The 57,671-nt window shown below is 46.3% G+C and carries 53 protein-coding genes and 1 pseudogene (1 of these 54 running past the window's edge); 17 read left to right on the forward strand and 37 right to left on the reverse strand.

Annotated elements, in window-relative coordinates:
* The first annotated feature begins 77 nt into the window (after nucleotides 1–77).
* Complete coding sequence (locus QUA99_RS17070; protein ID WP_333238849.1) at nucleotides 78–326, forward strand: pentapeptide repeat-containing protein; 249 nt, start codon at nucleotides 78–80, stop codon at nucleotides 324–326.
* 33 nt (nucleotides 327–359) lie between these two features.
* On the opposite strand, the gene QUA99_RS17075 is transcribed toward QUA99_RS17070, so the two are convergent.
* The 7 genes from QUA99_RS17075 to rpsL form a co-directional block, all read right to left on the reverse strand.
* Nucleotides 360–1,298: a PspA/IM30 family protein gene (locus QUA99_RS17075; protein WP_333238851.1), complete on the reverse strand. Its 939-nt coding sequence runs from the start codon at nucleotides 1,296–1,298 to the stop codon at nucleotides 360–362.
* A gap of 214 nt (nucleotides 1,299–1,512) precedes the next feature.
* Nucleotides 1,513–2,154 carry an LON peptidase substrate-binding domain-containing protein gene (locus tag QUA99_RS17080; RefSeq protein ID WP_332977659.1) on the reverse strand — a complete coding sequence of 214 codons (642 nt, stop codon included), beginning with the start codon at nucleotides 2,152–2,154 and terminating at the stop codon, nucleotides 1,513–1,515.
* 408 nt (nucleotides 2,155–2,562) lie between these two features.
* Entirely contained in the window at nucleotides 2,563–2,880 is a 318-nt protein-coding gene (gene rpsJ / locus QUA99_RS17085; RefSeq protein ID WP_006632193.1) for a 30S ribosomal protein S10, read from the reverse strand.
* Between the two features lie 217 nt (nucleotides 2,881–3,097).
* Nucleotides 3,098–4,327, reverse strand: a complete 1,230-nt coding sequence (tuf, locus tag QUA99_RS17090) for an elongation factor Tu (protein ID WP_333238852.1) — start codon at nucleotides 4,325–4,327, stop codon at nucleotides 3,098–3,100.
* Between the two features lie 102 nt (nucleotides 4,328–4,429).
* Entirely contained in the window at nucleotides 4,430–6,502 is a 2,073-nt protein-coding gene (gene fusA / locus QUA99_RS17095) for an elongation factor G (protein ID WP_333238854.1), read from the reverse strand.
* A 345-nt stretch (nucleotides 6,503–6,847) separates the two neighbouring features.
* Complete coding sequence (gene rpsG, locus QUA99_RS17100) at nucleotides 6,848–7,318, reverse strand: 30S ribosomal protein S7 (RefSeq protein ID WP_006632196.1); 471 nt, start codon at nucleotides 7,316–7,318, stop codon at nucleotides 6,848–6,850.
* A 145-nt stretch (nucleotides 7,319–7,463) separates the two neighbouring features.
* On the reverse strand, nucleotides 7,464–7,844 hold the full coding sequence (rpsL, locus tag QUA99_RS17105; RefSeq protein ID WP_006632197.1) for a 30S ribosomal protein S12: 381 nt from the start codon (nucleotides 7,842–7,844) through the stop codon (nucleotides 7,464–7,466).
* Nucleotides 7,845–8,301: 457 nt separating this feature from the next.
* Here rpsL and QUA99_RS17110 point away from each other — a divergent pair, with 457 nt between their 5' ends.
* Together QUA99_RS17110 and QUA99_RS17115 are read left to right on the forward strand one after the other, a co-directional pair.
* A complete protein-coding gene (locus tag QUA99_RS17110; RefSeq protein WP_333238856.1) occupies nucleotides 8,302–8,505 on the forward strand; it encodes a hypothetical protein in 204 nt (67 codons plus the stop codon).
* Nucleotides 8,506–8,709: 204 nt separating this feature from the next.
* Entirely contained in the window at nucleotides 8,710–9,561 is an 852-nt protein-coding gene (locus tag QUA99_RS17115) for an Npun_R2479 family HD domain-containing metalloprotein (protein ID WP_333238858.1), read from the forward strand.
* 395 nt (nucleotides 9,562–9,956) lie between these two features.
* On the opposite strand, the gene QUA99_RS17120 is transcribed toward QUA99_RS17115, so the two are convergent.
* The 12 genes and pseudogenes from QUA99_RS17120 to QUA99_RS17170 all read right to left on the reverse strand — a co-directional run bounded on the left by QUA99_RS17120 (nucleotide 9,957) and on the right by QUA99_RS17170 (nucleotide 20,814).
* Nucleotides 9,957–10,472: a transcriptional repressor gene (locus tag QUA99_RS17120; protein WP_333238860.1), complete on the reverse strand. Its 516-nt coding sequence runs from the start codon at nucleotides 10,470–10,472 to the stop codon at nucleotides 9,957–9,959.
* 76 nt (nucleotides 10,473–10,548) lie between these two features.
* Complete coding sequence (locus QUA99_RS17125; protein WP_333238862.1) at nucleotides 10,549–10,887, reverse strand: hypothetical protein; 339 nt, start codon at nucleotides 10,885–10,887, stop codon at nucleotides 10,549–10,551.
* Nucleotides 10,888–10,985: 98 nt separating this feature from the next.
* On the reverse strand, nucleotides 10,986–11,951 hold the full coding sequence (locus tag QUA99_RS17130; protein WP_333238864.1) for a chlorophyll a/b binding light-harvesting protein: 966 nt from the start codon (nucleotides 11,949–11,951) through the stop codon (nucleotides 10,986–10,988).
* Between the two features lie 220 nt (nucleotides 11,952–12,171).
* The gene (locus QUA99_RS17135) at nucleotides 12,172–13,206 is read right to left on the reverse strand and encodes a chlorophyll a/b binding light-harvesting protein (protein WP_333238866.1); all 1,035 of its coding nucleotides are present in this window, start codon (nucleotides 13,204–13,206) and stop codon (nucleotides 12,172–12,174) included.
* 133 nt (nucleotides 13,207–13,339) lie between these two features.
* Nucleotides 13,340–14,836: a chlorophyll a/b binding light-harvesting protein gene (locus tag QUA99_RS17140; protein WP_333238867.1), complete on the reverse strand. Its 1,497-nt coding sequence runs from the start codon at nucleotides 14,834–14,836 to the stop codon at nucleotides 13,340–13,342.
* A gap of 22 nt (nucleotides 14,837–14,858) precedes the next feature.
* A complete protein-coding gene (locus QUA99_RS17145) occupies nucleotides 14,859–15,929 on the reverse strand; it encodes a chlorophyll a/b binding light-harvesting protein (RefSeq protein ID WP_333238869.1) in 1,071 nt (356 codons plus the stop codon).
* 385 nt (nucleotides 15,930–16,314) lie between these two features.
* Complete coding sequence (locus QUA99_RS17150) at nucleotides 16,315–17,052, reverse strand: response regulator transcription factor (protein ID WP_333238960.1); 738 nt, start codon at nucleotides 17,050–17,052, stop codon at nucleotides 16,315–16,317.
* A gap of 714 nt (nucleotides 17,053–17,766) precedes the next feature.
* Nucleotides 17,767–18,723, reverse strand: a complete 957-nt coding sequence (locus QUA99_RS17155) for an FTR1 family protein (protein WP_333238871.1) — start codon at nucleotides 18,721–18,723, stop codon at nucleotides 17,767–17,769.
* A 224-nt stretch (nucleotides 18,724–18,947) separates the two neighbouring features.
* Nucleotides 18,948–19,382, reverse strand: coding sequence for a ferritin-like domain-containing protein (locus tag QUA99_RS17160; protein WP_333238873.1), 435 nt, complete (start codon nucleotides 19,380–19,382; stop codon nucleotides 18,948–18,950).
* A gap of 114 nt (nucleotides 19,383–19,496) precedes the next feature.
* The gene (locus QUA99_RS17165; RefSeq protein WP_333238874.1) at nucleotides 19,497–19,856 is read right to left on the reverse strand and encodes a hypothetical protein; all 360 of its coding nucleotides are present in this window, start codon (nucleotides 19,854–19,856) and stop codon (nucleotides 19,497–19,499) included.
* A pseudogene (locus tag QUA99_RS33180) lies at nucleotides 19,772–20,065 on the reverse strand (transposase); the annotation flags it as partial. The pseudogene QUA99_RS33180 and the gene QUA99_RS17165, both read right to left, overlap by 85 nt.
* A 563-nt stretch (nucleotides 20,066–20,628) precedes the next feature.
* Nucleotides 20,629–20,814 carry a hypothetical protein gene (locus QUA99_RS17170; RefSeq protein ID WP_333238875.1) on the reverse strand — a complete coding sequence of 62 codons (186 nt, stop codon included), beginning with the start codon at nucleotides 20,812–20,814 and terminating at the stop codon, nucleotides 20,629–20,631.
* On the opposite strand from QUA99_RS17170, the gene QUA99_RS17175 reads away from it, so the two are divergent.
* Nucleotides 20,801–21,172, forward strand: a complete 372-nt coding sequence (locus QUA99_RS17175; protein WP_333238877.1) for a hypothetical protein — start codon at nucleotides 20,801–20,803, stop codon at nucleotides 21,170–21,172. The two genes, QUA99_RS17170 and QUA99_RS17175, sit on opposite strands and share 14 nt — an antisense overlap.
* Nucleotides 21,173–21,380: 208 nt before the next feature.
* On the opposite strand, the gene QUA99_RS17180 is transcribed toward QUA99_RS17175, so the two are convergent.
* The 5 genes from QUA99_RS17180 to cysC all read right to left on the reverse strand — a co-directional run bounded on the left by QUA99_RS17180 (nucleotide 21,381) and on the right by cysC (nucleotide 29,607).
* Nucleotides 21,381–23,018 (reverse strand): acetolactate synthase large subunit, encoded by a 1,638-nt coding sequence (locus QUA99_RS17180; protein WP_333238879.1) that lies wholly within the window; start codon nucleotides 23,016–23,018, stop codon nucleotides 21,381–21,383.
* A gap of 134 nt (nucleotides 23,019–23,152) precedes the next feature.
* A complete protein-coding gene (locus QUA99_RS17185) occupies nucleotides 23,153–24,520 on the reverse strand; it encodes an NAD-dependent succinate-semialdehyde dehydrogenase (RefSeq protein ID WP_333238881.1) in 1,368 nt (455 codons plus the stop codon).
* Nucleotides 24,521–24,976: 456 nt separating this feature from the next.
* Nucleotides 24,977–27,304: a polysaccharide biosynthesis tyrosine autokinase gene (locus QUA99_RS17190; RefSeq protein ID WP_333238883.1), complete on the reverse strand. Its 2,328-nt coding sequence runs from the start codon at nucleotides 27,302–27,304 to the stop codon at nucleotides 24,977–24,979.
* A 142-nt stretch (nucleotides 27,305–27,446) separates the two neighbouring features.
* Nucleotides 27,447–29,045 carry an SLBB domain-containing protein gene (locus QUA99_RS17195; protein WP_333238885.1) on the reverse strand — a complete coding sequence of 533 codons (1,599 nt, stop codon included), beginning with the start codon at nucleotides 29,043–29,045 and terminating at the stop codon, nucleotides 27,447–27,449.
* A 37-nt stretch (nucleotides 29,046–29,082) separates the two neighbouring features.
* Complete coding sequence (gene cysC / locus QUA99_RS17200) at nucleotides 29,083–29,607, reverse strand: adenylyl-sulfate kinase (protein WP_333238887.1); 525 nt, start codon at nucleotides 29,605–29,607, stop codon at nucleotides 29,083–29,085.
* A gap of 329 nt (nucleotides 29,608–29,936) precedes the next feature.
* On the opposite strand from cysC, the gene QUA99_RS17205 reads away from it, so the two are divergent.
* From QUA99_RS17205 to hetR, 3 genes are all read left to right on the forward strand, one after another.
* Complete coding sequence (locus QUA99_RS17205; RefSeq protein WP_333238889.1) at nucleotides 29,937–31,739, forward strand: FAD-dependent oxidoreductase; 1,803 nt, start codon at nucleotides 29,937–29,939, stop codon at nucleotides 31,737–31,739.
* Nucleotides 31,740–31,835: 96 nt separating this feature from the next.
* Nucleotides 31,836–32,063: a heterocyst-inhibiting protein PatX gene (patX, locus tag QUA99_RS17210; protein WP_333238891.1), complete on the forward strand. Its 228-nt coding sequence runs from the start codon at nucleotides 31,836–31,838 to the stop codon at nucleotides 32,061–32,063.
* 723 nt (nucleotides 32,064–32,786) lie between these two features.
* On the forward strand, nucleotides 32,787–33,692 hold the full coding sequence (hetR, locus tag QUA99_RS17215) for a heterocyst differentiation master regulator HetR (protein ID WP_333238962.1): 906 nt from the start codon (nucleotides 32,787–32,789) through the stop codon (nucleotides 33,690–33,692).
* A gap of 175 nt (nucleotides 33,693–33,867) precedes the next feature.
* Here hetR and QUA99_RS17220 read toward each other — a convergent pair whose 3' ends face one another.
* Complete coding sequence (locus QUA99_RS17220) at nucleotides 33,868–34,680, reverse strand: TIGR00297 family protein (protein ID WP_333238893.1); 813 nt, start codon at nucleotides 34,678–34,680, stop codon at nucleotides 33,868–33,870.
* Between the two features lie 11 nt (nucleotides 34,681–34,691).
* On the opposite strand from QUA99_RS17220, the gene QUA99_RS17225 reads away from it, so the two are divergent.
* Complete coding sequence (locus QUA99_RS17225) at nucleotides 34,692–35,123, forward strand: VOC family protein (protein WP_333238895.1); 432 nt, start codon at nucleotides 34,692–34,694, stop codon at nucleotides 35,121–35,123.
* 125 nt (nucleotides 35,124–35,248) lie between these two features.
* Here the strand turns inward: QUA99_RS17225 and QUA99_RS17230 are convergent, their stop codons facing one another.
* Together QUA99_RS17230 and QUA99_RS17235 are read right to left on the reverse strand one after the other, a co-directional pair.
* On the reverse strand, nucleotides 35,249–35,860 hold the full coding sequence (locus QUA99_RS17230; RefSeq protein ID WP_333238897.1) for an alpha/beta fold hydrolase: 612 nt from the start codon (nucleotides 35,858–35,860) through the stop codon (nucleotides 35,249–35,251).
* A 2-nt stretch (nucleotides 35,861–35,862) separates the two neighbouring features.
* A complete protein-coding gene (locus tag QUA99_RS17235; protein ID WP_333238899.1) occupies nucleotides 35,863–36,480 on the reverse strand; it encodes a triacylglycerol lipase in 618 nt (205 codons plus the stop codon).
* Nucleotides 36,481–36,798: 318 nt separating this feature from the next.
* On the opposite strand from QUA99_RS17235, the gene QUA99_RS17240 reads away from it, so the two are divergent.
* Nucleotides 36,799–37,287, forward strand: coding sequence for a hypothetical protein (locus tag QUA99_RS17240; RefSeq protein ID WP_333238901.1), 489 nt, complete (start codon nucleotides 36,799–36,801; stop codon nucleotides 37,285–37,287).
* A 103-nt stretch (nucleotides 37,288–37,390) separates the two neighbouring features.
* Here QUA99_RS17240 and QUA99_RS17245 read toward each other — a convergent pair whose 3' ends face one another.
* On the reverse strand, nucleotides 37,391–38,548 hold the full coding sequence (locus QUA99_RS17245; protein WP_333238903.1) for a tetratricopeptide repeat protein: 1,158 nt from the start codon (nucleotides 38,546–38,548) through the stop codon (nucleotides 37,391–37,393).
* Nucleotides 38,549–38,656: 108 nt separating this feature from the next.
* On the opposite strand from QUA99_RS17245, the gene QUA99_RS17250 reads away from it, so the two are divergent.
* The gene (locus tag QUA99_RS17250; RefSeq protein WP_333238905.1) at nucleotides 38,657–38,896 is read left to right on the forward strand and encodes a YgiT-type zinc finger protein; all 240 of its coding nucleotides are present in this window, start codon (nucleotides 38,657–38,659) and stop codon (nucleotides 38,894–38,896) included.
* Nucleotides 38,897–39,009: 113 nt separating this feature from the next.
* On the opposite strand, the gene QUA99_RS17255 is transcribed toward QUA99_RS17250, so the two are convergent.
* The 6 genes from QUA99_RS17255 to sir form a co-directional block, all read right to left on the reverse strand.
* Entirely contained in the window at nucleotides 39,010–39,603 is a 594-nt protein-coding gene (locus tag QUA99_RS17255) for a hypothetical protein (RefSeq protein ID WP_333343433.1), read from the reverse strand.
* A 135-nt stretch (nucleotides 39,604–39,738) separates the two neighbouring features.
* The gene (locus tag QUA99_RS17260; RefSeq protein WP_333238909.1) at nucleotides 39,739–40,209 is read right to left on the reverse strand and encodes a lysozyme inhibitor LprI family protein; all 471 of its coding nucleotides are present in this window, start codon (nucleotides 40,207–40,209) and stop codon (nucleotides 39,739–39,741) included.
* 65 nt (nucleotides 40,210–40,274) lie between these two features.
* A complete protein-coding gene (locus QUA99_RS17265; protein WP_333238911.1) occupies nucleotides 40,275–40,625 on the reverse strand; it encodes a type II toxin-antitoxin system PemK/MazF family toxin in 351 nt (116 codons plus the stop codon).
* Nucleotides 40,615–40,845 (reverse strand): hypothetical protein, encoded by a 231-nt coding sequence (locus tag QUA99_RS17270; protein ID WP_333343431.1) that lies wholly within the window; start codon nucleotides 40,843–40,845, stop codon nucleotides 40,615–40,617. The genes QUA99_RS17265 and QUA99_RS17270 overlap by 11 nt, the downstream gene beginning before the upstream one ends.
* A gap of 80 nt (nucleotides 40,846–40,925) precedes the next feature.
* Complete coding sequence (locus tag QUA99_RS17275) at nucleotides 40,926–41,750, reverse strand: 16S rRNA (uracil(1498)-N(3))-methyltransferase (RefSeq protein WP_333238915.1); 825 nt, start codon at nucleotides 41,748–41,750, stop codon at nucleotides 40,926–40,928.
* Nucleotides 41,751–42,009: 259 nt separating this feature from the next.
* Complete coding sequence (gene sir, locus QUA99_RS17280) at nucleotides 42,010–43,998, reverse strand: sulfite reductase, ferredoxin dependent (protein ID WP_333238917.1); 1,989 nt, start codon at nucleotides 43,996–43,998, stop codon at nucleotides 42,010–42,012.
* 298 nt (nucleotides 43,999–44,296) lie between these two features.
* On the opposite strand from sir, the gene QUA99_RS17285 reads away from it, so the two are divergent.
* Entirely contained in the window at nucleotides 44,297–44,545 is a 249-nt protein-coding gene (locus tag QUA99_RS17285; protein WP_333238918.1) for a chlororespiratory reduction protein 7, read from the forward strand.
* 95 nt (nucleotides 44,546–44,640) lie between these two features.
* Here the strand turns inward: QUA99_RS17285 and QUA99_RS17290 are convergent, their stop codons facing one another.
* Nucleotides 44,641–45,021 carry a hypothetical protein gene (locus tag QUA99_RS17290; RefSeq protein WP_333238920.1) on the reverse strand — a complete coding sequence of 127 codons (381 nt, stop codon included), beginning with the start codon at nucleotides 45,019–45,021 and terminating at the stop codon, nucleotides 44,641–44,643.
* 136 nt (nucleotides 45,022–45,157) lie between these two features.
* Nucleotides 45,158–46,318, reverse strand: coding sequence for a glycosyltransferase family 4 protein (locus QUA99_RS17295; RefSeq protein WP_333238921.1), 1,161 nt, complete (start codon nucleotides 46,316–46,318; stop codon nucleotides 45,158–45,160).
* 828 nt (nucleotides 46,319–47,146) lie between these two features.
* Between QUA99_RS17295 and QUA99_RS17300 the strand changes: the two genes are divergently transcribed.
* From QUA99_RS17300 to serS, 5 genes are all read left to right on the forward strand, one after another.
* The gene (locus QUA99_RS17300) at nucleotides 47,147–48,127 is read left to right on the forward strand and encodes an ABC transporter substrate-binding protein (RefSeq protein WP_333238923.1); all 981 of its coding nucleotides are present in this window, start codon (nucleotides 47,147–47,149) and stop codon (nucleotides 48,125–48,127) included.
* A gap of 181 nt (nucleotides 48,128–48,308) precedes the next feature.
* Entirely contained in the window at nucleotides 48,309–49,853 is a 1,545-nt protein-coding gene (locus QUA99_RS17305; protein WP_333238924.1) for a sugar ABC transporter ATP-binding protein, read from the forward strand.
* Nucleotides 49,850–50,854: an ABC transporter permease subunit gene (locus QUA99_RS17310; RefSeq protein ID WP_333238926.1), complete on the forward strand. Its 1,005-nt coding sequence runs from the start codon at nucleotides 49,850–49,852 to the stop codon at nucleotides 50,852–50,854. Before QUA99_RS17305 ends, QUA99_RS17310 begins: the two co-directional genes overlap by 4 nt.
* A gap of 45 nt (nucleotides 50,855–50,899) precedes the next feature.
* Nucleotides 50,900–52,531 carry an iron uptake porin gene (locus QUA99_RS17315; protein WP_333238928.1) on the forward strand — a complete coding sequence of 544 codons (1,632 nt, stop codon included), beginning with the start codon at nucleotides 50,900–50,902 and terminating at the stop codon, nucleotides 52,529–52,531.
* A gap of 645 nt (nucleotides 52,532–53,176) precedes the next feature.
* A complete protein-coding gene (gene serS, locus QUA99_RS17320) occupies nucleotides 53,177–54,457 on the forward strand; it encodes a serine--tRNA ligase (RefSeq protein ID WP_333238930.1) in 1,281 nt (426 codons plus the stop codon).
* A 170-nt stretch (nucleotides 54,458–54,627) separates the two neighbouring features.
* Here serS and QUA99_RS17325 read toward each other — a convergent pair whose 3' ends face one another.
* Nucleotides 54,628–55,644, reverse strand: coding sequence for a hypothetical protein (locus tag QUA99_RS17325; RefSeq protein ID WP_333238932.1), 1,017 nt, complete (start codon nucleotides 55,642–55,644; stop codon nucleotides 54,628–54,630).
* Between the two features lie 246 nt (nucleotides 55,645–55,890).
* Here QUA99_RS17325 and QUA99_RS17330 point away from each other — a divergent pair, with 246 nt between their 5' ends.
* A protein-coding gene (locus tag QUA99_RS17330) for a 3-oxoacyl-[acyl-carrier-protein] synthase III C-terminal domain-containing protein (RefSeq protein WP_333238934.1) crosses the window boundary here: on the forward strand, nucleotides 55,891–57,671 show its 5' portion. The gene runs 88 nt beyond the window's last position; the window shows 1,781 of its 1,869 coding nt (coding positions 1–1,781); the start codon lies at nucleotides 55,891–55,893; the stop codon falls past the right edge of the window.

The raw sequence follows: 57,671 nt of genomic DNA on the forward strand, positions 1-57,671 counted from the left end.
CATAGCAATCATTTGAGGTTTTGGCAATTCTGAATTTCTTTGAAATGAAATCTGCTTGAATATCTGCGGAATGTGGGTTGGACAATACAAACCTCGAAAAAGCCAATCTAAGCGAGGCTAAACTGCGGGGAGCGAGTCTGATAAAAGCCAACTTGAGAAAAGCTTTTTTGTGTGAAAGTAACCTTGAGGGCGCAGACTTGAGAGGAGCTGACTTGAGGGGTGCTAATTTGAGCGGGGCATTTTTGTGCGGTGCTAATCTGGAAGGAGCTAAGCTAGATGAGGCAATTTTAAGTGGGGCAATACATTTTTGCGTCAGACAAGTTTGAGATCGCGCAATATATAACCGGAGAATCCGACAGCTAAGGACTAAAAAATATACTATTGACTTCGCTGAAAGTGAAGTCTATTTGCTGCTGTACCTTAGCAAAATGAAGCTGCATCTTGAGGATCTCTTTCTTGGAATTAGCTTGAGCAATCTTACTTTCCAAAGCCAGCAAGTTGCGGTTGAGAGTTTCTACTCGCACAGTTTGCTCGTGTAAGTCAATTTTTAGTTCTGTCGCCCGATCGAATTGAATCTGTTTGGGAACCAAGGCGAGGCGAACTGAATTTTCATCCTCTTTCTCAAGAGCTAGCAAAGCTCGCTGCTGCCATTGATTGGCTTGAGATTCCGCTTGATTGTACAGCCACTGAATCCGCAGTTGGGCGGAAATCGCGCTGCCAACAGCCTGACGCAGTTCTTTGAGAGGTTCCTGAATTTCTAAGATTAACAGTTCCCAAAGATTCATCAGTGGGCTGGTAAATTCTTCCCGTTCTACAGAGGCTACCAATGCTTCTAACAGCAACAAATTAGGTTGTATCTGCTGCATAATTGTCTCAAATATTAACTGTGCTTCGGACAACTCCCGATCGTATTTTTTTTCTGAGACTGCACCGGATGAGCGATCTAATATTTTTTGAGTGCTGTCTACATCCGCTTCTGAATCTGAACTTGAAGCTACAAAAGCCTGTAATTTTTCGCGGGCGATCGAATTCAGCGTTTGTCGAAGCAAATCGCAGGCAGCCCGCTGCACTGGTCCTGTTTCGCTTTGACAAATCTTGATGACTATTTTTAAGCCTGCATCGCCGTAATTCAATGTCTCTGTCAGGGCGGCAATTCGATGTTCGCTGACTGAACTAGACAGCCGGTGTTTAACTCCTGCTAGTCCGCCGAGCACTACACCGCCCACAGGAGGTGGCAGTTGACCGCCTCTAACTGCATCGTATGGTTTCGGTTGGTCGAGATTTTCTAACACAAGCATTTTCTGCTATAAAGAACCGGTCCGAACCTGTGTGAAGTTAAGGATTAAACAGCTAGCAATTCCAAAAAATCATGGAACTGTCAGCCCGCGATCCGAACCCTTAGTTCATCAATCATTCCCAATCGAAAATCGAAAATCGAAAATAGTGTGATTTGCACTTAATTATTGCTTCAAGGCAGGCAAAACCGATCGTGCTTTTTCCTAGGCAAGTTGACTACTTGAGGGTATCTTTAAGTACAGTCCTGGCTGCCAAGTGATTGCGAGTAGAAGTCAAAATTTCGGTTTCGCGTTCCAATCTCGCAGCAGTATCTTGCAATTCTAAAAGAGTTTGCTGTTCTGTCGCTGCGCCGTAAAGGTAGCTGGCTACCCAGTAGGACAATTCGGTAGGCAAACTGGGAATGTCTTCGGGCAGGTCGATCGGCTGATCCATCAATTTGCTGGAGAGGCGAACTACATCTCTCAGCAATTGTTCGACATCTTTTCCCAAAGGTCTGAGGTCTTGTTGCGGCGGTTCGTCTTCAATCCATTCTACTAGACCGACTAAATAGGGTTTTTCCCGAACGGCGTCGAGCACTCGGAACCGCTGCTGGCCGAGAGTCATAATTTTCATGCGATCGTCGGGGAGGCGCTGGCAGTGAATCACTTCGGCGCAACAGCCAACAGCAGAGACTTTGTTTTGGTTGGGGTCCCACATGAGCACACCGAAACGCCGATCGCCCTCCAGAATCGTATTCATCATGATTCGATAGCGAAACTCGAAGATTTGCAGCGGGAGAGGTCTACCTGGAAATAGAACCACTTCCGGCAACGGAAATAAGGGGAGTTCGCGAACTGCTACAGAGGAAGAGGATGCCATTGTCGCTCAAAAGTGACGGTACTTGCGCTTATTTTTCTTACTTTAACTGATTACAGGCAATTCCGGGGCAGGAGGGATCGGGCTTTTTCGCTCGCAACGGGATCGACGGCGAGCTATCTCCGGTGCTGACAGCTTGACAAAGGCGTTATTGCGTCAAAATGTTAAATATACCTTTTTGCTGAACTAAGTGATACTGAAGGCGATGATAGCGAATGCTAAAGGATGGTTTTTGTAGCGATCGCGCCTTAATTAAGAATAATTATTTAAGTTCGTGCCGGAGCCGAAATTATTGCTGATTATTAAGTAATAACTAATATTTAATAACTAATGAGTAGGGAATTTTCAACAAAAAGAAGGAACTATTTATTTAATCTTTGTTCCTTCTTTTCGAGTGTTCGATAAGTCAATCTACAGCTTGACTTCGATATCTACGCCGGCGGGCAAATCCAGTTTCATCAAAGCGTCAATTGTTTTGGCCGATGGCTGGTGAATGTCGATGATGCGGCGGTGCGTGCGGGTTTCAAAGTGTTCGCGAGAATCTTTGTCTACGTGGGGCGATCGCAGCAAGCAGTAAATCCGCCGTTTTGTCGGTAGGGGAATCGGGCCGATCGCTGTGGCTGCTGTCCGATTTGCTGTATCTACAATCTTTTCGCATGATGCGTCTAGAATTCGGCGATCGAAAGCTTTGAGGCGAATGCGAATTTTTTGCTGTTGAATTGTTGCCATTTTTGTTTCTTGAATTTTCTAGGTTCAGTTTATTTTTAGTCATTAGTCATTAGTCATCAGTCATTAGTCATCAGTCATCAGTCATTTGTTATTGAACATTTAACCCATAACTACTAACAACTGGCCACTAACCTATAACTACTCACTACTCACTAAATAGCAGAAAAGCCTGATTGCATTTGGCGGCTTTTCTGCTATTTAGTCTGTTATCGGATTCCTACTTGAGGATTTTGGAAACAACGCCGGCGCCGACGGTGCGGCCGCCTTCGCGGATAGCGAAGCGCATTCCTTGTTCGATCGCGATCGGGTGGATCAGTTCAACAGTCATTTTGATCCGGTCACCGGGCATCACCATTTCTGCTTCACTACCGTCATCAGCGGTGAATTGTTTGATCGTACCAGTTACATCCGTTGTGCGGACGTAGAATTGAGGGCGATAGCCAGAGAAAAAGGGCGTGTGCCGGCCGCCTTCTTCCTTCTTGAGGATGTAAACTTCAGATTCAAACTGAGTGTGAGGCAGGATGCTTTTCGGCTTGGCAATCACCATTCCGCGCTCAATATCCGCCTTTAAAATCCCCCGCAGCAGTAGGCCCACGTTGTCGCCGGCCAAGCCTTCATCCAACTGTTTGGTGAACATTTCCACACCAGTCACCGTAGTGCTGCGAGTGTCCTTAAGGCCCACCAATTCGACTGTTTCGCCGACTTTGATTGTGCCGCGCTCAATCCGACCAGTAGCGACAGTACCCCGACCCGTAATCGAGAATACGTCTTCTACAGCCATCAAGAAAGGCTTGTCAATTTCGCGCTCTGGGGTGGGGATGTAAGAATCTACTTCTTCCATCAGCTTGTAAATTTTGTCAACCCAGGGATTTTCGCCCTTCTGGATTTTGGGGTTAGCAATCATCGCTTCGAGAGCTTGCAATCCAGAACCTGTCACAATGGGGATGTCATCGCCTGGAAAATCGTAAGAGCTCAGGAGTTCGCGGACTTCGAGTTCCACGAGTTCCATTAGTTCTGGGTCGTCTACCATGTCTTCTTTGTTCAAGAACACAACCAAGCTGGGAACGCCCACTTGCTTAGCTAGCAGGATGTGTTCGCGAGTTTGAGGCATGGGGCCGTCTGCCGCTGATACCACTAAGATGCCGCCGTCCATTTGAGCTGCACCGGTGATCATGTTTTTCACATAGTCAGCGTGTCCGGGGCAATCTACGTGGGCATAGTGCCGAGTTGTGGTTTCGTATTCCACGTGAGCAGTATTAATCGTAATACCCCGTGCTTTTTCTTCAGGCGCGGCGTCGATTTCGTCGTACTTCTTAGCCTTTGCTTGACCTAATGCAGAGAGAGTCATCGTAATCGCTGCGGTCAAAGTTGTTTTGCCGTGGTCAACGTGACCGATCGTGCCGATGTTTACGTGGGGTTTAGTCCGTTCAAATTTTGCGCGTGCCATTCTCGATTTGTTCCTTGTTTCTTTTAGCGATTTTAGATTTTAACATTTTAGATTTTAGACTTTGGATTTCATCCAAAATCCAAAATCTAAAATTCAAAATCGTTAGTTACCTTTGTTCTTAGCGATGATGGCTTCAGCCACATTTCGCGGCACTTCTTCGTAATGGCTGAATTCCATTGTGAAGATGCCTCGACCTTGGGTTTTCGAGCGGATATCAGTAGCGTAGCCAAACATTTCTGCTAGTGGAACTTTTACAGAAACTTTGGCAATTCCCTGATCTGTCTCTTGACCTTCGATCTGACCCCGACGCGAGTTGAGGTCTCCGATGACGTTCCCGATGTAATCTTCGGGAACTTCAACCTCTACTTTCATCATAGGCTCTAGCAGCACTGGGGACGCCTTCATCACGGCTTCTTTGATCGCCATTGAACCGGCGATCTTAAATGCCATTTCTGAGGAGTCTACGTCGTGGAAAGACCCGTCTACCATAGTAGCTTTGAGGTCAATCACGGGATATCCTGCTACGATACCTGATTCGCAGGCTTCTTTCATCCCTTGTTCTGCCGGGCCGATGTACTCTTTGGGTACAGTGCCACCAACAATTTTGGAGACAAATTCAAAGCCGCTTCCGACTTCGGTGGGTTCTAGTTCGATCACAACGTGACCGTACTGACCTTTACCGCCACTTTGGCGGATAAATTTACCTTCGGCGCGGACGGATTTGCGAATGGTTTCACGGTAGGCTACTTGCGGCTGACCCACGTTGGCTTCTACTTTGAATTCCCGCAGCATCCTGTCTACCAGGATTTCCAGGTGCAGTTCGCCCATGCCGGCGATGACTGTCTGGTTGGTTTCTGGGTCAACGTTGACTCGGAAGGTGGGGTCTTCTTCCGAGAGTGACTGGAGGGCTTTGGAGAGCTTCTCCATGTCTTGTTTGGTTTTGGGTTCTACAGCCACCGAGATGACTGGCTCTGGAATAAACAGAGATTCCAGAATCACTGGCGCTCCTTCTTCGCAGAGGGTGTCGCCGGTGAAGGTGTCTTTCAAACCCAAGGCTGCTCCCAAGTCTCCTGCCCGCAGTTCCTCAACTTCTATCCGATCGTCCGCTTTGAGTACAATTAGGCGAGAAACCCGCTCTTTTTTGTCTTTGGTGGAGTTCAGGACGTAGGTTCCTTTTTTGAGGATACCGGAGTAGACGCGAACAAAGGTAAGCCGGCCGTAGGGGTCAGCCATGATTTTGAATGCCAGGGCTGACAGGGGCGCGCTGTCGTCTGCAAATCTTTCTGCGGTGTCGCCGTTGGGCAGGAGTCCTTGAATTGGAGGAACTTCCAAGGGCGAGGGTAGATAGTCGATGACTGCATCCAACAACAACTGAACGCCTTTGTTTTTGAAGGCAGAACCGCACAACATGGGGACGATCGTACCTTCGACAGTGCCGTGACGCAGGGCCAAGCGGATTTCGTCTTCAGTTAACTCTTCGCCTTCGAGGTATTTCTCGGTGAGGGCGTCGTTGGTTTCTGCTACGGACTCGATCAGCTTGGTGCGGTATTCTGCTGCTAGCTCTTTTACTTCATCGGGGATTTCTACTTCCTCGATGTCGGTTCCCATATCGTTGTTGTAGATATAGGCTTTCATTTGCACTAAGTCTACAATTCCCCGGAAGTTTTCTTCGCTGCCGATCGGGATTTGGATGGGTACGGCGTTCGCTCTCATGCGATCGCGAATTTGGCCGTAGACTTTGTAGAAGTTTGCGCCCATCCGATCCATTTTGTTGACGAACACGATCCTCGGTACTTTGTACCTGTCGGCTTGTCGCCAAACTGTTTCGGACTGCGGCTGCACTCCCCCTACCGAGCAGAACACTGCGATCACTCCGTCGAGCACTCGCATCGAGCGTTCAACTTCGATCGTGAAGTCTACGTGTCCGGGAGTGTCGATGATGTTGATTTTGTAATCTTTCCAACTGGTGGTGATAGCAGCGGCAGTAATCGTAATTCCCCGCTCCCGCTCTTGCTCCATCCAGTCGGTGACTGCTGTTCCCTCGTGCACTTCACCCATTTTGTGAACCATGCCTGAATAGAACAGAATTCTTTCAGTTGTTGTTGTTTTGCCCGCGTCGATGTGGGCTGCGATGCCGATGTTGCGAGTTTTTTCTAGCGGGACGGTACGTGCCACAGCTACCTCCTTAATCTTGTGTTGCTGTTATAATACTATTATACTACACAGTAACCCTATTTTGCACTCCCCAGCGACTTACAAAAGTCTCTGGAGTTTATTGTTACATTTTAATATTTTTTGCAAAATTTGTTTACAAAAATATTAAGGATGCGACATGGAGGATTCAGAGAGTGCGTTAATTTTGAGTGCGTGAATTTTGTTTTTGGGAGTTTTGAGTTTGCTTCACGAATCGCAACTGCGCCAAGAGAAGCAATCTCAACACTCAAAACTTACACTTTCCAATTTCTCACCCGATGCTTTTATACCGCACGATCGCGCTCTTCTCCATGCCCGATGTGGCTGTTAGTACCGGTAGTGAGCAAAAGCCTTGTTAGCTTCGGCCATGCGGTGAGTTTCTTCGCGCTTGCGAATAGCACTGCCTGTTTCGTTAGCTGCATCCATCAGTTCGTTGGCTAGCTTGGCGGCCATCGAGCGGCCTGTGCGGGCGCGGGCAAATCTGATCAGCCAGCGGAGGGCGAGGGTGGTACCGCGATCGGAACGCACTTCCATCGGCACTTGGTAGGTGGCGCCACCTACCCGGCGGGCTTTGACTTCTACTAGGGGTGTCGCGTTTTTGACTGCTTTTTCAAACAAGTCTAACGGTTCAGCCCCTGTGCGTTCTTGGATGGTTTTGAGGGCGTCGTAGACGATGCTGGAGGCAACGGATTTTTTGCCGTGCTGCATGATCCGTCTCACCATCATGCTTACCAACCGGCTGTTGTAGGTTGGATCTGGTGGAACTGGACGTTTTTGAATAACTGTGCGGCGAGACATAGTTCTATTTCGGATTTTTGATTTTGAATGATTGAGTTTGGGGTTTTGGGCTCAGATCTCGATCTGTAACGATCGAGCTTGCAATTGAGCGGCGCGATCGAATTTATTTTTGCTTCCCAACCCCGACGATTGGGCGAGATCCGTGTTATTTTTTCTCTTTAGGACGCTTGGCCCCGTATTTGGAACGACCCTGCTTGCGGTCTTTCACCCCAGCGGTGTCTAATGTACCCCGAATGATGTGGTATCTAACTCCGGGCAAATCTTTTACCCGACCGCCCCGGATCATTACTACCGAGTGTTCTTGCAAGTTGTGACCGATCCCTGGGATGTAGGCTGTGACTTCAAAACCAGAGGTCAGCCTTACCCGAGCCACCTTCCGCAGCGCCGAGTTGGGTTTTTTCGGGGTGGTCGTGTACACTCTGGTGCAAACTCCGCGCCGCTGGGGGCAACTCTTGAGAGCTGGCGATTTGGTTTTTTTCTGCGTTTGTTCCCGTGCTGAACGGATGAGTTGCTGAATAGTGGGCATGAGTTACGGCATTTCTAGCTTTTTGCTGAATATAAAGTGATTTGGCTGCATCCGCACTGAAAGTCCCTTCCCCTCTGGGGGGACGGGATTAATCAAAATAATTATGGGTAAGTGAGGATACCAGACTCTATATTGTACACGACGGGAGTTTCTTTGGCAAGAAATTTGCACGGCGGGCGATCGAACTTCCTTCGTTGCTGCAAGTTGTCCGGGGGTGAGGGCAACGGGCGAATGGTATGTGAAATCCTATAGTTTAGGCATAACTATGAGGATTGTCAGAGTCCTTAGCAAAACATACGGCGATCGAAAGAGCGCGATTTTTCGAGCAAATTGCCCTTGTTTGGAGACGCCCGTTCACTCCAGTCGGCGATCGCATCACAGTCTCTAGCCGATCGACATCACATAAAGTTATCTAAAATTGCCCGAGAATAAGAAATATACATTAAGTTGACGGCAGATGACAACCAAAGCTTATATTTCTGAATATGGAATTTCCGAACTTTACTTGAATATTTGGAAATCAGGTAAGATCGATCGAACTGTATTCCACCAAATTCAATACGCAATTAATTCTCAGAGTTTAAAAAGTTCAGACGATCGAAAAATTGTCAGCAGGCTGCTCTATGCAGTGCGGCGGGGATGGGTGTCAGTGATGGACTGAGTTGGTTGGGAGTTTTGAGTGCGGGCGGTAGATTGCTTCGTGGCTTCCCAGGCGTAGCGTCAATCAGTTTTGAGATTGCCGCGCACATCTCACCACCCACAGGGAGTGCATGAGTTGTCAGCTAAAATCTCATCCATAAAATTAGAGAACTCCAGAATAGATTCACCGTTCTTGAAAAGCAATATTAAGGTAAAAGGACTGGGTATGTTTAATTCTACAGAACTGCTGATCGAGGCTTTCATCGCACAACTTCAGAACGGGTACAGCCGCACTTACGGAGGATACAAATCAGACTACGCTGACATTATTGCCTGGGTGGGCGCAATGGCATTAGAAAACATTGCCAACAGCGACGCTCTTTATCACAATGTAGAACACGCCATTTGCATTACCTTAGTCGGTCAAGAAATCTTGCGGGGAAAACACATTCGCAAGGGGGGAGTCTCCTGCGAAGATTGGCTGCACTACATCATTTCTCTGCTGTGCCAAGACATCGGATATGTCAAAGGAGTTTGCCGGCAAGACAAAGCATCGGAAGGATTGTATGCTACGGGAAAAGATGGCATGAGAATTGCGCTTACTCCCGGTGCAACAGCCGCCAGCCTAGCTCCTTACCGAGTTGACAGAGCAAAACTGTTCATTGACGAGCGCTTCGGCAACCACAAGCTAATTAATGCTGAGATTATTAAGCAAAACATAGAACAGACTCGTTTCTCGGTGCTTGATGGTAACACTGACGAGGATGCAGTTAATTACTCTAGTTTAGTTCGCGGTGCTGACTTGATAGGTCAGCTTAGCAACCCACAATATTTGCAGAAAATTGGCGCGCTGTTTTACGAATTGGAAGAAAGCGGTGCTACTAAAGTTTTGGGCTATCGACATCCGGGCGACTTGCTGCAAAGCTACTCTAAGTTTTACTGGAGCGGCATTTATCCTCACATCAGCGAATCTCTAGATTACTTGCAATTGACGCAGGAAGGCAAACAGATTGTTGCTAGTTTGTATGCTAATGTATTTCGCATGGAACACCAACGTTGCGATTCTGAGGTTGCTTGACGGAAGGAGAAGGGAAAGGCAGCAAGTTTTGAATGCGTGAGATTGCTTTCCTAATAATTGCTTCCTTAACATTTATGGCAACGCTATTAAGGGGGACGGAAAGACGGCGAGTTGGGAATGGGGAGCATCTCACTTTTGCAGTTAAGCTAGAAATTGGAGTTTTAAGGCAGGAGGCCCGAGGCTGCGGGGCAGGAGGAAAGAGGAAGAAGGAAGGAGCCAGAAGAAGTGTTTTTACAAATATGAGATGCTCCCTGGGAATGCGTGAGATTGCTTTCCTGACCATCACTTTGCTAAAGCATTCCTGGCAACGCTATGGCCGTACCTGAGTTTAAAGAATTACCAATTACCAATTACCAATTACCAATTCCTCATTACCGCAGTGTATTTCATCCAACTCAACTAATTTCCTCCTCAATTTCTGAATGATATCTCGGACACAACCAATTGCTCGGCACCAAAGAAGGCCATCCCTCCCGCAGCGCTTCCAAACAAACAGCTCGCACAGTTAATTGACAGTCCAGCAGTTCGACACCAGCTTTTTCAACTTGCTTTTTGCCAATTCTTAAAATTGATTCATCGCTAAATTCAAAAGTTTTGTGACACTGAATGCAAACCAGATGGTGGTGGTGGTGCAACTCCGGCAAATTTAGTTCGTAATGTTTGTGTCCTTCTGCTAATTCTAGTTCACGCAAAATCCCAATTCTTGCTAATAAGTGCAGCGTTCGGTACACAGTAGACAAGCCAATTCGTTCTCCTTGATTCTGCAAAGTCCTGTATAATTCTTCCGCACTTAAATGATGACCTTGCCGCAGATTTTGAAAGACACTCAAAATAGTTTCTCGCTGGGGAGTCAGGCGGCAGCCTCTCTGGTTGAGTTCGACTTTGAGTGAGTTTGCGCTGTATAAATTCATATTCGTGAAGAAATAAAAAAGAAGTAAGAAAGATTTCGTGAAGAAAGAAGAATTTCGTGATTCATCATTAATGGCTCTAGCTACTTATCCATGTTGGTAAAGGTGTAACTGGAGGATTAGTTGTCGGTATTTCTCTGTAAGCTTTGTGAAGCTTTGAGCAATGTTGCTGACAAGAATTGGCTAAACAAGTTTTCGGTTCAAAGTCAGTACAGCCGATCGCCTCCTCAGTACAAGCAACGCACGGCCGCACAGTACACTTGAGGCGGTAGTCATTAGTAAAAAACTCGCAATCCGAACACGGAATTTGATGCAGTCGCCGAATTTGATAGACTCCTTCTCGCAGCGCTACTGCAACACTCCACAAAAACAGAACGATCACAGTCACGATACAGAAACAGCAAATAAAAACACTCATAGACTAATTTTCTCTCTTGGTACCTACAAATTCAAAACTGATGTAATTTAAGCAAGAAACTTTAACTTTGTTTCTTGCTTATCTTACTTAAATTGCATTCAGCTTATATTAAGGTGGGCGCGAGAAGCGTGCCAAATGTGACCGGCAAGCGCTATTATACCCAAGAAAAATTGTGCATTTGTCAAGGCGAGCCGATCGCTCCCGTAAAATTCCACAGGATAAACAGTCGTGTTATATCCCGCAAACGCGCAGGAAACAAAAGCCATAAAAGCCAAACCCCCCAAACTGTAAGCAAGAATAGCATCGGCATTAATAATTAAAAGTCGCTTGGCCCAAGGAAAAGGCTCAACGCGAGTGTGCCACACGCCACCTGCAATTAACACGGCACTAATCCAAATGTGACCCCCAATAACATCCTCCAAATTATTAACAGCAGCCATTCCCAGGATTGTCCAGCCGCCGTTAGCAAATCCAAACAGATAGCCAAAAATTGTTGCCGGATTCAAATTAGGATTAGTAATCAGGCGGACATCCCCGATCGCACTATCATAAATCCCCCCAAAACTCATCGCTTTCATCACTAGCAAAAAAGCACCCAATCCCAAAACAATTAAGTGACTTCCCAAAATAAATCCTAGCTTCTTAGCATCATTCCATTCGTAGTGAAACAGAGCAGCAATTCCGCCGCCGTTGTGCAAAATCGCAGGGCCGCGAAACACATGAAAAAGACCTCCAGCACCCAACACCGCCGATGCGACTAAATGCAATATGCCGATCGCAAAATAAGGATAAGTATCAATCACCGCACCCCCAGCACCAACACCCCAACCTAAAGTTGCTAAATGCGGCAGTAAAGTGAGATTTTGCTCGTACATCGGCACTTCTGGTACAAAGCGAGTAACTTCCGAAATAGTAGTTGCACCCGCCCAAAACATAATCAAACCCGCGTGAGCGACATGAGCACCCAACAACCTACCCGACAAATCAGTTAAGCGGGCATTACCAACCCACCACTTAAAATTCGTTTCATCTCTTCCAAAGTCGTTAATGCTAGCAATTGTCACAGTTCTTTTCCTCGTAAAATTAATAGCTGGGCAATTTTTAACTTGAATATTGTTGCCCTTCGCATTCCTTGCAGAGTTTTTTGAACTCGGCAAAATTTTAATAGGACTTACGAATTGGGGCTCAGAAACCGGGTTTTTTACGAAAATAGTTCGTTGTCACCCGTAGATTCAGTAAAAACCCGGTTTCTTTGGTGGGAGTGCGTCCAGGATTGCTTAAGTCTTACGACTCAGTTCCTACCGCATTCAAGGAAGTTTCAACTTGCTTGAAATTGAAGCCAATCGCCCGCAAAGCGTGCCACAGATGACCTTGCAAGCAGAAGAAAGCCAAGAAGAAATGAGCATTTGCCAGCCAGCAGCGAGGAGTGTGAGCGCCCATCGGCAGTTCGATCGTATCTGCAAAATAAGGGCTAATACCCAGCTTGGTTTCCAGCACAGGCCCGTAGAATTCAACCGGATAAGCTAAAGTATTAACCGCGCAGAAATAAGCCGCTGTAAACCCTGCTAAAGCTATACCGCCGAGAGAGTAAGACAGAATAGCTTCCCCAGAGAAACTTAACACTCGCTTTGCCCAAGGAAGAGGCTCTTTAACGATGTGCCAAATGCCACCAATAATTAGCATAATGCCGACATAAATGTGACCGCCAACTAAATCTTCCAAATTGTCAACACTGGCAAAATGAGTTTGGTAGCCGTAGATAACTAACGGATCGAGAGTAGGACTCACAACAGTGCGGACTTCGTGAATTGTCGAGTCGTACAAACCGCCCCAAAACATCGCTTTTGCTACCAGCAGCAGCGCACCAGCGCCGAGGAAAATTAGGTGGTGTCCTAAGATGAAACCCAGCTTTTTCGAGTCGTCCCATTCAAAGTGAAACTTGGCGGCCCGACCTTTGGCATCTTTCAAATTTTTAGGCGCTTTAAAGGTGTGAAATAAAGCACCAGCACCCAAAACAGCAGATGAAATGAGGTGTACCATACCGACCACAAAATACGGATAAGTATCCACAATGTTGCCGCCAGATCCTACACCTAAACCGAGAGTAGCTAAGTGCGGGAGCAAAATTAACCCCTGTTCGCCCATAGGGATGGCTGGGTTGTAGCGAGACAGTTCAAACAGAGTAAATGCTCCGGCCCAGAAAGTAGTTAAAGCGGCTTGAGCGACGTGAGCGGAAATGAAATACCCCGAAAGATTGGCGAACCTGGCATTGCCTGCCCACCAGTCATATTTAACCTTGGGATTGTCGTAAGTTTGCATCGTTTTTTGTTTCCTTTCTGTACTTGTCTGGTTTGAGAGAAATTGAGCTGTGACTTTGTAGATAGAAAGCGGGTTTCTTGAAGGTATTAGCACGCAAGTAGCGGGCATAAACCCGGTTATTTAGCATTGCCGATCAGTTCACAACACCTCGGAAAATTGCATCAAGGCCAGCAAAATTGTCTAGCAGCAAATAGGCGAGGAAAGCTCCGCTGGTACCGCCCATCACCAAACCGCCCCGGAATAAACTCCAATCTTCCGGCGTTTTGTGCCAGTAAAGAACTTTACCTGCTTCGACGTTCCGATTCTCGTAAATCGAGAGGCCCATTGCCAAAATCAAGACTAATGCCAGAGTTATCAGCAATGCTGCCAGCGGTGCTAAACCTTTTTCTTGCAAAGGCAGCAATACTGCAAAAGCTCCTACCAGGAAATAGCCGTGAGCTAAACTAACTTCTAATCCCCTGACTATGGGAGACAATCCTTTGCGGTAAATCGGCAAATTCCGCAAAAAAGTTACAGTCACATCTGAAAAACTGACTGCTGTTGCCGCCGCAGGTTGAGCTTGAATCCGATCGGACTTTTCAACATTGCTGGCAGTTGCCGTTACAAATTCGCCCGATCGAAAATCAAACCCCGCCGCTTTTGTCCGAACGCGCAGCGCGTGCCAGATGTGACCGGAAAGCGCCAAAATCGCCAAGACAAAGTGAGTTGTTGCCAGCCACGTCCGCGAAGAAACAACCGCTGCATCTGGGCCGGTCAAACCCGCAGGGCCGTAGAAAACCTCTGGATAAACCGTGTCATTTACAGTCACGAAGTAGGCAGCCAAAAAGCCCATATAAGCCAGAGCGCCCAAACTGTAAGAAAGGTAAGCTTCCCCAGACCAAAACAGCACTCGCTGTGCCCAAGCAAAAGGCTTGGTGAAGATATGCCAGAAACCGCCAAGGATGCAGAGCAAGCCAACATAAATGTGACCGCCGACAACATCTTCTAAGTTGTCAACTGCTGCCATTCCTTCCGGGCCGTGTACGGGCAAGAGATAGCTAAAAATGCGGGCGGGATTGAGCGTCGGTTCGCTAATTATCCGCACGTCAGCAACGTGGGGATCGTAAAGACCGCCCCAAAATAAGGCTTTTGCTACTAACAACCAAGCACCAGCACCTAACAGCAATAGGTGAATGCCGATGATGGTTGTCATCTTGTCTTTGTCTTCCCAGTCGTAGCCGAAAGAACCGAAGAAAGTTTTGTTTTGCGGCAATACTTTCGGGCCGAGCAAGGAATGATAAAGCCCGCCTGCACCGAGAACGGTAGAGCTAATTAGATGCAAAACTCCGATGACGTAGTAGGGATAGGTATCAATAATTTGACCTGCTTTTCCTACTCCAAAACCCAAACTTGCCAAGTGCGGCAGCAGGATTAAACCTTGGTCGTACATCGGCAACTCTGGGTTGAAATTCGAGAGTTCAAACAGGGTCATTGCCCCGGCCCAGAGTACGATCAAACCTGCGTGAGCTACGTGAGCTCCCAAAATTCGCCCTGAAAGGTCAATGAAGCGGGCGTTGCCGGCCCACCAGCCGTACTCGCTTTGTGGGTTGTCCGGTTCTGGAATTAAATTCGGATCTGCTATTCCTTGCATTTTTGCTTTCCTCCTGATGCGGTTAACTGGCTGGACTGGCTGCAATTCCTTCGCCCCCTGGCTGGATGTCTTCGCGCATTGGCTGCACGACTTTGCCTTTGCGGAAGTCAAATCCTGCAGCTCGCAGGGCGTGCCACATATGTCCTTGCAGGACGAAGAAGGCGAGCCAGAAGTGGGTGTTAGCCAACCAGACGCGGGAGGTCAGCATTCCTTGGTTGTGGAAGTAGGGAAATTGCTCGAAGCCAATTTTTAGGGCCGGCCCGTAGAATTCCTCTGGGTAAACTAGGGTGTTGACCGACACAAAGTAGGTGGCGATGAAGCCCATTAAGGCTAGGGCGCCGAGACTGTAGGAGAGGTAAGCTTCTCCTGACCAGATGAAAAGGCGCTCCGTCCAAGCAAAAGGCTGGGTGCGGATGTGCCACAGCCCGCCGATTATGCAGAGGATTCCTACCCAGATATGGCCGCCGACAACATCTTCGAGGTTGTCAACTGCCGCGAGCCAGTGTTTGCCGCCTGCACCGAACAGGTAGCCGAAAATGACAGCGGGGTTGAGTGTGGGTTCCGAAATGATCCGTACTTGCCCGACTGTGGTATCATATAAACCACCGAAATACATAGCTTTGGCCACCAACAAGAAGGCACCGATACCCAGCAAAACTAGGTGGATGCCCAAGATGGTGGTCATTTTGTCTTTGTCTTCCCATCTGTAGCCGAAGAAAGGAGTTCTTTCTTCGAGGGTTTCTGGCCCTTTGAGGGAGTGGAAGATGCCGCCGAAGCCGAGAAAGGCTGAGCTGATTAGGTGAATCGCGCCAACGGCGAAGTACGGATAGGTATCGACAATTTTGCCTCCGGCACCGACGCCCAAGCCGAGTCTGGCTAGGTTGGGCAGCAGAATTAAGCCTTGTTCGTACATGGGAAATTCTGGGTTGAAGCGGGAAAGTTCAAACAGAGTGTAGGCTCCCGCCCAGAGGACGATGAGGCCGGAGTGGGCGACGTGAGCGCCCAGCAAACGACCGGAAAGGTTAATTAAGCGGGCGTTCCCGGCCCACCAGGGAAAGGTTTCTCCTTCGGCTGGGAAGGATTTTTTGGCCATGCTTGTCACGGCGAGTTACCTCTTGAGAAAGATGTCAGTTGACTCTTAAGCTCGTGCGGCTTATTGATATAGATAATCAACAATTTTGCTTGCTTAGTCAAGTCTTTTTGATAATTTTTTTCATTTTTTTGTGTAAAAATATGTAAACCACTCGCCCAAAAGAGCTTAAAGCTAATTTTTGAGCGGGGTTTTAGCGATCGGCTCCCACAAGCTTTATTACTGGTCTAGGTTGACAGTCAGTAAATATTTATAGATTTATTGATAAAATATTTTATTAAGGCAGCCCTTGAGTGGCCCGGAAATTTCAAATCAAAAGCCTGAGAGCATTTGCTCTCAGGCTTGTTTAGCTAGATTTGTAGTTCCTTGTTGTATCTGGCGTGCTAGTTCAAGCAGAGGATTTGGTTTCTTCGGCTACTTGCTCGTTGCTTGGTAATTCCAGACAATAGCCGGCCCCGTATACGGTTTTTATGTACCGAGGGTGGCGGGGATCGGGTTCCATCTTGGTTCTTAGGTGTCTGATGTGTACGCGAATTGTTTCGATGTCGTCGTCGGGATCGTAACCCCAGACTTCTTTGAGAATTTCGCTGGGAGAGACTGTTTGACCGTGGCGCTGGAGCAAGCAGTGGAGCAACTCGAACTCTAGGTGGGTCAGTTTGACTGTCTGAACGTACCAAACAGCTTCAAACCTTTCGGGGACAAGGGTCAGCGGGCCGTAATTCAGGATTTCTGAGTGTTTGGCAGCTTGGGGGATGCGGTCTGTGCGCCTCAGCAGGGCTCGCACTCGCGCTAGCATCTCTTCTAGTTCAAAGGGTTTAGTCAGGTAGTCGTCCGCACCGGAGTTGAAGCCTTCTACTTTGTCTTGGGTTTGACTTAAGGCTGTCAACATCAAGACGGGAATGTCGGCTGTGCGATCGTCGCGCCGCAACCGCTGACATACGGTGAATCCGTCTACTCTAGGCAGCATCAGATCTAGCACGATCAGGTCGGGAAGCAGTTGTATGGCTAGTGCCTGACCTTTGATGCCGTCTTCAGCTTGGGTGACTTCGTAGCCAGCCATTTCTAGGTTGACGGCTACGAGTTCGGCGATCGCCGCGTCATCATCAATAACAAGTATCCGGGGCATCATTATTTATCTCACCGCTAACCAGATGGTGGAGGCTAGAGCCTTCTGGGGCTTCCAGGTAACTTTAACGAACAATTTTTTAATTTTAAGCTTCATTAAGAACTTTTTGAGGTATGTAAATATTATTGTACTAATTATAAGGGCTAGGAGACCTGATTAGAAAGGTGTTTGCCATAAATCTGGCCCGGGGTTGATGCGATCGCGATCGGCCGCTTGAGCTTTAGCAGGATGCACGCGCTTTCACAGGTGGCGACTGTCATTCCATTTGAGATTTTAGAGCCAACTCGCCGTCGGTTTGCTGGCAAATTAGTCGATCGAGCTGTTTCGCCATCAAGCTTGCTTTGTCTCCGCGACCTGACATAGTATGTTCCTTTGAGTTCAAGGTTTCCGACCGTCAATTACACAAAAATTATAAAACTTTTTAACCTATTTGTTAAATTTAGATAAAATTAGATAAAAAATTTTTTTGACTGTTGGCGCTTGCTTTTTTTAGCTTTTGACTGTACAGTTTAATGCTTGGAATATGATTGATATTTTTTAAATTCTCATATTTCGATAATTAAATCTTATCATCTCTGATAGGGAAAGTCAATCCCAAAACCCTAAAACTTTGGGTCGATTTTTGCCAAGTCAGGCAAATTTTGCGATCGCCCTAACATCTGGCATATAACTATCGAGAAACTGCCGAGAAAACGCCTGCACAAATACCGAAAACTAGCTAGTTGGTTCTTGGAAAGACTGAGTATTTTTGGTCGGAACAGTTGTCTTACCGCCTAATTTTTGGAAGTAAAGACCGCCGACTGTTACTAAGAATAGTGTATAACCAACAGCTTGCAAAAGATAGAGTCGATCTCTGTATCCAAATAGTGATTTAAGAACGATTCCCGGAAATTGGCGATCGGGCAAAATTGCCGCTGCATTCCACACCATCGGCCCTAAAATACAAGAGTGGATGTGTGCAGAGCGATCGAAATAAACACAAATCGCTGCATACTTGCTATCCGTCTGCGACAAAATGGCAGCGGCTTGGTCAAAATGTTTGAGTGCAGATACTGCTAAACCGGCTACAATTAGCAGCAACAAAATCCCCATAAACTTGAAAAACTGGCGGAGATCAATTTTGACACCCCACTTGAATAGTAGCGCGCCAATGATTGCCGCCCCAGTCAAACCGCCCAAAGCTCCCAAAGCGGGACTCAAACCTTGTTGAAACTGAGCGCTGACAAATATAACTGTTTCAAAACCTTCGCGCAGTACCGCAATAAAAATTAAGCCAAATATGCCCCACCCGGCATTGGTATTTTCGGTCAAAGCTGCTGTAACTGCTCCTTCAACTTCTGCTTTGAGAAAGCGCGCTTGCTGAGTCATCCAAATTAGCATCCAGCTTAGCATTGCTATGGCAACAATTCCCAGTGAACCTTCAAACAGTTGCTTAATTACTGGTGCGTAAGGCTGATTTGATGTTGAGAGCGCGTCGAGCAACTGATTGAATAATGCAGCTACACAAGCGCTAGTAGCAATGCCGGCTGCGATACCTGTATAAACCCAAGAATTGAGGTGACTTTGCTCTGATTTTTTTAAGCAAGCTAGGACAATTCCCACGACTAAGGCGGCTTCAACGCCTTCGCGGAGGGTAATTACAAAAGTTGGGATGGCTTCAGTAAAATTCATTTTTTGATAACTGCTAATTTGTAGTTAGTCCTTAGTCCTTAGCAACTTTTGTTTTAGCGCTAGCCCAATATCAAATTATTGAACCGCTTTCGTCGCGTTACGCGGAGCGGCGCGTTAGCGCTCTTGTCGCCACGGAATAGAAAGCAGAGAATGAGCAGGTATTCTTAAGACGGTTCGGGAGTAACTAAGGACTAATAAATAAGGACGGCGGAGTATTACTTCCCCTAACTAAAATCCCGCAGCATTTTTTTTAGTTCTACTTGGTGCAATTCTTCTTGTCCAATCAAACTGCGGGCATATTCTTCCAGGTAAACGCTGGCGTTGGTCACTACTTCAAGTAAAGATTTATACTTTTTGAGCGCTTTTTTTTCGTGATTTAGACTTTCTTCCAAAAGGTCTTTTACCGAGTGTTTGTAGGTTTCTTCGATCGTAGCAATTTTTTGGGTGGGATGCCCTTCTAAACCTGTTAAAATTTCTCCGGCTTGTTGGGCGTGGAGCAGGGATTCGGTTGCTTGTGCTTTAAAAAACTGTACGATGGGAATCCGGTTTGGCCCCGTCACCATGAGTGCATAATGGGTGTAGCGCACGACTCCTGCTAGTTCCCATTCCATGATGGTGCATAGCAGTTCTTGGGTTTTTTTCTCGTCAAGTTCTTTCATTTGTAGTTTTAGATGTAGAATACCTTACAGGCCGCTGCTTATATTATCACATTTAAGTTAAAAAGTAAAAGTAAGGCGCACTGTCTACCTTACCTGATAGGTGTTGTATGTGAGTTACGGGTTAACTTCTAAGGTTCGAGTAGGAGCAAATACTACAGTAAACTTAGCGACTGGTGCTGCACTGTTGCTGTTGCTAGTCTCGGCAGATTTGAGCAGATGTGGCAAAGGAGTTTCTTGGGTGTAATCCTCGGCTGGTTGATTGAGGGGATCGAAATTGCCGATCGCCCCATCTTGACTGACGCTGACCCTATAGACTAGATTTTGAGTGAAGGTAGGGCTAGTTTGCCAGCTTCGATCGATGCGATCGTAGACTGTCCCGGTTAGCTCCTCTAGCTTTGCCGGATCTGTAATTTCTGCTGTCTGATTGGTTTGATAGAGGGTGTGAACTTCTTCCCGGGCCGCTGATACAGGCACAGCGTTTTTTCCGTACTTAGTATGCTAAATATGATAGGAAAATGCCAAAAAAGCAAAGCTGGTATTTCAAAATAATGAAAAAATATCAAAGCAAATAGAATGCCTTTTAACAGTTTTATTTTATTATTAATACCTTGAAGTATTTCGTTATTTGTTCTTTGTTCAAAATATCCTGCTACCTCCGCAAACCACCTTTTAATCGTGTTTACGCTCTTTTTATAGTACGGCTATGCTTTTTTCAACCAATCGATTAGTTCTAATATTCCCGTACTTAAATTTTTACATTTTTCAAATATATCGTGAAACTCTTCTTTTAACGAGTGCAAAAATATTACAAGCGGTGAGGCTGACTGCACTTGTAATATTTTTGCTTTTTGTTCCTGATATCAGTCAGACTCAGCTTTTAAAAGTATATATTTACTACCTTTCTCTCCTACCAAACAATTTAGCTATTTCTTTGATTTCTAGTGATTCGGCTGCTTGTTTTTGGTCAATTATGGCTTTATTTAATTCTTCCTATATCATTTTTGTGACATAAAATCTGTCTGCGGCCTCCAAAGCATTTAGACATATCTTTTTCACCAATATTTTATAATTGCCACTCATATCCATGCTGGCTTATTCTATTTAGTCGCTTGACTTCTTCTCCCCATTTGAGGAGAACTTTTTCGATAGATGATTCTTTTTCTGATGCAAAACCTAAATTTTTATGGGTCGATAGCTCTAGTAATACCACAATTACTTTTAATTTTAATTAAAGTTTTAATTTTAGTCAAATAACTTCATCTATTCCCAATCGGCGCAATTCTTGTACATTTACATTGATTACACTTTCAGCTACTACTGTAACCATTGACTCAACTTGTTCTGCTTTTAATCTGTAAGGTGTTGTCGCTGTGGGAAAATTTGTCGGCTTTAAGTTTAAGCCTTGGCAGGCGGTTGGTATGGCCAAAAACATCGGCAATGCTGCTAAATTCCTGGGGCCGGCTCTAGCACTTGTTTCGGTAGGACTAGATATTTTACAAATGGGACAAGAACATGAGCGAGAAAAGCAAATGTCTGATGTTCGTCGCGATATTACGAGTAAATTTCAATTAACCGCAAAAGACTTGGAAAATCAGATTGAAATACAGCTATCTGAATTTGAGCAACAGGTTTACGGAGAGATTGAGAAGCAAATTGCAGCCGCTCGCCAGAAGGAAGAGGAAGTGATTTATGCTTCTAATACTTGGGTAAAACAACTGGCAGAAATCCGTAAGGATTTTGACGGGATTATCCAGTACATCACGCAGGCAACAGCTAATCCGAATACTTGAAGCTGAAAAAGCGCGATCGCCCTTACGTCCCAACTTGTCACAAAGCGCGATTTAAGGGCGATCGGATATAAGCATCAACAAGCGATGGAGGAAACGGCAATGCCGTTTCCCTACCCCAAAAAAATCATTCCCCGCAGTTTAAGGATCTAAGCATCGCCAGATTAATCGTAGGGAAACGGCATTGCCGTTTCCAGATTTCGGGCTACGCTTACAAATTGCAACTCATATCCCCAGATAATTGACTGAAACGCGCGTTTTCCCGGTAGTCTACCGGACAGTCAATCACGCAAGGGACATCTTGAGCCAGGGCTTCTTTTAAGACAGGAATTAAATCAGTTGCAGATTCCACTCGATAGCCTTTTAAACCCATACTTTCGGCAAATTTTACAAAGTCGGGATTGCCAAATTTGATAAAATCTGAATGACCAAAATAATCTTGCTGCTTCCATTCAATTAACCCGTAACCGCCGTCATTAAAGATCAGCGTCACAAAATTAGTACCGACTCGCAAAGCAGTTTCTAATTCTTGGCAATTCATCATAAAGCCCCCGTCGCCGGTGACTGCTACTACTTTGCGATCGGGATAAATAAGTTTTGCTGCCACCGCACCGGGAATCGCAATTCCCATCGCCGCAAATCCGTTGGAAATCAAACAGGTATTTGGGCGATCGCAATGATAGTGCCGCGCCATCCACATTTTGTGAGCTCCCACATCAGAGATGACAATATCTTCCGGGCCCATTACTTGCCGCAAATCGTAAATAATTTTTTGCGGCTTGATCGGGAAACCGTCGTCGGCTGCATATTGTTCGTACCCAGCCCGAATATCAGCCCGCAATTGCTTAGCAAAAGGGTCTGTTTTCTCCATGCGATCGGCACGCTGCAAAATTTCATTTAGCGAATCAGAAATATCCCCCACAACTTCTACAGTAGGAATATAACTGCTGTCAATTTCTGCAGGCAGAGATCCAACGTGAATAATCGGAATTTTGCCGTCGGGATTCCACTTCTTCGGGGAATATTCAATCAAATCGTAGCCAACAGCAATTACTAAATCCGTTTCTTCAAAAGCACAGCTAATGTAATCCCGTTTTTGCAATCCCGTCGTCCAAAGTGCCAAAGGATGAGTGTAAGGAATCACGCCTTTGCCCATGAAAGTATTGGCTACAGGGATATTTAATCGAGTCGCAAATTCTGTCAAAGCATCGCTGGCATTAGCCCGAATCGTGCCATTTCCTACTAGAAGTAAAGGACTTTTTGCCTTGGAAATTGCCACAGCAGCTTTATTCAGACTTTGGTAAGCGCCAAAAGTTTTTTCGCGGTTGTCTTTGCCGAGCGGATTTCCTTCAACAGCCATTGCTGCGATGTTTTCAGGCAAGTCAATGTGAACTGCACCGGGCTTTTCACTTTGAGCTACTTTAAAGGCTTTGCGGACAATTTCTGGCGTCGTACTGGGTCTGACAATTTGAGCGTTCCACTTAGTAACTGGCGCAAACATCGCGACCAAATCTAAATATTGGTGCGATTCTATGTGCATTCTGTCCGTGCCGACTTGTCCGGTAATTGCTATTAAAGGAGCGCCGTCTAAGTTGGCGTCAGCAACTCCTGTCATTAAGTTAGTTGCGCCGGGGCCCAAGGTGGACAAGCAAACGCCGGCTTTGCCGGTGAGACGGCCGTAAACGTCGGCCATGAAAGCTGCGCCTTGTTCGTGGCGAGTAGTAATAAATTTAATTGAAGAGTTTCTCAGGGCTTCTAGAACTTCTAAATTTTCTTCTCCGGGAAGTCCGAAGACGTATTCTACGCCTTCATTTTCTAAACATTTGACCAAAAGTTGAGCTGTATTCATTTCCGTTTTTTTCCTCGGTAAGTGGGTATTTTTTGTCTTCGTCAACTTCTCGTAAAAATACTAATTTTTAATTTATAACCGCCGACAAACGCGGATGAATTTAGAGTTTTGCCAGAAGTTGACTGAGTGCGCGCTTATTTTACCCACACTGTTTTAATGTTAACAAATTCGTGAATTCCTTGGATGCTCAATTCGCGTCCGTAACCGGAGCGTTTGATGCCGCCGAAGGGCAATCTCGGGTCTGATTTTACTAAACCGTTGATAAATACCGCCCCGGCTTCTAGTTCGGAAATAAAGCGATCGCTCTCTGAGTTTACTGTCGTCCAAGCTGCCGCACCCAAGCCAAAAGATGTGCTGTTTGCGAGGGCGATCGCCTCATCAATGCCTGCAACTCGGAATACTAAAGCTACCGGGCCGAAAAACTCTTCTTGACGCGCCGCAGCATCCGGAGGAATGTCTGCCAGAATAGTTGGCAAGTAGAAATTGCCTGCTTTCTCTGACAGTGGGCGGCCGCCTGTTAGAAGTTTTGCTCCCGATTGGATGCAAGCTTGCACTTGATTGTCCAAGTCTTTGAGAATTGTGGGGGTAGCCAAAGGGCCGATATCGGTTTCGGGCAACATCGGATCGCCTACTTTTAATAGCTTGAATTTTTCGACAAATCCTGTGATAAATTCGTCGGCGATTTCTTCAGCTAAAATAAAGCGTTTGGCGCCTATGCAAGATTGACCGTTATTCAGCATCCGCGATGTCACAGCAGTTGATAAAGCTGCTGCTATATCGGCGCTTGACATCACAATAAATGGGTCGCTTCCTCCCAATTCCAGCACTACTTTTTTCAAATTTTTGCCCGCATTTGCTGCCAAACTTTCACCCGCTGCTTCGCTACCGGTGAGAGTTGCTGCTTTGATGCGATCGTCCGCAACGATATCGGCTACCTTGTCCGAACCCACTAACAAAGTTTGAAAAACTCCTTCGGGAAAGCCAGCTTGCGCGAAAATTTCCTCGATTTTCAAAGCGCACTGAGGCACGTTGGAAGCGTGTTTGAGCAAGCCCACATTGCCCGCCATCAGCGCCGGCGCGGCAAACCGAAAAACTTGCCAAAATGGGAAATTCCACGGCATGACGGCTAAAATAGCGCCCAGCGGTTGGTAGCGGACAAAGCTGCTGGTAGCGTCGGTGGCTGCCGGTACGTCTGCCATAAATTGAGCGGCATTTTTGGCGTAATAGCGGCAAACTAAGGCGCATTTTTCCACTTCGCCGATCGCAGATTTGAGCGTTTTGCCCATTTCCAGGGTCATCATTTCAGCGTAAATTTCGCGATCGCACTCCAATATCTCGGCAGCTTTCTGCATCCACAGAGCTCTCTGTTCAAACGGCAGTTGGCGGTATTTTTTAAAAGCTTGCTGTGCTAATTCCAGCTTAGCTTCTATTACCTCATCCGCGATCGGCTCGAAAGTTTTCAGCGTTTCTCCCGTTGCTGGGTTGATAGTAGCAATAGCCATTGTTTCATCTCCTGTGTGAAAAACACAAAACTCCCTTCTAGTATTCAAGCTAGCCCGGGAGTTATATCAAGGTCTTACAAAATGGGAATTTGCCAGCCACGTTTTCAGGTCTTGCCAATTTGCAAGTGTCGGATTTGTTTAAATCTCTCTACTTTTAATTATAGTTCAGAATCTCGATCGCAAATCTTAAGAAAATTTATCTCGGTGCGAATCCCAGACATCCGGGCGATCCCCAACCGATCGACAATCTGACTTACGCAACAATCATGGGGATAGGGGCAACCGCCGGGAGATTGTCCCTACCAAGGAGGGACAGCAATACTCTTCTTGTTAAGGAAAATGCGAGGAAATTGGGACTTCGATACAAAATTAAAAATTAAAACCTACATCTTGCAGCATTCTCAAGGTAAGGTGCGCCCAGCGCACCTTACTAATTAGATTCAGCCCTCACCCACATCAAACAGCTTTTTCCTGAATGTAATCCTGCACGTAAGACTGATAGTAATACCTGCTGCCTTTATCGTTATTCGCCACCATTCCCAACAGCGGAATCCCCGCCATTTTCAAATCTTCAAAAGCCAACAACAGCGCCTCCCGCTCAGTTTGATTCAGCCCCACTACCAGCATCAATCCGTTAGTGTGAGCCGCCAACAAATTTGCATCCGCCAAACCCAAAAGCGGCGCAGTATCGTAAATAACTAAGTCAAAATGGCTTGACAAAGCTGCCATTAAATGCTGCATTTTTTTGGAAGAAAGCACCTTTGTGGGATCGAGAGGAACCGGGCCGGAAGTTAACACAAACAAATTTTCATCGCGGGGCGATCGCAAAATCAACTGTTGCACATCCACATCATCCGCGATCGCATTGTGCAAGCCTTGCCAATTCGGTAAACCCAGCATTTCGTGCACCTGCGGCCGCCGTAAATCCGCATCCACCAACAGCACTTGCTGGCCCATTGCAGCCGCCGCCCGTGCCAGATTTACTGCCACAGTAGACTTGCCGTCAGCTACTTGACAAGAAGTAATTACGCAAGAATTGATCGGAGTATCAACGTTTAGCAACCGAATATTAGCATTGAGCGATCGAAAAGCTTCTTGAAAAGCATCCGTCGGCACCGGCGAACTTGCCACATCCACCGGACTTGTCTCAGCAGGAGGAAGTCTCAAAATTTTATCGCTAGCAGGAATCACCCCCAACAAAGGCAGCCGAATCGAATGTTTGACATCCTCCGGAGTGTGAAACACCGTTTTATTCTTAAACCGTTCCGCCAACTGCGCTGCCAGCATACCGAACAGCAAACCAGCCACTCCGCCTAAAGCCAAATTCAAAGGCATAATCGGAGCAACAGCCATCAACTCGCCATTTTTGTAGCGCGGAATTTCCGGCTTAGCAATAACTTCCCAAGCCACCTCTTGTTTGCCCACAGCTTCAAGCTGCAAAGCTTGCTGTTTTGCCAGCAAACTATTCAGCGTATTGTTAGTCAAATCCAACTCGCGCTGCAAATCGGAATAGCGCCGCAAAATCACTGGAAATTTTTGAGAGTATTGATTCAACTGCTTAGCAGCTTGTTCCAAAACTTGATTCCGCACGCCCAGTACCTGAATTAAATTAGCAGTACCGATAAACTGCTCGATTAACTTAATCCGCACCGGATCTTGAAAAGCCAGCACTTGCGAATTTACCTTACCTAAATCAGTTCCCAGAACCTCTTGGGCTTCTTTCTTCAACAACGGAATCAGGTTCTTGCGCTGTTCTCGCAACAATTGCATTTGCGGAGTTTGGTCTGTAAATGTAGCCGAGTTAATCGCAATTTGCCCTTCTAATTGCTGCAATTGAGTCAGCATCCCTTGATAGCGGGGAGCTTGACTCAGAGCCGATGCCATCAGCGCTTGCTGCTGGTTGAGTCCGAGCTGATTTTGCAGATTGGAATAGAGCAATCTTTGCTGGTTGAGCTGCGTTTGTGCGTCCAATCTTTGCGTTTGAAGTTGACTGATTTGCTGTGCGAGTTGTTGAGTTTGAATTTGCGGGTCGATAAAATTGTACTGCTGCCGCAATTTTTGAATTTCTGTTTGCAGAACTTGTTGGCGCTTTTGTTGGTTGGGAATTTTCGATTTCACAAAATCCAGAGTCTGACTAATTTGAGTTCTGGTATCTTGCACGCTGTAGTTGCGGTATCCTAGCGCAACTTTCCCCAAAACAAACTGAATTTTTTTGGGATCGTAATCCCGATATCTAACTTCAATAATCTTGGTATTTTTGAAGCGATTAATTGACAGCCTGGTTTGCTGAGAAAACGGCAAATTATCGGCTTTTTGATTCAAAAGGTAATTGTAATTTATTTCGGGATATTTAGCCTGCAACTCTTTAATAATCGGCGACATCACTTGCGGGCTTTGCAAAACTTGAATTTGCGATTCGTAGTCAAAATCCGACTTTTCTGTTGCCGCCGGGGCCGCTGGTTGCAGTTTCAGATCACCCGAGTAGATTTTTGCTAAAGTATTTTGCGTAACAGCGGGTTCTACTAATAATTGAAAACGCCCTTCGTACTCACTTTTTTGATTCAGCGTCCAGGCAAAAACCCCGGTGGTTACTGCCGCTGCTACGCCGATGACTAAGATGGAGCGGCTGCGGCAAACTTCCCAAAAATTTAACTCTTCTTCCTCTGTTTCTTGCCTGCCTAAAAATTGATTTTCTTCATAAAAAACAGAAGACATTTCTTGCAGATCGGCGGCTTTTTTATGGTTATTAAAAAGTGCTAGTTGAGATTTTTTCCCTGGTTTCATTTGATTTCTACAACTTATTAGTTTAAACGTCTGTACCGCTTGCGCACTTTCAGCTATCCGGTTGATTCCTAGATATTTAGTTACCCACCGATTTTTTTTCGAGAAAGCGGGTTTATGAACTCTTAGTGCTAGTCTCTTCAACTCACTGAAAAATATTGAACAACCGAAATATTCCTAACAGCGGGCTTAAAGGAGCGAGAGTCCCCCCTACATTATCCGAGAACGTAGCGCGGCCCGATCGCCTTACCATAATTACATCATTATTTTGCAGTTTGGGATTAGTTTCCTCATTAGCTGTTGCGGAAAAATTAACCTTAACTCTTAGCTGCGAAACAGTGCCGTTAGGATTGAGGCGAATTAAATCCACCGAATCCATTTGGGCCCGCGCTTTATTAAAACCTCCCGCTGCTACCAGCGCTTGATTTAAAGTAGTGTTGGGCAGCACCGCAATTGCTCCCGGTTTCACGACTTCTCCCACAATGTTCACCTTAATCGTATCCGGTGAAAAATTAGAATTAGCAACTTGTTCGTCTTGGGCTGCATCGAGATTTTCGGCTTTGGGAACGATTACCGTATCTCCCTGTTGCAGCGCTAAATCTTGGGATACATCTGCAGCTTCCAAAAGTTGCCACAAATTCACATTAATAATTTGTTCTGTACCCGCCCGCGTCAGGCGGCGAACTTGTATTTGTCTGATATCAGCTACAGGCGTAATGCCGCCCGCCATTTTAATTGCCCTCGTTACAGTTTGCTGCAAAACAGTTTCCCCGCCGTTGGTTTCGCTGGCAGCAAACAAACCAGAATTTTCACCCATTTCATTCTCTTGTACCCTACTTTGAGCCTCTTTTGCCAAAGTATAAGTACCGGGGCGACTTACTTCGCCCACCACAGCAATATTAATTGGTTGAGTGCTTTGTCCGGTAATGTTAGCTACGGCTAAAGTCGGTGCTTCTTGGCGGTTGAGGCTAGTTACAGTGGGAATAAATATAGTATCGCCGTCGCGCAAAGTCATATCGGCCCGCAAATCGCCGTTTTGCAATAATTCCCACAAATCCACACTAATAATTTGTTCCGGTGCGTTGCGCTGAGGGCGGCGGATTTTGATTTGCCGCACGTCTGCTGACTGCGTGATTCCGCCGGCCATTCGCAGAGCCCGCGATATCGTTGGCATTTGAGTTCCCATTTGCTCTGCTGTGCCTCCGGGGCCTGCTGCTGAGGATATTGTATAGGCTCCGGGGCGGTTGATTTCGCCCGCGATCGCAATTTGCAAAGGACGCGGCGCCAGCAATTTCAGCGTAATCCAAGGACGTTTGAGGTATTTGCCGTATCGCTCTTTAACAGCATTAGAAGCTTGTTCTAAGGTCATCCCGTACACCGAAACGCTGCCAATTAACGGCAAACTCAGGGAACCGTCGGCCTGTACTTGGTGTTGACCGTTGGGGCCGCTGTATTCCGGGACGTTGAAGATGTCCATTTGAATGCGATCGCCCGCGCCTAAAGTGTAAACTTCCGATCGGACACTTGAAGGTGTACTTGCCGGAACCGCCGGAAATCCCGGAACTGCGGGCACGGGTACGGGAACAGCAGAACCAGGAGGAGGAGGAGGAGGAGAGAAAGCAGGAGGAGGAGGCAAAAACTGGGCCATCGCCGGAGATGAACCCGCAGCCAGCGCTGACACTGTTAAAAATTTGACCGTGAAACCTTTGACAGTATTGAATTTTGAATAGTTTTTGCTCGCCATCGCCTTTCGCCCCTATCCGCTTCCTACCCCGCCACCATCAAATGTAACCCAACTCTTCTAACTTGCTCAGAACTTTTTTAACACTCTCTTCCACACTTTCTCGCTCTGTGTAACAAATAATTTCAGCATTGAGCGGTTCTTCATAAGGATCGTCAATTCCCGTAAAACCCTTAATTTCTCCGGCTCTGGCCTTAGCGTACAGCCCCTTGACATCGCGACCTTCGCACACTTCTAACGGCGCTGTGACATATACCTCAACAAAATTTGGCTCGATTGCTCTAATTTCATCGCGAATTGCTCTGTAGGGGCTAATAGCTGCCGTAATTGCCACAACTCCGTTGCGACTCAGTAGGTTCGCTACAAATCCAATCCGCCGAATATTAGTATCTCGGTCTTCTTGGCTAAATCCCAAACCTTTTGACAAGTTGGTGCGGACGACATCTCCATCCAATATTTCAACTTTGCAACCTCTTGCCTTCAATTCGGGTTCGAGAGCTTTGGTGATAGTTGTCTTGCCGGAACCGCTCAGCCCGGTGAACCACAAAATAAAACCTTTTTCCATTTTCAATTGCTTGGTTAGTAGTGAATAGTGGGGAAATTACGCGACTTATTATTTTACTGTCGCGGTTCCCCATTTTCTGATTCATTCTGATTTGAGATGCGCTCTGACTTTCACAATAACTAATTTTTTTATTAACCGCAGAGGACGCAGAGGACACAGAGGAAGAGGGAAGATGAGAAATAGGTAATCTTAAAATCCGTAGGATGCGCCGGGCCGTGCACCTTACATTCTATGCGGGATCACCAACGCCGAACATCTATCCGTAGCGCACCGATCGGCTGACTGAGCCTTTCGCAATCTAAAACCTAAAATCTCAAATGGTATTGCCTATGTCTTCCGTTTTAAAAGCAGATGTTTTGGTAGTCGGTGGTGGCACTGGCGGCACCGCTGCGGCCGTGCAAGCAGCCCGCCGAGGTGCCAAAACTATTTTAGTAAGCGAATTCCCCTGGCTGGGAGGAATGCTGACTGCAGCAGGCGTTTGTGCCCCCGATGGCAATGAATTAGCAGCTTTTCAAACTGGTTTGTGGGGCGCGTTTCTCCGGGAACTCCAGCAGCGACAGCCGGGAGGTTTGGATTGGGGTTGGGTCAGTTTTTTTACTTACGATCCCCGCATCGGTGCTGAAATTTTCGCTGATTGGGTTAAATGTTTGCCGAACTTGTACTGGATTTCTGGACAAATCGCTCAAGATGTGATCCAAGAAGGCGATCGCATTTCAGGCGTCCGGTTTGCCGATTTTACGGTTTCGGCTAAAATCACTTTGGATGCAACGGAATTGGGAGATTTGCTGGCTTTAGCGGAAGTTGGGCACCGCTGGGGTTGGGAATTCCAAGCCGAGTGGGGAGAACCCAGCGCGCCGGCTGCCTCTAATGCTCTCACAGAGCGCTATTCGGTGCAAGCTCCGACTTGGGTGGCAATTATGCAGGATTTTGGCGAAGGTGCGGCCCGGCCAGAAATTCCCGCGCCGCCTGTTGACAATCCCGATCGATTTACTGGTGCTTGGGACGGTTACACCCCCGAACAATTTCTCAATTACGGCCGACTTCCGGGCGGATTGTTGATGATTAATTGGCCGATTCGAGGTAATGATTATGGTGAAGGAGTCGATCGACTAATTGCATCTGAAGCATCTCGACAAGAATTCCTGCAAGAAAGTCTGTGGCACACTCAAAGTTTCGCCCGTTTCATTCAAACGCAACTCGGCCCTCGCTACGGCTTAGCAGAGAATATTTTCCCGATTTCCACGATCGAAAATCAACAAAATTCCTCCCTTCTTGGTTCTTTCGCCTTACATCCTTACTACCGAGAAAGCCGCCGCTTGCGGGGAGTACAAACAATCAGAGAACAAGATATTTTGCCTGTTGTCGGTGGAAGAGTCGCGAAGTTGCCGATAAATTCTGAGGGAATTTGTGAAACAATTGCGATCGGCAACTATGCCAACGACCACCACTACACCAGTGGCGACATTCCCTTGCAGCCCAAATCGATCCGCTGGGGCGGCCGCTGGACGGGAACTCCGTTTACCATTCCTTACAGCGCGCTAATTCCTGCGAGTACAGACGGTTTGCTAGCCTGCGAAAAAAATATTTCCGTCTCTCACATTGCCAACGGTGCAACTCGCTTGCAGCCAGTTGTCATGAATATCGGACAGGCGGCGGGGATGGCTGCGGCTTTGTGCGCGGAATCTGGATGTCAGCCGCGGGAGTTGCCGGTGAGAGTTTTGCAAGAAGCTTTGCTGCAAGATTCCGAGGCGAGTGCGGCGGTTATTCCTTTATTTAATTTGACACGGGATCGATCGGACTGGCTCGACTGGCAACGCTATTATCTCGATCGACCTCAAGCATATCCCGCCAGCGGCGAATGTCAGGAGTCTGTAGAGAAACAAAGCAGTAAAACCGCAAATACCCACAGCGAGTTTTCGGGCATTTTCCGCCGCCTGCGCGAACAAGACTGGACACTAACGCTGACAAGTCCTGCATCTGTAGCCGGTCAAACTTGGCAACTCGTGACTTTGGACTCGGAAACCGACAGATTTTTACACGGTTGCGAAACCGAAAAGCCTTTGACAGTATGGGGTAGGCTGAATTTTGCCGGTGCTTGGCTGCTGGCGGGAGCAGTAGCATTGAAGAGGTAGGGTTTTTTGCACAGATCCGAAAATTGCACAGATATCTATCCTGATAGACCGGGGCAAGTCCGTATCACGTAATAGACACTGACACGGATACTACCCATGCACACCTACACTGCAATTGCTTTACTGAGCCTGTTGGGCATTACCTTGAGTGCCAGCGCCGCTCGAGCTTTTGAATCTCCACTCCCAATGCTCGAAACTGCTACCGCCCAATATATGTTGTCAGCCCAAACTCAACAAAAGGGCGAGCGCGGTCCTGAGAGGGGCAGCGGACGCAGGAATTTTACTGAGCCAAATGTTTACACTCATCCGCTACAAGATTTCTAAGGGCATCGGACGCAAGCGATTACCATAACTGAGTTGGTTCTGGCCGTTCATTCGAGCGCGCGATCGGATTTTCTGGGATTCTAGTTTTTCAGGTTAAGCGACAACTGGACTTTTTGTGGAAAGTTATTAGGAGATTCTTTTTTGTGTGATAAATGTTAGCATATAAACCTGGAACCGCCATCTACCTAGAGATAGATTCTAGTAGGTGGCGGTTTTGTATTGAAAACCCTTCAATAAAACAGGAATTAGCCAAAAGCCTCCGATCGTCTGGGTTGTTTAACCGATATCCCTCACCCTCCCCGCCATATTTTAGTTTGTCAAACCGAGTTTCGGCATCCATGACTATTCAATAATTATCACCTCGGACTCGCCTCAAAGTCCTCGGAGCGCAAAAGTTATTTACCTTCTCCCCACCGCAGGTGGGGTTGAATTTTCAACGGCTGCACTATAATTAACGTGCGATCGCTAACTTATATATAGGTAAACTGTCAGCGCAGAGGGTGCAGCAATCTACTTAAATTGGCCACCAATAAGAACCACTTATGCGGTGTGGATAGCCTTTAAGCCCATGCCCCTGTTACCTCAGGGAAATTAACTAACCTGAATATTAGGGTAGCTGGCAAGCTTTCCGGCGACAGTCGGCTATGCTTGATTCGGCGCTCTCGCAATAATTTAATGGAGGACGACAAAATGCCTCCTAATTTGGCTATTTCGGGGATAGTGATGAAAAATGACTCTTTGGATCTGGTCAAAAGCCTCAGCCCTAGTGCAATGGATCAGATCATGCTATATCTGGCGTTTAGCGCCATGAGAACCAGTGGGCACAGGCACGGGGCGTTTCTAGACGCGGCCGCAACGGCGGCTAAGTGTGCTATTTACATGACCTATATTGAGGAAAAAAACAACCTGCGGATGACTGGACACTTGCATCACATTGAGCCTAAACGGGTGAAGGTGATTGTTGAGGAAGTCCAGGAAGCTCTGACTCAGGGAAAATTGCTGAAAATGTTGGGTTCCCAGGAACCTAGATATTTGATTCAGTTTCCTTATGTCTGGCTGGAACAGTATCCTTGGTTGCCGGGACGCCCTCGGATTCCCGGGAACAACTTGACTGCGGATGAAAAAAAATATCTCGAAGGCAAGATTCCTCCGAATCCCCCTGACGCTCAACTGATCAATTCTTTTCAGTTTATGGAGTTGATCGAGTTTCTGCACAGGCGATCGCAAGAAGATATGCCTCCAGAAAGGCGAATGCCTTTGAGCGAAGCTTTAGCAGAACACATCAAGCGGCGCTTGATCTATTCGGGAACAGTCACTCGCATTGATGCTCCTTGGGGAATGCCGTTTTATGCCCTCACTCGCGCTACTTACTCTCCCGCAGAGCAGGAAGAGCGGACATTTACTATGGTGGAGGATACGGCTAGATATTTCCGGCTGATGAAGGATTGGGCGGAAAAACAACCGAAGGTGATGCGAATTATGGAAACTTTGGATATTCCGCCGGAACGCCTCGACCAAGCTCTTGAGGAATTAGATGAGATTATTCGCAATTGGGCCGATCGCTATCACAAGCGGGGCGAACCGACGATGATTTTACAAATGGTTTTTGGACCGCAAGACGACGCTTAGTTTGATTAACTATTAATCATTAGTCACGAGTTGATTGCTTGAGACTCATGACTAATGATTAATAGCTAATAACTCCCGAGGCCGAAACCGGGTTTTTAGGGAAAAATACTGCGTTAAAGCCTTGAATTATCCTAATAAACCCGGTTTCTTGAGTGGCGAATGCGTCCAAGATTAACTAAGCTAAAAAAGCTCTCCAGGTCGCAGCTAAAACGATCGCTGCGATCGCTCCTATCAGTGTATTAAAAAAATTTACTACCTCGTTCGTGAGCCACTCAAACTTTGATTGCACCGTCGCCCCAATCACGCTCTCGATGTTCGTGGCAATAAAAGCTGCAATAACACAAAAAACAATTCCTGTCAAGTCAATTAAACCGACAGCCCAACTCAAAAGCGCGATCAGAATTGAGCCGACAATACCCGCCATCGTTCCTTCCAAACTTACGGCCCCTTCGGTACCCCTAGGTACAGGCTGCAAGCTGGTAATCAAAAAAGTCCGCTTGCCGTAAGCTTTTCCGATTTCGCTAGCGCAGGTATCGGAAAGTTTGGTGCAAAAACTCGCGGCGTAACCCAGCAATAACAGGGAAATAGCATCTTGGGGCACAGGCATCTTGCCTGTCTCTCCTAAAATAGATAATGCCAAAACTCCCACAGCGCTCATAGTAGCAGTTAAAGCCGAACCCCAGACATTTTCTGGACCTCGGGCGCCTGAACGCTTTTCGGCTATGCCTTCTGCTTCTTTTTGGGCTTTGCCGATGCTGGTAACTCCAGATCCGACAAGAAAGTAAAACATCACCACAGCATAGCCTTGCCATCCCAAACAGCCCCAAATGAGGACGCCCAATACCCAGCCGTGAAATTGGCCGGCGGGAGTGAGCAATTTTTTAGGAGCAATGGTGCCGATCGCGAGTAAAACTGTATTTAGGGCGATCGCCACCAACCAAGGATTAGACCAAGATAAATAATTAAAGAACAATTCTGAATTCTGCATTTAGTACCTCCATGAACCAAGTCTTATTTCATCTTGCCTTCCCCGTGACCGATATTGCCCAAACAAAAGCGTTCTATGTAGACGGGCTCGGCTGCAAACTAGGTCGCGAATCGCCGAATTCTGCGATTATGGGTTTGTGCGGCCATCAAATTGTCGCCCACGTCAGCAACGAACCTTTGACGCCTCAGCGAGGCATCTATCCCCGGCATTTTGGGTTAATTTTTACTTCCGAAACTGACTGGGAAGGGTTGCTAGAAAAAGCCCAGCAAAATAACTTAAATTTCTATCAAGAACCGAGACGGCGATTTGTCGGTTTGCCTACAGAACACCGTACTTTCTTCTTAGAAGACCCTTTCCACAATATACTGGAGTTCAAGTATTACTGTGAAGCTGAAGCAATTTTTGGCCGCAGCGAATACGCTGAAGTTGGGGATGCTGTTTGATATCTAATCCGGTAGCGATTTGCCTGTTGTGGGGGCGGGTTTACGAGATTGTTGGTTTTAGGCAATTACTGTAGGTGAAACCTGCCCCTACAAAATTTGACATTATACAAGAATAAATCAAACGGTTAATCATGAACTTTCAATGGTTCTGAAAGTGCTTCAGCCACAGCTTTTAAACTGCTGGAATGCCTCGCCATCATGGCATGGGCGAAAACCGACAATTTTACTTCTTTTGCCGCCGATATTTGGGAACTAGAAGCGGGTACGATGATGAAATCCCAATCTGTCCAAATCGAAGTAAAATTGAGCTTTTCCAACAAGGCAGCATCTCGATTTAAATCTTCCAGAAAAGCACTGCCAGGACGCATTTGGATGCAGCCTTTTCCCCAGAGAGTGTAAGCCATCCAAGTACCGCTGTGAGGAGAAGATATGGCAATAAAGCGCTGCACTCGGTTAATGCCGCCTAACCTTTGCAGGTAGTAGCGAGTTACTAAACCGCCCATGCTCAATCCTACTATATCTAGATGCTGTTCTGGCGCAAAGGTTTTGTCTATATAATCTGCTATTTGTTGGGCTAATTCGTCTATGCTGGCATTGCCCCAATGGGGCGAGAGATTGATGGTGTAGACTGACCACCCGAGTTGGGTGAGATAGGCAGACATTTTGTGAAAAATTCCCGATTTTATGAAGATACCGTGAATTAGCAAGACGGGATTCCGGCTGAAATTGCTATTCATTGTTAAGTGGGAATTTTATTTTCTATAGGTGCTTTTAGTTCTTCAACTACTGCGTTAATACTTTGGGGTTCTGTCACCATTTGGCGGTGCAGCAAAACGTTGACTTTAACTTCTTTACCTACTGGCATTTGGGAGCTGTTAGCCGGTACAATCATTATGTCAAATGGCGTCCACATTGATGTAAAGTTTATGCGTTTGAGCATTGTCACATCTTGATTCAAATCGCGCAGCAAGCCACTATCGGGGCGCATATCCAGGTATCCTGGTAGGCGTAGGGAATAAGCGGTGAGGGTGCCGCGGTGGGGGGAAGATAGGGTGATGAAACGCTGTACGCGGTTGATTCCCCCGAGTCGCTGGACGTAGTAGCGGCTGACGATGCCGCCCATGCTGTAGCCTACTATGTCTAAAGATTGTTCTGGATCGAAGGTTTCAGAGATGTAGTCTGCCAGTTGCTTGGCGAGTAAGTCGAGGCCGAGGCTGCCGTCGTTGGGGGTGAGGTTGAGGCTGTGGACTGACCATCCGAGTTGGGTGAGGCGGGCGGACATTTTGCTGAAAATCATCTTTGTGTCCCAGATGCCGTGTATGAGGATGACGGGATTGCGATCGAGCGAACTGTTCATTTGAAAAGAAAATTGCTTGCTGATTACAGCATAGATTACTCCCCTAGGGAGTTTGACCCCTACTAGGACAGCTAGCGAATCGGATCGAGGTACGATCGGCAATTAGTGGGAATCGCTAACAAATTCTGAGATACTTTGTAAATAAGTGCAAAGCTGTGATGGTATTTATACCTAAAATTTGCTTGGATGAGGTAGCTTAAATACAGCAAAATGTAAATTTTGATTAAGAAATGTAGACAAAAGTTGCCTAACCTCGTAGTCTAATTTTGTTGACAAGCTTGTACAAATTTCTCTAAAAGAACAAAAGGAGTAAGTCTAATGTTTGGTTTTATCAAAAATTTCTTCGGCGGTATTTTCGGATTTTTCGGCAGACTGTTGGGCTTGAAAAAGTCTGAATATTTCCTAGATTTGGGCGAATCGGGAGCAAAGGAACCAGCAAAAGTTGCGCCTGCGAAGGCTGAGCCTGTTGCGGTCGCACCGGCAAAAGTTGAGCCTGTTAAGTCTGAGAATTCTGAGAAGTCTGAGAAGTCTGAGAAGTCTGAGAAGTCTGAACCAGCTAAAAAGGCTAAGGTAGAGAAAAAGTCTAAGAAAGAAAAGGAACCAGCCGCTAGCGTTGTTGCTAAGACTCCAGAACCCGCGAAGGTACCTGCTGCTGCTGCAAATAACGGGAAAGTGCCGAGTCAACCTGAACCGATTCGGACTTTTGCTCCTAATAATTTAATGCCGACATCAAATGCAACTCGTCGCGGCCCGGGCCCCAGCATGAACAATTTCCGGGAAATGGCCCGTCAGGTGAAAACTAAGTAGGAAATTGGGAATTGATAATAGGGAATTGGGCATTGGATAATTCCAAATGCTGGCGTTAAAAATTAAACAGGGGATTACTCATTTTTAATTTTAACTCTTTGTTCTATTCCCTATTTTTTTCATTTCGGAGGAAGGCTAATCCGCTATATAGCTGAAAAGCTGAGTCCCAAGGAGTTTCGGATTTGCGATCGACTTCTATATGAGATTGGATCTTTCTCAACATATTAGTGTAATCGAGCACTGTCTCGGCAAAGGGCGTAAATTCTGACCAAACTGTAACGTCAAGCTGGCGATCGAATATTTCTAGTAAATGATTCCAGTTAATTCGGGTGGTACTTTGAGGAATTTGTTGAGAGTTTTTAACTCTGGGTGTTTTGTTTTTGGGGTTCGGTGAAGTGGATATCTCGGCAGCAGATTTGGTGAACTCAACTCCTTGTTGAAATTCGTAACTTTGGTCGCAAATTCGCAGAATGCAGTTTCTGCTGGGAATGTGCAAGTCACAGATTTGAGCGTAATCTTGCCTGATTTCTCTGTGGCGAAATTGCTCCTTTCTTCGGTTGGGGGAGTAGTCCATGACTTCGATGAACATCGGCAATAAGCCTTCTACTCTTTGGGTAACTTCTGACCAGTTAAATTCGATCGCACCGAGTCGATCGAGTCGATCTTTGCAAACAACGGCTGGGGAAGAGAGAGACTTGAAGTGTTGCACTCGGAAGATTTGGATTTTTTGAATATCGGTTAGGGTGGCCCAAAATACGGGAATGCCGGCGTTGAGGAGTTCTTGACCGTAAATTCGGAGTTCGGCGATGGGGCCAGTTTTGTAAAGTCTCCAGCCGCGGCTTTGGATTTGCATCCGGGTTGTGTAGGCGTCGATTTTAAAGATTCTGCTGATATTTTGAATGGCTGCGGGTTTGTTTTCGGGGCTAACTGGTTCGAGGATCAGGAGTCCCGGTTCGAGGTTGCTGGGGTCGTTTTTGGCGGTTTCTATGGCTTGTTGGCGGACGTTTTGTTGTGCGATTTCAATCCGTTGAATGCCTTGGCGGGTCTGGGAGACGATTTTGGGGTTGGTGATGTCGCGGAGTATTTGTTTGTAGGTTGTTTGGGCTTTTTCGAGGTTATTGGTGAGTTCGTAGTAGCGGCCGATATAGTATTGCACCCACGGATTTTCGGGGGATTCTTTTTGCAGTTGTTTGATGAGTTGGGCTGCTTGTTTGTATTCTTTGCCATCTAGGGCGGCGGCTATTTGGTTGATGTCTGTCATGGCGGTTGCGGGAATGGCGTTGTTTCTATCTTGGCTGATGTTTGGTTGGTTCCGCCACTGGTTAACAATTTTGGCTCTTGTGTTAACTTATAGATATGATATGAAACTTTGACAATCATTGAAAAAATACGTGTCAAATTGCAAGAAACAATGGTGGAACAAAAAGTAAGTTATACCCTTGAAATCAATGGTAAGTTTATTATTATTGAAAATGTTCCTGCTAGAGTGTGTTTGGAAACGGGAGAGCGATTTTTTTCGCCTGAAACTGTGGAACAGTTGCAGAAGATGATTTGGGAAGATAGAAAGCCGACTAGGGTGATTGAAACACCTGTTTTTGAATTTGCTTAGGGGTTGGTTAAAGTTCTGTTAAAGCTGATTGGAATTAATGCTTAGGCTGTAGGAACCTTTGCTTGCGCGATCGCCCAACAATGAGAACACTATGCTGCTATTATTTGAGGATTTTATGGCAAGTATCGCAGAGATTCCCAAACCCGGACAGCTTCTTGGGGGCTAATGTCCTTACAATTAGATAACTCTGGAGGCGCAGTATCTAAGAAAAGACGAGAACCCGCACCAGTAAATCTGTAAAATGGGCCTTTCCCCATCCAAGATCCTGTTAAAGTAGGGCCAGAAAGTCGAGGGTTTTTACGATATTTTAACACTGCGCTTTTGCCCAATATTGAATTGTTGACGGGATAACTCCGTTCTAAGTCAGTCGATGGCATATCGCCAATACCGCCACCTGTGGATTCAATAGCAAAGCAAGAGTTATTAGAGTTTCCATAGATAATTGCGTAGTTAGGGCAAAAACGGCGGAATTCTGAAGGACAAGGTTTAACTTGAACGCTAGCCACCTGAAATCCGGCAGGAATATAGCTAGGAATGGCAACTTTAACTCCGAGAGACTTAAGCTGATTTGTTTGTATGTCAGATAGCTGAGCATTGGCTACCAATTGCCCTTGATTAGTCGATCGCTCAGCCGTTACAGATTGTATGCTGGCGGCTAGGATTGCTACGATGATGATTGTGATGGTGATGGGCGATCGCATTTTCATGAATTTTCCTTGTTTTTGGGAGAGACTTTTTGCAGCGAGCGTATTTTATTATTTTTTAACCGCAGATGCACGCAGATTAACGCAGATTAACGCAGAGGTAGATACAAGTTCTGAGCTTAGTTCGATCGCCTTTTTTTATCTTTCCTCGATATACCGCTGCAACTCGCCTGTGCGCTGTTTAGTCATGCGATCCAAACATTCATTGAGGAAACCTCGATAACCGGTACCGCCGCGATTTTGATACACTTCAAATTCGCAGGTTTTATCTCGCACTTTAATCCATCCTAATTGTGCTTCGGAAAGTAGCGATCGCTCTTCGCCGCTCAATTGGGATATCAGTTGTTTGTAAACCTCGTTAAGTTGTCGATCCGAAGCCTCGTACCTCAATCGAATACAAGTTCTGACTTGCACATCTCCTTGCGGGCGATCGCAATTAATCTGTTGAGCAAGGGGAAAGCTAGGAGATTGTGCAGAAACTGATGTTGTACCTAAAATTGCCAAAACCACGCGCGGCGAAGCTATCCCGTAGGGAATCGACCAAAAGAGCGATCGACCTTTCTTCAACTCTATTTTCATTGGCTCGTCAACCCACCTATCTGATGACATAAGAAAAAGTAGACCTGATTGATGTAAAGATTGTTTTTATATTTGATGAATTCGATTCACCCTGTTTATTCGATTGCCAAAGTGTGCTTGAGTGCTGCATCTACTGCCACCATATTTGACCAAATACCAATTTTGCGATCGATTTCAACTTCTAGAAGCGTCACAAGATTGTCTGTCATAATTACCGAGTCAGCTAGCAATCCCGTTTGCTGCCCGGACGGTGTTGCTAGGGAAACAAAAACCCGGCTTGGGTGTCCAGAACGGGCTAAATTGCTAGTAATCATTGCCGTAATTGTTTGCCCTAAACCAGTCCCCAGATTATTAGCTTGAATTATCAAAGCTGGACGGCGTTTCGCAGTACGCAAGTCCGAGCTGGGGAACAAAACCAAAACCACATCACCGCGATTATAAGGCATCGTAAGCATCCATCTCGGGTAGTTCCCAATCAGGAGCAAATCTGCTCAACCGCACCCGTAAATCTGCTGCTTGTTCGTCGTTGATACCGCGAGATTGCAAGTTTACTAACCCTATTTTTGGCATAAAAGTAACAATAACTTGCGCTTCTTCTATGTCGGTGGGTGTTTCTAGTAATTCGATTTTGCCATTTCGATATATGCCCTCTACTGACTGTAACATTTTACTTCTGTTATAATTAGCCATTTACATTTTAGCGGCGATCGCCAAACCCAGCAAGTCTCGGTACTTTTTTGTGGATATTAGCACTTCTCAAAAGCCGCGCCCACCAATGATAAAGCAACTATCGGTGCAGTCACCGCCCTGAGAATTCTACTCCCCAAAGAAACAGCTTCAAAACCAAATTCGATCGCCCTTTCCACCTCACCGTCAGTCCATCCACCCTCCGGCCCGACAGCAATCACGATCGCTAATTCCTCTTGTTCTTGCTCCCCCCTTATTAAGGGGGGCTGGGGGGGAGCGAAACCAGTCGCTCCATCTTGCTCCCCCCTTAACAAGGGGGGCTGGGGGGGTTCTAAATTACCCAACAAACAATCCCACAAATGCCGATTGTCCCCGCGAGCAACACAAATATATCGATATTTTTGACCGCAATTTTTGACAGCAATATCAAACGAAACAGGCTCTAAAATCGCCGGCACAAATTGACGTTCCGACTGTTCTGCCGCTTCGGCAGCAATCCTTCTCCACCGATCGACCTTCTGAGCACTTGGTTTGAGCAAAGTTCGATCGCTCGTCACCGGCACAATACTTGCCACACCCAACTCCGCCGCCTGTCTCACAACCTCGTCAAAGCCGTTTCCTTTGGGCAAGGCTGCCATCAAAGTTACTTCCACGGGTAGCTCCCTGTCCGCAGAAATCTCCTCTGCTAGGGAGGCAAATAACCCGGTTTCCTGGGCTTCTAGGACTGCTAACCACCAATGTCCCCGGCCGTCCATCGCAATAAATCGATCGCCCTCACTCAAACGTAGAACTCGGTTTAAATAATGCTGCTGTTGTTTGGTTAAGTCGATTTTGCGATCGCAAATTTGAGCGGGACTAACTGCTAATCTTTGTAATTGAGGCATTAAGTTTGGGATTGTTCGTTTTCTATTAGAGATTTTTTTAAAACCGCAGAGAACGCAGAGAACGCAGAGGAAGATAGAATGAGAGGAGATAGGCAGGCGGGGTTTGAACAGTTCAAAAAACAATAAAGGCAAAGCATCTACAACCGGAATTATTTTACAAATCCAAGTTTTTTTATGCAAATGCTCTGCCTTTATATTACTTTTGCCAGAAGTCTATTGAATACAATCGAAAATCACAAATTGAAAATCGAAAATCAGCTTATGCTTCCTCCTTGATCTTTTTTAAATAAGTAGAAATCGCTTCTGTAGCTAGCTGTGTAATCGGCTTGCCCTGACGGGCTGCTTCTTCCTTGAGCTCGTTGTAGATTTCATCGCGGACGCTAATTCGACGGCGGACTTTGCCACCGCTAGCAGCGGCAGTCTCTTTCCCGTTATCGTTACTAGACGTAACATCTAATTCATTAATCTCAGTTGTCATCGAGTCAGTAGATTGGTAGTTGGTTACAAATTGACGGATAGATTCTAACCCGACGCGATCGCAAAAATTGCCAAAACTCTCGCTCAGTTGCCGTTTTTGCTTGAAATAAACAAAAATCGGTTCCAGAAAAGCTTCAAAATTCTTTACGTGCAGCTTTTCCTCAATTGGTTTTGCCAGCCGCGTTTGGTCGGGAGAACCGCCCAGCCAAATCTGGTAGGATTCCGGCGAACTCCCGACAAACCCCAATTCTGCCATATAAGGGCGGGCGCATCCATTTGGGCAACCAGTCATCCGCACCACCAAATGCTCGTCTGCCAAGCCAACTTTGGTCAAAAGTGTCCGAATCCGCTCTAGAATGCTGGGAATCACGCGCTCGGACTCGGTAATCGCCAGCCCGCAAGTCGGCATTGCCGGACAAGCCATTGCATAGCGGACTAAGGGGTCGATCGCAGTTTCCCGCTGAATGCCGCATCGATCGAGTATTCCCTGAATTTCCTGTTTGAGATCCGGCGAAATATCGTAAATCAGCACGTTTTGGTGCGGCGTCGCCAGTATCGGCAAGTTGTACTTCTGCACAATTTCCCGCAAAGCTGTTTTTAGCTGAAATGAACCTTCATCTTTGATCCGGCCATTTTCTACAGAAATGCCGACAAACAGTTTACCGTCTCCCTGGTCGTGCCAGCCCAAGAAATCAAAATACTTCCACTCAGGCAGCGGTTTAAAGGCTTCTAGCGGCTTGCCAAAATATTCTGCTACTTTTTCGCGGAACCACTGTACGCCTTTGTCGTTAATCAGGTACTTCAGCCGCGCGTGCCGTCTGTCTGTGCGATCGCCGTAATCTCTTTGGGTTGCTACAATTGCCTTGACCAAATCGTAAACTTCATCCTTGGCAACATAGCAAATCTCATCCGCAACCCGCGCAAAAGTCTCTTCTTTGTTGTGAGTGCGGCCCAAACCGCCGCCAGCAAACACGTCAAAACCTTGCAACTCGCCAGCTTTATTGGTAATTACCACCAAGCTCAAATCCTGAGAGTACAAGTCAATTGAATTGTCTCCCGGCACGGTAACGGAACACTTAAATTTGCGCGGCATATAATGGCTGCCGTAAATCGGTTCTTCTTTGTCGCTAAAGATTGTGCCGTTGCCGTTTTTCTGTCTGGCGGCCTTCACTGCGGGGTCTTCCTCGGCCGAAACAGCTTTTTCGCCGTCCAGCCAAATTTCGTAATAAGCACCGGTTTGCGGCGTCAGCAAATCGGCGACATTGTTGGCGTATTGCAGCGCATACTTGTATTCTGGGCGATTTTTGTACGGTGCTGGCGGTGCCATGACGTTGCGGTTCAAGTCGCCGCAAGCTCCCAAGGTTGACCCCATATTTTTAATAATTGAGGAAAACACTGCTTTAAGATTTTTTTTCAACACCCCGTGCAGTTGGAAACCTTGGCGGGTTGTAACGCGGATCGTGTGGTTGCCGTATTCTTCAGATAGCTTGTCTAAGGCTAAGTATAATTGCGGCGGAGTGAACCCGCCGGGATTGCGGGTGCGGAGCATGAACTGATAATCTTTTTCTTGTCCTTTGACTCGATTGTCGCGGTTGTCTTGCTGGTACGAGCCGTGAAATTTGAGAATCTGAATCCCGTCTTCGGTGAAGTGGGTAGTTTCTTGTAACAGTTCAGTCGCAACGGGTTCTCGTAAATAGTTGCTGCGTTCTTTGAGACCTTCTGATTTAGAGGGTTTGCGCGCAACAGGGGTTGAAGGGGAAGATGTGATCATGGGAATGTATAGTGCCAGTTATAATTAGATACAGCCGATCGAATATTTCTTGACAATTTGACACTTGACAAATTTGCACTTGACAAATTTCTTCAGAAATGCTTTGTCGGATATGTTGACAACTCGGTTAACAACTAAGTTAACAACTAAGTTAATAACGGTAATCCGGTAGGAATTCTGATGTTGTTCAATTGTAACACGATCGAGCCGGGGCTGAAAAATTGTAATTAAGAGTTTATACTTTCGATCGCTTAAGTGTACAAAACTTTAGAAATAATTAACCTCAACCTTTGAAACTATGTCACTGTATGACGAAGACACATTTGTGGTTTTAGAAACAAACCAGCCAGAGCAGTTTTTGACTGCGGCGGAACTGTTAGAAAAGCTGAAAGCCGTGTTAGCCGAGGAACACGAAGATTTGCCGCAGGACTTGCATAAAATATCTGGCGTGGAAGCTCAAGCCAAGTATTTAATTAATACTTATTGTGAATTAGATGTCGGGCCGGGAAAATTTTTGCAGTGGTACGCAGTGCGTCTAGAAAAGTAATTTTGGGGATGGGGATTGCTAATACAGTTAGCGGTTAACAGTTAAAAATCAACAATTCTTCAATCTAAAATCCAAAATCTAAAATCTAAAATCGGTTAATCTTCCAACTGTTGAACCGATGATACTTCCACTGCGGTAACATCGATCGTACCGGGCGGTGTCAAGCGACTAAAATGACCTTCCTCTATTTTCAGAGGTTCGCCACAGTTGGCACATTGAAATTGAGTTTGATTTAAAGCTGTAAATTCGTATTGACAAACTGGACAATTGTCCTCAATTAAATTGCGTTTCAGCCACCACTGAAGCGCGAAAAATGCTACCACAGGCGTCAGCAACAAAAAAGCTATTACAATCAACACTGATTTAACTATCCAACCCAAACCTATTGACACCAACAAACACGCGATGCCCAGCAGTATCAGCCAATTGCTAATACGGGGTAGGTTTAAAGAGATTTTGGGGGTGCCTTGGTTCACGGTTGTCTCCTTGGGTGTCTTTGCACGTAGGCATAACTCTATCCTACTCAGAAAATCACGTAGTTGTTCGAGTTAATTTTCCCATTGTACACGGAGAGACCGCTCTCTACGGCATAAGTTTATCTGAGTCAGAGGGTTAAAAAATTCCTTCTAAGGATTGACAAAGGGATTCAAAACTAAATCTTGCCAGGGTTTGTTCTCTCAACCAGTGGCGATCGCACCTTTTATCCTCTCCTCGCAGCATTTCCACACAAGCAACCGCTACTGCTGCTGAATCTCGGTGAGGAACTCGCCACCCCAGTTTACCATCTTGCAGCGGATCTGCCGATCCGTCCGCGTCTCCCGCCAGAACAGGTACTCCGCAAGCTAAAGCTTCCAAATAAACTATACCGAAGCCTTCCTGGGAGGGCATTACATAAGCATCGGCTAACTGGTAATGTGCTGCTAAATTTTCTGTCGGTACAAAACCCGCAAATATTACTCTTTCGGTAACTCCCAAATCGTCAGCGAGTTTGGCTAATCTAGATCGATCGTCTCCTCTGCCAATAACTAAGTATTTCACATTGGGAAACGTTTTTGCGATTAGCGGCAAAGCTTGAATTGTGACATCGACACCTTTGTAAATATCCGTCGATCGCAATCTGGCTACAGTCATCAATATTTTAGCACCAACCAGATTGTACTGCTCTAATAAATCCTGTGGCTTCTGCCCAGTCGTAAATATATTTTCATCTACCGTACAAGGCACTATGTGGAATTTTTCGGGATTTAATTGGTTAATTTCGCAAGTACGCGCGGCGAAGCTATCCCGTAGGGAATCGCGCGTGTACCTGCTAATAGTCCAAATACTCTCAGCTTGTCTCATTGCTGTTTGATATTTGGGCGGAAGCGATTCCCAAACTTCCTTGCCGTAAGTTAAAATCGTGTAGGGAATTCCCAATGGTTGGCACAAAATTTGAATTAGCGGTGCGAGTTTGATGTGACCGCAAAAAACCCGCTGCGGTCGTTTTTGCAGCAAGCGAGTTAGTAATACTGTAGCAAACTTAAGACGGCCCAACCAGGGATTCTCGGTTTTGAGGTAATAAAATTTCAGATTTTTTGACTCGAAGGGATTGTTGCAGTCTGGAGAATCTCGCAACAGCAAAACTTCAGCTTGCGGCGGCGAGTTTGTCTTTGCGGTTATTGACGCATAAGCTTTGAGAATGTCTTGAACGTAGGATTGAATGCCGCCTTCGCTAGCAAATATTTCTAGGAAACAGAAGAGGTGATTTGTCGATCGCATCTCAGATTTAGGCATTGACAGCGCAGACAATTATTGCATTATAGTGATTTTGCCAAAAAGGGCGATCGCCATTATCCAGAGCTTTTAAACCATGTCAAGATGACTGTAGTTGCAGGTTTTACAGCCAAATATTGGACTTATCTACTCTCACCGTTGGCTTTGAGGGACGATCGGCTTTTTAACTAGCGCTTTTTAACGGGCTGCATGGGTGAGCGCGAGGCTTTGCTTGAACTTTACTATAATCTACCGTAATTTACTGTAAACTTAATGATTTTTTACAATATTATGCACCAAACAAAAATTAAGATTTATTGAGTTGGTGCTGCGCGTCCGACCAGACTGAGGATTAGCTTATCGGTGCCGATCGAGGATCTCGCATCTTTACTTTTTGGTAAAAGTATGGTATATCTAAAGATAGATATCGCTCCTGTGTTTAACTGTTATCATCAGCCAAGATAGAGAGTTAAATTAAATATGACTCTGCCAGCTTTTAAAAGCTATTTCTGAAATATTTGGTCAAAAATATTCTCCTAAACTTTTTCTCAAAAAGTGAAAAAATAATGCTCATAAAGCATTGAAAAAATTCCCGCTTGTTGATTGTTTTGGCAGCCAGGATAGAGATTGAATATTCATATCTTTTCCGTTTATAAAAGCAGTCTAACGAGCCGATAGAGAAAGTTTTACGAGCAGAAAAAACTAGGTTCCGTACAACTATGTACGCAGAGAAGCCCCTCACCTAAAACATTAGGTATTTGAGCTTAAACCTGACAAAAGCTAATGTTAGGTTGGCAACTTCATATGTACGAGTGACTCTCTCCAAACGAGAATTCATTGGAGTTTGAGGTGAAACGAGTAACGATCGCACTCAGTCTTTTTAGTCTAGTCAGCAGCACTCTGGCAAGTTGCACCGCAGCTTCCCAGAACGCTCAAAACAGCACACAACCAAGCAACTCCGAACTTTCATCAGTTGCTGTAGCAGTCCGCGACCTCGGCAATCCATTCTTCGTACAAGTTGGCAAGGGCGCTGAGTCCGAAGCCAAGAAAATCGGCGGTGCAAACGTGAGGACAACTCTCGTTTCCAGCGGCGACGATTTAAATCAGCAATTTAATCAAATCGAAAACTTTATTGCCTCTAATGTCAGCATGATTGTACTCAATGCTGCTGACACCAAAGGCATTGCCCCCGCTGTCGAAAAAGCCAAGCAAGCAGGAATTCCGATAATTGCAGTTGATACCGCCGCCGAGGGAGGCGTTGATGCCACAGTTACTTCAAATAACGTGCAAGCTGGCGAAGTAAGCTGTCAATATATAGCCGATCGCTTGAAAGGAAAAGGCAGCGTTGTGATTATCAACGGGCCTCCCGTCGCTTCAGTCGTCGAGCGAGTTCAGGGGTGCCAAAGTGTCTTCTCCAAATATCCCAATCTCAAGGTTCTTTCCAAAGATCAGAACGCAGAAGGCAGCCGCGATGGCGGGTTAAGAGTGATGAGCGATTTGCTTACTTCCTTCCCGAAAATTGATGCTGTTTTTGCAATTAATGACCCCTGTGCCATTGGTGCAGAATTAGCAGCCAAACAAGCACAAAGAAGCGAGTTCTTTATTGTGGGAGTCGATGGTGCACCTGAAGCTTTAGATGCACTCAAGCAGAACAACAGTCTCTTTGTGGCTACAGCAGCTCAAGATCCATTTCGCATGGCAGCCAAGGCCGTTGAAGTCGGGAACGACATTCGGAAAGGAAAAAAGCCAGCCAATCCAAACATTCTGATTCCAGTCGCGCTGATTACTCGCGAAAACGTCAATCAACATAAAGGCTGGACAAGTGAGTGACATTCTTCGTGTCAAGTTAAGACTAAAACCCTTGAGGAATCCCGTTTTTCCCCGAGTCTAGATCCCCCTAAACCCCCCTTAAGAATGGGGACTTTGAGAAGAATCTTCTCCCCCCCTTAAGAAGGGGGGCTAGGGGGGATCTAAGTTTAATAGTCAAGCAGATTTCCTTACGGTATTTACAATGGTAAATAGCACTCACGATTCAATTAAAACTAAGCCCGTACTAGAAATGCAAGGTATTACAAAAACCTTTCACGGTTTTACAGCCTTGCACGATGTAAATATCACCGTTTACCCAGGCGAAGTCCACGCCCTCATGGGGGAAAACGGTGCGGGCAAAAGTACGCTGATGAAAATTCTGGCGGGAGCCTACATAGCTGATGCAGGCGAAATCAGAATTGACGGTCAAGCTGTTAAGATGACAGACCCCGGTCAAGCCAGAAATTTAGGGATAGCGATTATTTATCAAGAACTCAATCTCGCCCCCAATCTGACAGTTGCTGAAAACATTTTTATGGGCAGCGAGCTGAAGAAAGGAGGTACATTTTTAAACCAAGATGAAATGCAGCGCAAAGCATCTGAGGTATTGAAAAACCTCGATGCAAATTTTGAGGCTGGAGACCTGGTTTCGACACTTTCAATTGCCGAACAGCAGCAAGTGGAAATAGCTAGGGCGCTCAAACACAATAGCCGAATTTTAGTGATGGACGAGCCGACGGCCGCGCTTTCAGACCGCGAAACAGATAAGCTTTTTGAAGTGGTTCGCCGCTTGCGGAATGAGGGCATTGCTATTATTTATATCAGCCACAGAATGGCAGAAATTTATGCCCTTGCCGATCGCGTGAGCGTCATCCGAGATGGCGGGTATATTGGCTCTCTGGAAAAGCACGAAATTTCTGCCAATCGCTTGGTGGAAATGATGGTGGGTCGTTCTTTACAGGATTTGTACGAAAACAAGCATCAAATAACACCGGGTGCAGTTGTTCTTGAGGTAACAAATTTAAGCGACGGTCGCAAAGTAAAGCCTGCCACTTTTCAACTTCATGCGGGCGAAATTCTGGGTTTAGCGGGTTTAGTTGGCGCGGGCCGAACAGAACTTGCCCGCCTGATTTTTGGTGCCGATCGAAAGACAAGCGGTGAAATTAAACTTGAAAATCGTCCTCTGAATGTCTCGACACCCAATGAAGCAATGGCAGCCGGAATTGCTTACGTGCCCGAAGATCGCAAGGCTCTCGGACTATTTTTGGAGGCAAGTTCCGGTGAAAATATCACCATGAATGTCCTCGATCGAGAAGCAAAAGCTGGCATTATTAACTCAAATTTTCTGTTAAAAATTGTCAATGATGCTATTAATAATTTGCAAATTCGCCTTGCAAGTCCGAGCATCAGGGCAATGGATCTTTCTGGGGGGAATCAGCAGAAGTTGCTGCTAGCGCGTTGGTTGGCTATCAACCCAAAGGTACTTTTGCTAGATGAACCGACGCGGGGTGTGGACATTGGCGCCAAAAGCGAAATTTATCGAATTATTAGCGATTTGGCAGCCAAGGGTGTAGGTATTTTAATGATTTCCAGCGAACTGCCGGAAATTGTGGGAATGAGCGATCGCGTCTTAGTGATGCGAGCAGGAAGCCTCGTCGGTGAAGTAGGCGGATCGACTGGGGAAGCAATTACGCAAGAGAACATTATGGCTTATGCCACCGGGGCAACAGAGGTAAAAAAATCATGAGTCAAACAGAAGTAAAAAGCACCAGAAATCAATCAAGCGATCGCCAAAAAGCCAGTAAAGCTCAAGCTTGGAGAAATTTTATCCAAGTAGCCGGCATCCTGCCGATTTTGGTTGGCATCTGTATAATTTTTTCCTTGGTAACGCCCAACTTTCTTTCAGTTGGAAATTTGATCAATGTCATCCGGCAAGCATCGATCAATATTGTCCTAGCTACCGGCATGACTTTTGTGATTTTGACGGGCGGGATTGACCTTTCTGTTGGGTCAATTTTGGGTGTGACGGCAGTTGTCGGGGTGCTGGTTTCCTTAGTTCCAGGTCTCGGTTGGTTTGCCGTACCGGCTGCGTTAATAGCGGGAGTCTTTTTGGGATTACTTAACGGCTCGCTAATTGCTTATTTAGGTTTGCCTCCGTTCATCGTAACCCTTGGTTCTTACACTGCTTTGCGGGGAGTTGCTTATTTAGTAGCTAACGGCACTACCGTTATCAATAGGAATCTGAATTTTGCTTGGGTAGGTAACAGCTATGTTGGCCCTATTCCCTGGTTAGTTATTATCGCTTTTCTCGCAGTTTTAGCGAGTTGGTTTGTCTTGCGGCGGACTGTTCTAGGGAGGCATATTTATGCCGTGGGAGGCAACATTCGGGCAGCACGATTGACAGGTATTAAGGTGAGTCGGGTGCTGTTGTTTGTCTATGGTGTTAGCGGGATGCTTTCTGGTTTAGGCGGCATTATGAGCGCATCGCGCCTCTACAGTGCGACGGGGATGTTGGGGCAAGGCTACGAATTAGATGCGATCGCTGCGGTAATTTTGGGAGGAACGAGTTTCACAGGTGGAATTGGCACTATTTGGGGTACTTTGCTGGGGGCTTTAATTATTGCCCTGCTCAACAATGGACTAACTCTCATGAACGTGTCTTTCTTCTGGCAGTTAGTTGTCAAAGGTTTGGTGATAATTATCGCAGTGACGATTGACAAAGTTCGCACAGGTTCAAGCGCAGCGTAATATTGCTAATTCGGTCGATCGGTTCCTTATGAGGAGCTTTGTCCTATGCACATTCAGCATTTTCTTCACCTGATTACTGCTTTTATACTGGGAACACCTGCTGTATTTCTACTAACATCATTCCCAATTTTTGCTGCACCAATTGATAGATTAGTTGCTCCTGAACCGTTAAATACCTTGGCAGAAGACCCCTTCGCGCAGGTAAATTCTGTCTCTCAACTCTCGGATGTAAAACCAACTGACTGGGCGTTTCAGGCGCTGCAATCTCTAGTAGAACGCTACGGCTGCATTGTCGGTTATCCCGACGGCACCTATAGAGGAAACCGCGCGATAACGCGGTACGAATTTGCCGCAGGATTGAATAGCTGTCTCGATCGAGTCAGCGAACTAATTGCCACAGGAACAACCAACCAGATTACTAGAGAAGATTTAGCGATCGTCCAAAAGCTGCAAGCAGAATTTGCAACTGAATTATCGGTGTTGCGGGGTCGAGTCGATACTCTCGATGCACGCACAGCAGAACTAGAAGCGAATCAGTTTTCCACTACGACGAAGCTGAATGCGGAAATTATCGTGGTGGTAACAGATACCTCCGGCAACAGTGTTGGGGACTCGCGCGATCGCACCAACACTATTCTTGCCAACCGGGGGCGATTAAATTTTGAAACCAGTTTCACCGGTCGCGATATGCTGAGAACCCGTTTGGAATTCGGCAACTTGGGCAGGATTGCCGATGAGACGGGTACAAATATGACGGCCTTGAACTTTGATGGCAATGTCGATAACACAATCACCGTCCCTCACGTATTATATGTAACGCCGCTGACCTCTAATCTGGCGCTGACCGTCGGCCCCACAGGTGTCGGGTATCCCGATATTACGGATTTGCTGACTCCTCCAACGATCGCCAGCGATAGTGAGGGAATTCCCTCGAAGTTCGGACAATACAATCCCCTCTACCGCCGGGGAGGTGGCGGTGCTGCTGTCAACTGGACGATCGTCAAAAACCTCACCCTGACTGTAGGCTATATCGCAGGAAATCCCAATCTCTCGCAGCAAAATAACGGTTTATTCAACGGTTCCTACAATGCTCTGGTTCAGCTTGCCTACCGGGGCGATCGCGGAGCAATTGGCGTAGCCTATTCTCGTACCTTTGCACCAAGCGGTAAAGCCGACCTCACAGGCGGTACGGGCAGTTTTCTGGCTGCGCGACCGTTTGGGGACAATATTGCTACATCCAGCGATTCTGTAGGCGTACAAGGATTCTACCGCCTTGCTCCCCGGTTGCAAGTTCACGGCTGGGGCGTTTATACTCGCGCCAATGCAGAAAATTCCGGTGTTAGCAGCGTTTCTGATGGTAGAGGTGGCGTGGTTTTGCTAAATGTTGACGGGGACGATCGCGCCGATATTGTGTATGCAGCGATCGGGATAAGTTTCCCAGATGTGGGAGGTGAAGGCAACCTACCCGGGATTTTGGTGGGTTTGCCAGGTCGCGTGACGAGCAGTAATGTGCGCCGCGAGCGAGATACTTCCTATCACATTGAAGCTTTCTATCGCTTTCAGGTCAACGACAACATTTCCATCACCCCTGGTTTTTGGGCCGTTGTTAATCCTGAGAATGACAGCCGCAACGACACTCAATGGGTTTGGTTGCTTCGCACTGGCTTTAACTTTTAACCGGAAATACAGCAGATTCCATGTTTATGAAGTACACCCCAGATCGAGCCCCGTAGGGACACGGCACGCCAGCCCATTAGTGTCAACTTAAGACTCAAACCCTCAGTCCGGCAGGGGTTGAAACCCCTGCCTCAAAGCAGAAGTCCTCTCAAAGAGGACTAATGAGCTATTAGACATCTCCCATAATTCTTGTGGAACAGGCATCCTGCCTGTTCAAGATTGGCTTTTTAGGAGATGTCTATTCAGTCCTCTTTGAGAGGACTTTCGCTATGAGACAGGGAATTAATTCCCTGTCGGACTTGCTGGGTGGGCGAGAGGACTTGGCGGACTGACAGCTTAAGTTGACACGAAGAAGAGTGCCTTGTCCCTACTGCTTCATAAACCAGGGATACGCTGTATCTTGGTCAGGATTTACCTAACAAAAAACCCCTACCATCGCTGGCTGGGGTAGAAAATTATCAGGGTGCATCTACTAATATTTGCAACTATAACATACATTTGTGGGGTGTCACCCTTCATGGGTGACACCCAACTAGGAATTTAGGTCAGAATAAATTATGATTTAATATGCCAATGATTAACAAAGCTTTTATATCATCTAGTTCTGTCCCAGCCGATCTAAAATTTAAGATTTAGAATAAATCTGTGCTAGACCTCAAATTAATCCGAGAAAACCCGCAAGCCGTGCAAGAAAGCCTCAACCTGCGCGGAGGTAACTATGAAATCGAGCCGATTTTGCAATTAGACAAACAGCAGCGGGAGTTGGAAGGCAAGCGATCACAACTGCAAGCCCGCAGCAACGAAATTGCCAAACTCATCGGTCAAAAAAGAAAATCGGGTTTACCCCTCGAATCTCCCGAAATTCAGGAACTGCAGGCAGAAGGCAACGCTGTCGGCACCGAGTCGAACGAACTGCAAGCACAGGAAAAAGACCTAAAAGCTCAAATAGAAGCTTTATTGCTACCGCTGCCAAACTTACCGAGTCCGTCAACGCCGATCGGCAAAAATGAAGAAGAAAACGTCGAAATCCGGCGCTGGGGAGACGAATACATTCCCCAAAATTCAGGTATTTTACCGCACTGGGAAATCGGCGAAAAATTAGGAATTATCAACTTTGAACGGGCAGTAAAAATCGCTCAGCCCCGCTTTGTGAGCTTAATGGGAGCCGGGGCAGCCCTGGAAAGAGCGATTATTCAATTCATGCTCGATCGCCACACAAAAGCCGGTTATGTAGAAGTAATTCCACCATTTTTAGTTAACACTGAATCCCTCACAGCTACGGGTCAATTACCCAAATTTGCTGAAGAAAGTTTCAAGTGCGACCAAGATGATTTGTGGTTAATTCCTACTTCCGAAGTTCCGGTGGTCAATTTGTACAGAGGTGAAATTTTGACAGCAGAACAGTTGCCAATTTATCACTGTTCTTATACTCCTTGCTTTCGCCGCGAAGCTGGCAGTTACGGCAAAGATACGCGGGGATTAATTCGATTGCACCAATTTAATAAAGTTGAATTGGTAAAACTCGTGCATCCGAGTACCTCCGAGGCAGAGCACGAAAAGTTAGTGCAGGATGCTGAGGGAGTTTTACAGGCGCTGAAATTGCCTTATCGGGCGATCGCGCTGTGTACCGGCGACTTGGGTTTCGCGGCGGCAAAAACCTACGATTTAGAGGTGTGGCTGCCATCTGCGGGCAAATACCGCGAGATTTCCAGTTGTTCCAACGTCGCAGATTTTCAGGCGCGGCGGGCAAATATTCGCTTTAAAGAAACGGGGAAAAAAGGCACTCAATTCGTTCACGCCCTTAACGGTTCCGGTTTAGCTGTGGGCCGCACAATGGCGGCTATTTTGGAGAATTACCAGCAGCCAGACGGAACTGTAAAAGTGCCGGAAGCCTTACAACCCTATTTGGGACGGGAAGTTTTATAAGTCACTCGGCGATTGAAATCGCCGAGTAATATTAATTCCGGTTGCATCGGAATTAATATTACCCGAAATCAGGACACGGCAGTGCCGTGTCCCTACAATTTATCACCGTAGGGATACGGCAGTGCCGTATCCTCGCTTATCATTCCGGCGCAGCCGAAATTGATACTATATTACAAATTTCTTAGAGCTTCCTTGATGTCCTGGGCTAAAAATCTATCCAATGCGAGATACATCCAGTAAACAGATAACTGACTGTCACTGCTAGTCTTATGAAATCCCAAAGCCAGGGCCTGTTTTTCGTACATGGGGTGAATCATCAGCGTGTACAAGTCGCAAAGATTCGGAAAATCTGTTTGCATTTCTCCTAAAACTTTCTGTGTGTCTTCCAGAAAAGTAATCCGGTATTCTGACAAATACTGCGGATCGATCATCCAACTGCGGACAAATATTGACTGGCAATTTTGATCTCCTGGTAGCGCCATATTGAAAGGATCGATATCGGAAATAGAACTTAAATGAAGGCTTTTGCTAGGAGCGTTAAAAAAATTGACTTCAGATTCGCTAGCTGTTGGATAAAGTAAGTAAAACCCGACGGGATTGAGGTTATCTGAGCGACGCAAAACTCGCATTCCCTTTGAGTATTGACTGGCCAAAAGCCGGAGGATTTTAGCGATTTTTTGGGGTACGGCGTTAGTGTTGCGGTTCATCCAGTTGTAATTGGTCGCTAATAAATTAGCAACGGGAATCGCGTCGCACCGAGGGTTAAAATTATCTAATTGGAGTTGTACGGGGTTTTGAGGTTCGGCAATATTTAAAATTTCTGAAACAGGTTGAATTTCAATTTCGGTAGTGTTACCGTCAAAGTGTTTTTTAATTAATCCCAGGGCTTCTAATTTATCTAACATCATGCCGGCGGCGCGATCGCTTCCCCGATCGGAATCGCAGTAAAATAGTTCTGCGGCTTCCCGGTGAGTGCACTGCACTTCTGTTGCCGGCAATTCCAGTTTCGCCAGCGGCGGTTTGAGGCGGGGCTGATTTTCCTGAAGCTGTTTCACCAATAAGTAAATCCACAGCCTGATAAAGCATTCAGCCCTAGTGCGAGTTACGCCGACTCGTTTCATCAACAGCGAGACAGCCGTGCGTCGTTGAGATTGAGAATACCAAAAATTTATTTCTTCAAAATCCATTGTAGTTGCCAAGCAGCGAAGGAACTCTACTTACATATTGGCTCAATTACAATAAACTTCACCCCGCTTCAGGTTACTTGTTGCCGCTGTTGCTCAACTTGACTGATTTCCGGCGACTCTACAAGATAGCTGCTTGCTCCTTGCAAGTTCACTGCTTCACAAAGCAGAATCAATTTTAGATATTTTCTGGCTTGATTTAACAAACCAACGAACCCGAGTAAATTAGCAACTTTGGAGGTTTACGCCATGTACAGTGCTTATATCAATCGGATGGGAAAATTTTTGCCGGGAGAACCAATTAATAATGATGAGATGGAAGAATATCTCGGCAAAGTTGCCTCGCGCCCTTCGAGAGTCAGGCAGCGAATTCTCAACAGCAACGGCATTCAACAGCGCTACTACGCGATCGACAAACAGCAGCAAACAATATATTCTAACAGCCAAATGGCAGCGTTTGCCGTCCGCGACGCGATTTCTCGGTCAAATTTGGAACCAGGGGCGATCGACTTATTGGCCTGCGCTACCACTTTACCAGATTTATTAGTACCGGGATTTGCCAGCACAGTACACGGGGAACTTTCCGAATTATCTCCCCTAGAAATAGTGTCAACTCAAGGAGTTTGCTGTGCCGGAGTTAGTGCTTTAAATTACGCCGCCTCTCAAATCGAACTCGGCAAAAAACAAACAGCAATTGCCGTCGCTTCCGAATTTCCCTCGCGCCTGTTCAAAAACACCAAATTTGAAACAGAGACTTCAGTGCAAGCGGGAAAACCCCTGCCTTTCGATACAGAATTTCTGCGCTGGATGCTCTCCGACGGTGCCGGAGCATTGTTGCTGCAAAACCATCCTAGCGCAACAGGAATTAGTTTAAAAATAGAATGGATTGAACTCGTTTCTCACGCCAATGCTTATCCTGTTTGTATGTATTCAGGAGTAGCCAACGAAACATCCACTAAAAGCTGGCTGGACTATTCCTCCTACCTCGATGCAGCCACAGCGGGAGCTTTTGACTTGCGGCAGAATATTCGCTTGCTGGACAATGTAATGAAATTAGGCGTTGAAGGTTGGCTGCGGCTGATTAAATCAGGGAGAGTTTGTCCGCAGGAAATCGACTGGTTGCTGTGCCACTATTCGTCTCACTTTTTCCGGGGGCAAATTGTAGAACTTCTGGAACAAGCAGGCTGCATGATTCCTGAAGAAAAATGGTTTACCAACTTATACAGCCGGGGAAATACAGGCTGCGCTGCGATTTATTTAATGTTAGAGGAATTGTTCAATTCTGGCAAGTTGCAGCCTGGACAGAAAATCTTTTGTTTTGTCCCGGAAAGCGGGCGCTTTACCACGGCATATATGATGTTAACTGCTGTGGAAAATACCCATAAGCCTATGAGTTCTCAAATTTATAACTTTCATGAGGTTCCCGAAGCTTCGCCTCTCGAAAGCGTTAAACCCCAACACCCCAACTCTCCGCAAGCTTATTTGTTGCGGGAGTTAGCATGGATTTGGCTGAAGTTCGATCGCGAAATTCGTTCCGTTCCCATTGTCCGCAAATTGTACCGAGGAGAGTTTACAATAGAAGATTATCAAGCTTTGCTGTGCAATCTCCGGCCGCAAGTTGTAGAGGGAGCTCGCTGGATTGCTCGCGCTGCTTCTAACATGAGCGACTTTCGCCTGCGATCGACTTTTATCGGTCACGCTCAAGACGAACACCGCGACTATCAAATGCTAGAACAAAATTATGTTTCTGTGGGCGGTGAATTGGCAAAAATTGTGGAATATGATAAGAATATTGGCAGCGAAGCACTATCAGCTTTTATCTTCCACCAAGCATCGCGGGAAAATCCGGTCGATTTAATTGGCAGTATGTTTATTATCGAAGGATTGGGCAATCGGTTGGCGGGAAAGTGGGCAAAACAAATTCAAGAAACTCTCGGTTTGCAATCCGAACAAGTATCGTTTTTAGCGTATCACGGATCTAATGACGAGTCGCATTTAGCCAAACTGGAAAATTTGATTAATGCCGAATG

Origin of the sequence: Microcoleus sp. F10-B2, assembly GCF_036704965.1 — a bacterium.
In the GTDB taxonomy this organism is placed as follows: Bacteria; Cyanobacteriota; Cyanobacteriia; order Cyanobacteriales; family Microcoleaceae; genus Microcoleus.

Coding starts and splice junctions, on each gene's coding strand:
- rpsG (WP_006632196.1), bottom strand. CDS start 7,318: ATGTCTCGCCGCACAGTTATTCAAAAACGTCCAGTTCCACCAGATCCA.
- QUA99_RS17285 (WP_333238918.1), top strand. CDS start 44,297: ATGTCACTGTATGACGAAGACACATTTGTGGTTTTAGAAACAAACCAG.
- QUA99_RS17240 (WP_333238901.1), top strand. CDS start 36,799: ATGTTTGGTTTTATCAAAAATTTCTTCGGCGGTATTTTCGGATTTTTC.
- QUA99_RS17140 (WP_333238867.1), bottom strand. CDS start 14,836: ATGCAAGGAATAGCAGATCCGAATTTAATTCCAGAACCGGACAACCCA.
- QUA99_RS17325 (WP_333238932.1), bottom strand. CDS start 55,644: ATGGATTTTGAAGAAATAAATTTTTGGTATTCTCAATCTCAACGACGC.
- QUA99_RS17310 (WP_333238926.1), top strand. CDS start 49,850: ATGAGTCAAACAGAAGTAAAAAGCACCAGAAATCAATCAAGCGATCGC.
- sir (WP_333238917.1), bottom strand. CDS start 43,998: ATGATCACATCTTCCCCTTCAACCCCTGTTGCGCGCAAACCCTCTAAA.
- QUA99_RS17225 (WP_333238895.1), top strand. CDS start 34,692: ATGAACCAAGTCTTATTTCATCTTGCCTTCCCCGTGACCGATATTGCC.
- QUA99_RS17315 (WP_333238928.1), top strand. CDS start 50,900: ATGCACATTCAGCATTTTCTTCACCTGATTACTGCTTTTATACTGGGA.
- QUA99_RS17245 (WP_333238903.1), bottom strand. CDS start 38,548: ATGACAGACATCAACCAAATAGCCGCCGCCCTAGATGGCAAAGAATAC.
- rpsL (WP_006632197.1), bottom strand. CDS start 7,844: ATGCCCACTATTCAGCAACTCATCCGTTCAGCACGGGAACAAACGCAG.
- QUA99_RS17170 (WP_333238875.1), bottom strand. CDS start 20,814: ATGTTTTTGGCCATACCAACCGCCTGCCAAGGCTTAAACTTAAAGCCG.
- rpsJ (WP_006632193.1), bottom strand. CDS start 2,880: ATGGCAACAATTCAACAGCAAAAAATTCGCATTCGCCTCAAAGCTTTC.
- QUA99_RS17160 (WP_333238873.1), bottom strand. CDS start 19,382: ATGAAAGAACTTGACGAGAAAAAAACCCAAGAACTGCTATGCACCATC.
- QUA99_RS17180 (WP_333238879.1), bottom strand. CDS start 23,018: ATGAATACAGCTCAACTTTTGGTCAAATGTTTAGAAAATGAAGGCGTA.
- QUA99_RS17255 (WP_333343433.1), bottom strand. CDS start 39,603: ATGAAAATGCGATCGCCCATCACCATCACAATCATCATCGTAGCAATC.
- patX (WP_333238891.1), top strand. CDS start 31,836: ATGCACACCTACACTGCAATTGCTTTACTGAGCCTGTTGGGCATTACC.
- QUA99_RS17145 (WP_333238869.1), bottom strand. CDS start 15,929: ATGGCCAAAAAATCCTTCCCAGCCGAAGGAGAAACCTTTCCCTGGTGG.
- QUA99_RS17155 (WP_333238871.1), bottom strand. CDS start 18,723: ATGAATTTTACTGAAGCCATCCCAACTTTTGTAATTACCCTCCGCGAA.
- QUA99_RS17125 (WP_333238862.1), bottom strand. CDS start 10,887: ATGAGTGTTTTTATTTGCTGTTTCTGTATCGTGACTGTGATCGTTCTG.
- QUA99_RS17265 (WP_333238911.1), bottom strand. CDS start 40,625: ATGCCTTATAATCGCGGTGATGTGGTTTTGGTTTTGTTCCCCAGCTCG.
- QUA99_RS17075 (WP_333238851.1), bottom strand. CDS start 1,298: ATGCTTGTGTTAGAAAATCTCGACCAACCGAAACCATACGATGCAGTT.
- hetR (WP_333238962.1), top strand. CDS start 32,787: ATGAAAAATGACTCTTTGGATCTGGTCAAAAGCCTCAGCCCTAGTGCA.
- tuf (WP_333238852.1), bottom strand. CDS start 4,327: ATGGCACGCGCAAAATTTGAACGGACTAAACCCCACGTAAACATCGGC.
- QUA99_RS17305 (WP_333238924.1), top strand. CDS start 48,309: ATGGTAAATAGCACTCACGATTCAATTAAAACTAAGCCCGTACTAGAA.
- QUA99_RS17260 (WP_333238909.1), bottom strand. CDS start 40,209: ATGTCATCAGATAGGTGGGTTGACGAGCCAATGAAAATAGAGTTGAAG.
- QUA99_RS17295 (WP_333238921.1), bottom strand. CDS start 46,318: ATGCCTAAATCTGAGATGCGATCGACAAATCACCTCTTCTGTTTCCTA.
- QUA99_RS17135 (WP_333238866.1), bottom strand. CDS start 13,206: ATGCAAACTTACGACAATCCCAAGGTTAAATATGACTGGTGGGCAGGC.
- QUA99_RS17120 (WP_333238860.1), bottom strand. CDS start 10,472: ATGAATTTATACAGCGCAAACTCACTCAAAGTCGAACTCAACCAGAGA.
- QUA99_RS17185 (WP_333238881.1), bottom strand. CDS start 24,520: ATGGCTATTGCTACTATCAACCCAGCAACGGGAGAAACGCTGAAAACT.
- QUA99_RS17235 (WP_333238899.1), bottom strand. CDS start 36,480: ATGAACAGTTCGCTCGATCGCAATCCCGTCATCCTCATACACGGCATC.
- QUA99_RS17230 (WP_333238897.1), bottom strand. CDS start 35,860: ATGAATAGCAATTTCAGCCGGAATCCCGTCTTGCTAATTCACGGTATC.
- QUA99_RS17080 (WP_332977659.1), bottom strand. CDS start 2,154: ATGGCATCCTCTTCCTCTGTAGCAGTTCGCGAACTCCCCTTATTTCCG.
- QUA99_RS17205 (WP_333238889.1), top strand. CDS start 29,937: ATGTCTTCCGTTTTAAAAGCAGATGTTTTGGTAGTCGGTGGTGGCACT.
- QUA99_RS17115 (WP_333238858.1), top strand. CDS start 8,710: ATGTTTAATTCTACAGAACTGCTGATCGAGGCTTTCATCGCACAACTT.
- QUA99_RS17195 (WP_333238885.1), bottom strand. CDS start 29,045: ATGGCGAGCAAAAACTATTCAAAATTCAATACTGTCAAAGGTTTCACG.
- QUA99_RS17220 (WP_333238893.1), bottom strand. CDS start 34,680: ATGCAGAATTCAGAATTGTTCTTTAATTATTTATCTTGGTCTAATCCT.
- QUA99_RS17275 (WP_333238915.1), bottom strand. CDS start 41,750: ATGCCTCAATTACAAAGATTAGCAGTTAGTCCCGCTCAAATTTGCGAT.
- QUA99_RS17270 (WP_333343431.1), bottom strand. CDS start 40,845: ATGTTACAGTCAGTAGAGGGCATATATCGAAATGGCAAAATCGAATTA.
- cysC (WP_333238887.1), bottom strand. CDS start 29,607: ATGGAAAAAGGTTTTATTTTGTGGTTCACCGGGCTGAGCGGTTCCGGC.
- QUA99_RS17110 (WP_333238856.1), top strand. CDS start 8,302: ATGACAACCAAAGCTTATATTTCTGAATATGGAATTTCCGAACTTTAC.
- QUA99_RS17190 (WP_333238883.1), bottom strand. CDS start 27,304: ATGAAACCAGGGAAAAAATCTCAACTAGCACTTTTTAATAACCATAAA.
- QUA99_RS17175 (WP_333238877.1), top strand. CDS start 20,801: ATGGCCAAAAACATCGGCAATGCTGCTAAATTCCTGGGGCCGGCTCTA.
- QUA99_RS17150 (WP_333238960.1), bottom strand. CDS start 17,052: ATGCCCCGGATACTTGTTATTGATGATGACGCGGCGATCGCCGAACTC.